The sequence below is a fragment of the Novosphingobium resinovorum genome (genome assembly GCF_001742225.1).
Lineage (GTDB): Bacteria > Pseudomonadota > Alphaproteobacteria > Sphingomonadales > Sphingomonadaceae > Novosphingobium > Novosphingobium resinovorum_A.
Genome location: NZ_CP017078.1, coordinates 57,672 through 112,673 on the forward strand (window position 1 = coordinate 57,672; position 55,002 = coordinate 112,673).

Annotated in this window: 60 protein-coding genes, 6 pseudogenes, 1 riboswitch and 1 other annotated feature (2 of these 68 running past the window's edge); of the genes and pseudogenes, 42 read left to right on the plus strand and 24 right to left on the minus strand. The window is 61.9% G+C overall.

From position 1 onward, the window contains the following. The 4 genes from BES08_RS29705 to BES08_RS29720 form a co-directional block, all read right to left on the minus strand. Positions 1-465: the 5' portion of a DUF2243 domain-containing protein gene (locus BES08_RS29705; RefSeq protein ID WP_069710261.1), read on the minus strand. The gene continues 21 nt to the left of window position 1, outside the view; only the first 465 of its 486 coding nucleotides appear in the window; the start codon lies at positions 463-465; the stop codon falls past the left edge of the window. A gap of 204 nt (positions 466-669) precedes the next feature. Continuing rightward, positions 670-1,203 carry a DsrE family protein gene (locus BES08_RS29710; protein WP_069710262.1) on the minus strand — a complete coding sequence of 178 codons (534 nt, stop codon included), beginning with the start codon at positions 1,201-1,203 and terminating at the stop codon, positions 670-672. Between the two features lie 65 nt (positions 1,204-1,268). Beyond that, positions 1,269-1,676: an ArsR/SmtB family transcription factor gene (locus BES08_RS29715; protein ID WP_069710263.1), complete on the minus strand. Its 408-nt coding sequence runs from the start codon at positions 1,674-1,676 to the stop codon at positions 1,269-1,271. Further along, positions 1,673-2,335 carry a peroxiredoxin gene (locus BES08_RS29720; protein ID WP_069710264.1) on the minus strand — a complete coding sequence of 221 codons (663 nt, stop codon included), beginning with the start codon at positions 2,333-2,335 and terminating at the stop codon, positions 1,673-1,675. Before BES08_RS29720 ends, BES08_RS29715 begins: the two co-directional genes overlap by 4 nt. A 95-nt stretch (positions 2,336-2,430) precedes the next feature. Here BES08_RS29720 and BES08_RS29725 point away from each other — a divergent pair, with 95 nt between their 5' ends. The 13 genes and pseudogenes from BES08_RS29725 to BES08_RS29780 form a co-directional block, all read left to right on the plus strand. After that, on the plus strand, positions 2,431-3,351 hold the full coding sequence (locus BES08_RS29725; protein ID WP_069710265.1) for an MBL fold metallo-hydrolase: 921 nt from the start codon (positions 2,431-2,433) through the stop codon (positions 3,349-3,351). Then, positions 3,348-3,788 carry a YeeE/YedE family protein gene (locus BES08_RS29730; protein WP_069710266.1) on the plus strand — a complete coding sequence of 147 codons (441 nt, stop codon included), beginning with the start codon at positions 3,348-3,350 and terminating at the stop codon, positions 3,786-3,788. Before BES08_RS29725 ends, BES08_RS29730 begins: the two co-directional genes overlap by 4 nt. Beyond that, on the plus strand, positions 3,785-4,225 hold the full coding sequence (locus BES08_RS29735) for a DUF6691 family protein (RefSeq protein WP_069710267.1): 441 nt from the start codon (positions 3,785-3,787) through the stop codon (positions 4,223-4,225). Before BES08_RS29730 ends, BES08_RS29735 begins: the two co-directional genes overlap by 4 nt. A gap of 9 nt (positions 4,226-4,234) precedes the next feature. After that, positions 4,235-5,908, plus strand: coding sequence for a bifunctional protein tyrosine phosphatase family protein/NAD(P)/FAD-dependent oxidoreductase (locus BES08_RS29740; protein ID WP_069710268.1), 1,674 nt, complete (start codon positions 4,235-4,237; stop codon positions 5,906-5,908). After that, on the plus strand, positions 5,905-6,687 hold the full coding sequence (locus tag BES08_RS29745; RefSeq protein WP_069710269.1) for a sulfite exporter TauE/SafE family protein: 783 nt from the start codon (positions 5,905-5,907) through the stop codon (positions 6,685-6,687). The genes BES08_RS29740 and BES08_RS29745 overlap by 4 nt, the downstream gene beginning before the upstream one ends. A 31-nt stretch (positions 6,688-6,718) precedes the next feature. Continuing rightward, positions 6,719-7,501, plus strand: a complete 783-nt coding sequence (locus tag BES08_RS29750) for a TlpA disulfide reductase family protein (RefSeq protein WP_197524562.1) — start codon at positions 6,719-6,721, stop codon at positions 7,499-7,501. Continuing rightward, positions 7,498-8,151 (plus strand): DsbA family protein, encoded by a 654-nt coding sequence (locus tag BES08_RS29755; protein WP_069710270.1) that lies wholly within the window; start codon positions 7,498-7,500, stop codon positions 8,149-8,151. The genes BES08_RS29750 and BES08_RS29755 overlap by 4 nt, the downstream gene beginning before the upstream one ends. 110 nt (positions 8,152-8,261) lie before the next feature. Further along, on the plus strand, positions 8,262-9,704 hold the full coding sequence (locus BES08_RS29760) for a bifunctional metallophosphatase/5'-nucleotidase (protein WP_069710271.1): 1,443 nt from the start codon (positions 8,262-8,264) through the stop codon (positions 9,702-9,704). Positions 9,705-9,738: 34 nt separating this feature from the next. Further along, the gene (locus BES08_RS29765; protein WP_069710272.1) at positions 9,739-10,521 is read left to right on the plus strand and encodes a substrate-binding domain-containing protein; all 783 of its coding nucleotides are present in this window, start codon (positions 9,739-9,741) and stop codon (positions 10,519-10,521) included. Positions 10,522-10,523: 2 nt separating this feature from the next. Then, a complete protein-coding gene (locus BES08_RS29770) occupies positions 10,524-11,936 on the plus strand; it encodes a cytochrome ubiquinol oxidase subunit I (protein WP_069710273.1) in 1,413 nt (470 codons plus the stop codon). Continuing rightward, positions 11,936-12,943: a cytochrome d ubiquinol oxidase subunit II gene (cydB, locus tag BES08_RS29775; protein WP_069710274.1), complete on the plus strand. Its 1,008-nt coding sequence runs from the start codon at positions 11,936-11,938 to the stop codon at positions 12,941-12,943. The genes BES08_RS29770 and cydB overlap by 1 nt, the downstream gene beginning before the upstream one ends. Beyond that, positions 12,943-13,062 (plus strand): DUF2474 family protein, encoded by a 120-nt coding sequence (locus BES08_RS32420; RefSeq protein ID WP_156800076.1) that lies wholly within the window; start codon positions 12,943-12,945, stop codon positions 13,060-13,062. The genes cydB and BES08_RS32420 overlap by 1 nt, the downstream gene beginning before the upstream one ends. Positions 13,063-13,139: 77 nt before the next feature. After that, positions 13,140-13,712 (plus strand): annotated as a pseudogene (locus tag BES08_RS29780) (MBL fold metallo-hydrolase); the annotation flags it as partial. A gap of 315 nt (positions 13,713-14,027) precedes the next feature. On the opposite strand, the pseudogene BES08_RS29785 reads toward BES08_RS29780, so the two are convergent. Further along, positions 14,028-14,905: pseudogene (locus tag BES08_RS29785) on the minus strand (LysR substrate-binding domain-containing protein). Positions 14,906-15,015: 110 nt separating this feature from the next. On the opposite strand from BES08_RS29785, the gene BES08_RS29790 reads away from it, so the two are divergent. The 4 genes from BES08_RS29790 to BES08_RS34565 are packed head-to-tail and all read left to right on the plus strand — an operon-like array spanning position 15,016 to position 17,924. Continuing rightward, the gene (locus tag BES08_RS29790; protein WP_197524563.1) at positions 15,016-16,107 is read left to right on the plus strand and encodes a YeiH family protein; all 1,092 of its coding nucleotides are present in this window, start codon (positions 15,016-15,018) and stop codon (positions 16,105-16,107) included. 59 nt (positions 16,108-16,166) lie between these two features. Next, positions 16,167-17,237, plus strand: a complete 1,071-nt coding sequence (locus BES08_RS29795) for a sulfite oxidase (RefSeq protein ID WP_037535043.1) — start codon at positions 16,167-16,169, stop codon at positions 17,235-17,237. A gap of 11 nt (positions 17,238-17,248) precedes the next feature. After that, positions 17,249-17,746, plus strand: a complete 498-nt coding sequence (locus BES08_RS29800) for an MgtC/SapB family protein (RefSeq protein WP_051583498.1) — start codon at positions 17,249-17,251, stop codon at positions 17,744-17,746. Positions 17,747-17,798: 52 nt separating this feature from the next. Then, positions 17,799-17,924: a hypothetical protein gene (locus BES08_RS34565; protein ID WP_260171586.1), complete on the plus strand. Its 126-nt coding sequence runs from the start codon at positions 17,799-17,801 to the stop codon at positions 17,922-17,924. Between the two features lie 14 nt (positions 17,925-17,938). On the opposite strand, the pseudogene crcB reads toward BES08_RS34565, so the two are convergent. The 11 genes and pseudogenes from crcB to BES08_RS29850 form a co-directional block, all read right to left on the minus strand. Next, positions 17,939-18,322, minus strand: a pseudogene (gene crcB, locus BES08_RS29805) (fluoride efflux transporter CrcB). A 3-nt stretch (positions 18,323-18,325) separates the two neighbouring features. Beyond that, the gene (locus tag BES08_RS29810) at positions 18,326-18,688 is read right to left on the minus strand and encodes a DUF190 domain-containing protein (protein ID WP_192239384.1); all 363 of its coding nucleotides are present in this window, start codon (positions 18,686-18,688) and stop codon (positions 18,326-18,328) included. Then, positions 18,685-19,008: pseudogene (locus BES08_RS32425) on the minus strand (hypothetical protein); the annotation flags it as partial. The pseudogene BES08_RS32425 and the gene BES08_RS29810, both read right to left, overlap by 4 nt. Further along, a pseudogene (locus tag BES08_RS34395) lies at positions 19,007-19,177 on the minus strand (thioredoxin domain-containing protein); the annotation flags it as partial. The pseudogenes BES08_RS32425 and BES08_RS34395, both read right to left, overlap by 2 nt. Positions 19,178-19,187: 10 nt before the next feature. Then, a complete protein-coding gene (locus tag BES08_RS29820; protein WP_037535046.1) occupies positions 19,188-19,520 on the minus strand; it encodes an ArsR/SmtB family transcription factor in 333 nt (110 codons plus the stop codon). Between the two features lie 331 nt (positions 19,521-19,851). Then, positions 19,852-20,328 carry a hypothetical protein gene (locus BES08_RS29825; protein ID WP_037535047.1) on the minus strand — a complete coding sequence of 159 codons (477 nt, stop codon included), beginning with the start codon at positions 20,326-20,328 and terminating at the stop codon, positions 19,852-19,854. A gap of 13 nt (positions 20,329-20,341) precedes the next feature. Beyond that, a complete protein-coding gene (locus tag BES08_RS29830) occupies positions 20,342-21,586 on the minus strand; it encodes a molybdopterin-dependent oxidoreductase (protein ID WP_019054679.1) in 1,245 nt (414 codons plus the stop codon). A 107-nt stretch (positions 21,587-21,693) separates the two neighbouring features. Further along, positions 21,694-22,776 carry a TDT family transporter gene (locus BES08_RS29835; RefSeq protein WP_231958561.1) on the minus strand — a complete coding sequence of 361 codons (1,083 nt, stop codon included), beginning with the start codon at positions 22,774-22,776 and terminating at the stop codon, positions 21,694-21,696. Positions 22,777-22,841: 65 nt separating this feature from the next. Then, positions 22,842-23,714, minus strand: coding sequence for a LysR family transcriptional regulator (locus tag BES08_RS29840; RefSeq protein WP_019054677.1), 873 nt, complete (start codon positions 23,712-23,714; stop codon positions 22,842-22,844). 88 nt (positions 23,715-23,802) lie between these two features. After that, positions 23,803-24,786, minus strand: a complete 984-nt coding sequence (locus BES08_RS29845) for a malate dehydrogenase (RefSeq protein WP_069710277.1) — start codon at positions 24,784-24,786, stop codon at positions 23,803-23,805. Positions 24,787-24,832: 46 nt separating this feature from the next. Continuing rightward, positions 24,833-25,333: a YncE family protein gene (locus BES08_RS29850; RefSeq protein ID WP_069710278.1), complete on the minus strand. Its 501-nt coding sequence runs from the start codon at positions 25,331-25,333 to the stop codon at positions 24,833-24,835. Positions 25,334-25,436: 103 nt separating this feature from the next. On the opposite strand from BES08_RS29850, the gene istA reads away from it, so the two are divergent. From istA to BES08_RS29865, 3 genes are all read left to right on the plus strand, one after another. Beyond that, positions 25,437-26,930 (plus strand): IS21 family transposase, encoded by a 1,494-nt coding sequence (gene istA, locus BES08_RS29855; protein WP_081799279.1) that lies wholly within the window; start codon positions 25,437-25,439, stop codon positions 26,928-26,930. Further along, the gene (gene istB, locus BES08_RS29860) at positions 26,927-27,694 is read left to right on the plus strand and encodes an IS21-like element ISSsp5 family helper ATPase IstB (protein ID WP_036531279.1); all 768 of its coding nucleotides are present in this window, start codon (positions 26,927-26,929) and stop codon (positions 27,692-27,694) included. The genes istA and istB overlap by 4 nt, the downstream gene beginning before the upstream one ends. A gap of 389 nt (positions 27,695-28,083) precedes the next feature. After that, positions 28,084-28,139 (plus strand) — a sequence feature (sul1 is cis-regulatory element that is thought to sense ions involved in sulfur or methionine metabolism; They are found in Alphaproteobacteria). A 71-nt stretch (positions 28,140-28,210) separates the two neighbouring features. Then, positions 28,211-29,692: a SulP family inorganic anion transporter gene (locus tag BES08_RS29865; RefSeq protein WP_069710279.1), complete on the plus strand. Its 1,482-nt coding sequence runs from the start codon at positions 28,211-28,213 to the stop codon at positions 29,690-29,692. A gap of 185 nt (positions 29,693-29,877) precedes the next feature. Here the strand turns inward: BES08_RS29865 and BES08_RS29870 are convergent, their stop codons facing one another. Further along, positions 29,878-30,747, minus strand: coding sequence for a hypothetical protein (locus tag BES08_RS29870; RefSeq protein WP_231958552.1), 870 nt, complete (start codon positions 30,745-30,747; stop codon positions 29,878-29,880). A 99-nt stretch (positions 30,748-30,846) separates the two neighbouring features. On the opposite strand from BES08_RS29870, the gene BES08_RS29875 reads away from it, so the two are divergent. Then, on the plus strand, positions 30,847-32,151 hold the full coding sequence (locus BES08_RS29875; protein ID WP_069710388.1) for an SLC13 family permease: 1,305 nt from the start codon (positions 30,847-30,849) through the stop codon (positions 32,149-32,151). Between the two features lie 131 nt (positions 32,152-32,282). Here the strand turns inward: BES08_RS29875 and rodA are convergent, their stop codons facing one another. Beyond that, positions 32,283-33,407 (minus strand): rod shape-determining protein RodA, encoded by a 1,125-nt coding sequence (rodA, locus tag BES08_RS29880; protein WP_069710281.1) that lies wholly within the window; start codon positions 33,405-33,407, stop codon positions 32,283-32,285. 59 nt (positions 33,408-33,466) lie between these two features. After that, entirely contained in the window at positions 33,467-34,651 is a 1,185-nt protein-coding gene (gene nhaA / locus BES08_RS29885) for a Na+/H+ antiporter NhaA (protein WP_069710282.1), read from the minus strand. Between the two features lie 170 nt (positions 34,652-34,821). Here nhaA and BES08_RS29890 point away from each other — a divergent pair, with 170 nt between their 5' ends. The 16 genes and pseudogenes from BES08_RS29890 to BES08_RS29955 all read left to right on the plus strand — a co-directional run bounded on the left by BES08_RS29890 (position 34,822) and on the right by BES08_RS29955 (position 46,515). Then, positions 34,822-35,736, plus strand: coding sequence for a hydrogen peroxide-inducible genes activator (locus BES08_RS29890; RefSeq protein WP_069710283.1), 915 nt, complete (start codon positions 34,822-34,824; stop codon positions 35,734-35,736). A gap of 49 nt (positions 35,737-35,785) precedes the next feature. Then, a riboswitch (Fluoride riboswitch) is annotated at positions 35,786-35,862 on the plus strand. A gap of 23 nt (positions 35,863-35,885) precedes the next feature. After that, positions 35,886-37,280: a chloride channel protein gene (locus BES08_RS29895; RefSeq protein WP_069710284.1), complete on the plus strand. Its 1,395-nt coding sequence runs from the start codon at positions 35,886-35,888 to the stop codon at positions 37,278-37,280. A 32-nt stretch (positions 37,281-37,312) separates the two neighbouring features. Next, positions 37,313-37,663, plus strand: a complete 351-nt coding sequence (locus tag BES08_RS29900) for a putative PII-like signaling protein (protein ID WP_231958554.1) — start codon at positions 37,313-37,315, stop codon at positions 37,661-37,663. Positions 37,664-37,707: 44 nt separating this feature from the next. Further along, positions 37,708-38,031, plus strand: coding sequence for a YnfA family protein (locus BES08_RS32435; RefSeq protein WP_083274940.1), 324 nt, complete (start codon positions 37,708-37,710; stop codon positions 38,029-38,031). A 96-nt stretch (positions 38,032-38,127) separates the two neighbouring features. Further along, positions 38,128-38,457, plus strand: coding sequence for an ArsR/SmtB family transcription factor (locus BES08_RS29905; protein WP_069710286.1), 330 nt, complete (start codon positions 38,128-38,130; stop codon positions 38,455-38,457). A 10-nt stretch (positions 38,458-38,467) separates the two neighbouring features. Then, positions 38,468-38,989 carry an arsenate reductase ArsC gene (locus BES08_RS29910; RefSeq protein ID WP_069710287.1) on the plus strand — a complete coding sequence of 174 codons (522 nt, stop codon included), beginning with the start codon at positions 38,468-38,470 and terminating at the stop codon, positions 38,987-38,989. Then, on the plus strand, positions 38,986-39,414 hold the full coding sequence (gene arsC / locus BES08_RS29915; protein ID WP_069710288.1) for an arsenate reductase (glutaredoxin): 429 nt from the start codon (positions 38,986-38,988) through the stop codon (positions 39,412-39,414). Before BES08_RS29910 ends, arsC begins: the two co-directional genes overlap by 4 nt. Beyond that, entirely contained in the window at positions 39,414-40,700 is a 1,287-nt protein-coding gene (locus BES08_RS29920; RefSeq protein WP_069710289.1) for an arsenic transporter, read from the plus strand. Before arsC ends, BES08_RS29920 begins: the two co-directional genes overlap by 1 nt. Then, positions 40,700-41,442: pseudogene (gene arsH / locus BES08_RS29925) on the plus strand (arsenical resistance protein ArsH). Before BES08_RS29920 ends, arsH begins: the two are co-directional and overlap by 1 nt. 328 nt (positions 41,443-41,770) lie before the next feature. Continuing rightward, the gene (locus tag BES08_RS29930; protein ID WP_069710290.1) at positions 41,771-42,985 is read left to right on the plus strand and encodes a type IV secretory system conjugative DNA transfer family protein; all 1,215 of its coding nucleotides are present in this window, start codon (positions 41,771-41,773) and stop codon (positions 42,983-42,985) included. After that, positions 42,982-44,226, plus strand: coding sequence for a hypothetical protein (locus BES08_RS29935; protein WP_069710291.1), 1,245 nt, complete (start codon positions 42,982-42,984; stop codon positions 44,224-44,226). The genes BES08_RS29930 and BES08_RS29935 overlap by 4 nt, the downstream gene beginning before the upstream one ends. Positions 44,227-44,267: 41 nt before the next feature. After that, on the plus strand, positions 44,268-44,495 hold the full coding sequence (locus BES08_RS29940) for a hypothetical protein (protein WP_008832689.1): 228 nt from the start codon (positions 44,268-44,270) through the stop codon (positions 44,493-44,495). After that, positions 44,470-45,459 (plus strand): adenine nucleotide alpha hydrolase family protein, encoded by a 990-nt coding sequence (locus BES08_RS29945; protein ID WP_008832690.1) that lies wholly within the window; start codon positions 44,470-44,472, stop codon positions 45,457-45,459. The genes BES08_RS29940 and BES08_RS29945 overlap by 26 nt, the downstream gene beginning before the upstream one ends. Before the next feature lie 17 nt (positions 45,460-45,476). Further along, a complete protein-coding gene (locus BES08_RS29950) occupies positions 45,477-45,845 on the plus strand; it encodes a DUF3768 domain-containing protein (protein ID WP_008832691.1) in 369 nt (122 codons plus the stop codon). Between the two features lie 72 nt (positions 45,846-45,917). Then, entirely contained in the window at positions 45,918-46,214 is a 297-nt protein-coding gene (locus BES08_RS32440) for a type II toxin-antitoxin system RelE/ParE family toxin (protein WP_008832692.1), read from the plus strand. A gap of 4 nt (positions 46,215-46,218) precedes the next feature. Further along, entirely contained in the window at positions 46,219-46,515 is a 297-nt protein-coding gene (locus BES08_RS29955) for an addiction module antidote protein (RefSeq protein WP_069710292.1), read from the plus strand. Positions 46,516-46,638: 123 nt separating this feature from the next. Here the strand turns inward: BES08_RS29955 and BES08_RS34570 are convergent, their stop codons facing one another. After that, a complete protein-coding gene (locus BES08_RS34570; protein ID WP_268957481.1) occupies positions 46,639-46,770 on the minus strand; it encodes a hypothetical protein in 132 nt (43 codons plus the stop codon). Positions 46,771-46,895: 125 nt separating this feature from the next. Then, positions 46,896-47,750 carry an Abi family protein gene (locus BES08_RS29960; protein WP_036528669.1) on the minus strand — a complete coding sequence of 285 codons (855 nt, stop codon included), beginning with the start codon at positions 47,748-47,750 and terminating at the stop codon, positions 46,896-46,898. A 474-nt stretch (positions 47,751-48,224) separates the two neighbouring features. On the opposite strand from BES08_RS29960, the gene BES08_RS29965 reads away from it, so the two are divergent. After that, positions 48,225-48,419 carry a hypothetical protein gene (locus tag BES08_RS29965; protein WP_036528671.1) on the plus strand — a complete coding sequence of 65 codons (195 nt, stop codon included), beginning with the start codon at positions 48,225-48,227 and terminating at the stop codon, positions 48,417-48,419. A gap of 4 nt (positions 48,420-48,423) precedes the next feature. Here BES08_RS29965 and BES08_RS29970 read toward each other — a convergent pair whose 3' ends face one another. Continuing rightward, positions 48,424-48,888 carry a hypothetical protein gene (locus BES08_RS29970; RefSeq protein WP_036528673.1) on the minus strand — a complete coding sequence of 155 codons (465 nt, stop codon included), beginning with the start codon at positions 48,886-48,888 and terminating at the stop codon, positions 48,424-48,426. A 360-nt stretch (positions 48,889-49,248) separates the two neighbouring features. After that, a complete protein-coding gene (locus BES08_RS29975; protein WP_197524564.1) occupies positions 49,249-49,560 on the minus strand; it encodes an integration host factor subunit alpha in 312 nt (103 codons plus the stop codon). An 887-nt stretch (positions 49,561-50,447) separates the two neighbouring features. Between BES08_RS29975 and BES08_RS29980 the strand changes: the two genes are divergently transcribed. The 3 genes from BES08_RS29980 (at position 50,448) to BES08_RS29990 (ending at position 53,213) form a co-directional block, all read left to right on the plus strand. After that, entirely contained in the window at positions 50,448-50,894 is a 447-nt protein-coding gene (locus tag BES08_RS29980) for a DUF736 domain-containing protein (RefSeq protein WP_051587082.1), read from the plus strand. Positions 50,895-50,968: 74 nt separating this feature from the next. After that, a complete protein-coding gene (locus tag BES08_RS29985; RefSeq protein ID WP_081799159.1) occupies positions 50,969-52,117 on the plus strand; it encodes a DUF2493 domain-containing protein in 1,149 nt (382 codons plus the stop codon). Between the two features lie 517 nt (positions 52,118-52,634). Next, complete coding sequence (locus BES08_RS29990; RefSeq protein WP_036528674.1) at positions 52,635-53,213, plus strand: hypothetical protein; 579 nt, start codon at positions 52,635-52,637, stop codon at positions 53,211-53,213. Positions 53,214-53,645: 432 nt separating this feature from the next. On the opposite strand, the gene BES08_RS29995 is transcribed toward BES08_RS29990, so the two are convergent. After that, positions 53,646-54,704: an IS110 family RNA-guided transposase gene (locus BES08_RS29995; RefSeq protein ID WP_036528675.1), complete on the minus strand. Its 1,059-nt coding sequence runs from the start codon at positions 54,702-54,704 to the stop codon at positions 53,646-53,648. A gap of 228 nt (positions 54,705-54,932) precedes the next feature. Here BES08_RS29995 and BES08_RS30000 point away from each other — a divergent pair, with 228 nt between their 5' ends. Next, a protein-coding gene (locus BES08_RS30000) for a hypothetical protein (protein ID WP_051587083.1) crosses the window boundary here: on the plus strand, positions 54,933-55,002 show its start. 206 nt of this gene lie beyond the right edge of the window; only the first 70 of its 276 coding nucleotides appear in the window; it begins with the start codon at positions 54,933-54,935; the stop codon falls past the right edge of the window.

Here is a 55,002-nt window from a genome sequence, read left to right on the forward strand (position 1 = left end):
TGGGGTCGACTTGCGGGCGATCATCCAACCCAGACCGATGAAAATGACGCCCGAGGCAAGGAAGCCCATGTCCCAGAGGAACTGGTTTGGACCTGAAAGGACATGGTGGATGCCGAGCAATTGGTGATCGACCAGCCCCTCAATGAGATTGAACCAACCCCAACCGTTGAGCATCCATGCCCACAATACCGGGGAACTCCAAACCTTCCGGCGGCCTTGGGTTACCCGGGAATATAGCAGCCACAGCCCGAACAGGACCGACAGCCAGGTCACCGTATGAAAGACGCCGTCTCCCAGCGTGTTCATCTTCAGGCCGTCCACGGTATCTACCGTGATCTTGCTACTGAACATGTGATGCCACTGGAAAACCTGATGCAGGAAGATACCATCGCAAAATCCGCCCAGGCCAATCCCAAGGATAATCCCCGGTGCCTTGACCGAGAGCGTATCGCCACTGGCAGCCATTCCGAGTCCTCCTGATCGATCCCTACGAGTGTGCCGCGCCATTGCAGGCGGCAACACGTTCGCTGAGCCGACATCAGCCGACTATCCTCCACAATGACTGGGGGAGAGTTGTAGTTCCTGTCGGTGGATGTTGGCGGACGAATTACCCTCGCCGCCGCCGTAGCAGGGCACGTTGCCTTCGAACGGGATCGGCCCTTCATGAAATCAGTCAGGGATCAACGCAAAGCCGCGCAGTTGAAGGTTTGCCATTGTGACGAGGGCGGCGTCGTCAATTTCCACGCCGGGCAAAAGCTGATCGCTCGAGACCTCGTTCCCCACCATTGCCTGGCTGCAGACCCTGACGGAAACACCTGCAGCCTCTAGCGCGGCGATGAGCGCCGCGTTCGGATTTGAAGTCGTCGTTGCATGAGAGGCGTAGACCGCGTCGGTCGTGACGATCGGCGTCGCAGGCCCGTGGATGACGACGACGATGTTCCCGCGCTGTGGTCGGACGCTGTCAGCCGCGAGCAAATTCAGAAATCGGGCAACTTTTTCGAGGCTGGGATTAATCTTGTCGGGCGTCATGGCCGCTTTCGTGACGCTGAACACCACGCGGTACGTCAATTTCGGATCAGGTCGTTCCTGAGCGCCCTGGACAGGATGGACAGCACCGAAAGTCTGGACGAGCGGATGGATGGCGGGTTCCGGTGCCGCCAGCGCAGCGCTCGACGCTGCCAATGCGCAGCTGGTTGCCACCATGAAAAGCTTCTTGAGTCTAGAGGCCACAATCACACTCCTTGTTCGATCCCGGTGGTCGCCGGCAGCTATCCTATCCGCGCAAATACGGCAGCGGCGGTGGGCCGAGCGAGCATAGACGGGGTTGCTGACTTTCCTTCGCCCGCAACGACCCGTTCAAGTGCCAGCGCCTTATCCTCTCCGGTACCGAAGATGGCTTCTATCGAGCGCACGCACAGCGTTACGTCATCGTTGGCGAGGCTGTAGTGTACTTGCTTCGAGGCGCGGCGCATCGTGACGACGCCTGCGCGGCGCAGCTCGGCGAGTTGCTGGCTAAGGGCAGGCTGGATGATGCCCGTCAGTCGCTCGATCTCGCTGACGATGTGCTCGCCATTGAGGAGGAGCGACAGGATCATCAATCGCTGTGGCTGCGCGTAGATCTTGAGCTTTTCGGCTGCCGCCTCGGCCTGGGTCCGCGCCTGGTAGATCGCGCTCATTGGTCGCTCTGCGTGAGGTGGAACCAGTTGGCTGGTGCAGCCCGGGTCAGTGCATCAGCGGCGGCCTGCGAGGGCGGGAGCAGGACATCCTCACCCGGCTGCCACCCGGCGGGCGTCAGCACTGTTCCATCCTGGGTTCGCTGAAGGGCAGCGAGCATCCGGGTCATTTCGTCGACCGAACGGCCGATCGTCATCGGATACCACGTCATGGCGCGGATGATGCCTTCCGGATCAATGAAATAGGTTGCCCGGACCGCCGAGGCGTCTGACGCGTTTTCATCGATCATGCCGTAGGCCCGGCCTACCGCCATCGAGGGATCTTCGACCACAGGGAATGCCACTTCCACGTCGAACAGCTCCCGGATCGCTCGAAGCCAGGCAATGTGAGAATAAAGGCTGTCGACGGAGAGGCCGAGCAGGACTGCGTCCATTGCGTCGAACTCCGGCATCGCCTTGGCCAGAGCGACGAACTCGCTGGTGCAGACCGGCGTAAAGTCCGCTGGATGCGAGAAAAATACGACCCAGCGCCCGCGATATTGGTCAAGGCTGACCTCACCCTGCGTCGTGCGGGCGTGAAAATTCGGCGCGGTATCGCCGATGCGCAGCGGCCGCTGCGGTTGGCGGGGTCGATCAGCGGTGATGTCAGTCTCGTTGGCCATATGGCCGATTGCCCCTTTGTAAGATTTGACGCAACCATCTTACAGTATTACATGTTCTATGAAAGTCTGAAATTACGAGAGTCGTGGAGGTACCAATGTCCGATACCCATGTGACGGACGCGATCGTCCAGGTTTGCGCAGCACAGCTCGCGCCCACATTGAACGTGAAGAGCTTCTTCGACGATGCCAGCAGCACGGCCAGCTACGTCGTTCACGATCCTGCGACCAAAATGGCAGCAATCATCGATAGCGTTCTCGACTTCGATGCGGCCGCAGGGCGGACGGATACGGCGTCTGCCGATGCCATCATTGAATATGTCCGCGACGAGGGGCTCACCATCGAATGGCTGCTCGAAACCCATGCCCATGCGGATCATCTTTCAGCGGCGCCCTATCTTCAGACGCAGCTAGGCGGCACGCTCGCGATCGGCCGCGATATCATTCGCGTGCAGGAGGTATTCGGCAAACTCTTCAATGCCGGCACCGAGTTTGCGCGCGACGGCAGCGATTTCGATCGCTTGTTCGATGACGGCGACCATTTTTCGATCGGCAGCATCCCGGCGATAGCCCTGCACGTCCCGGGGCATACGCCTGCGGACATGGCTTACGTGATCGGTGACGCAGTCTTCACCGGCGATACGCTTTTCATGCCCGATTACGGGTCGGCACGCGCAGACTTCCCTGGCGGCGACGCCCGCCAACTCTACCATTCCATCAGGCGCCTCCTCAAGCTGCCGCCTGAAACCCGCCTGTTCCTTTGTCACGATTACAAGGCGGCAGGGCGCGATACGTACGTCTGGGAGACTACGGTCGGCGCACAGCGTTCCGGCAACGTCCATGTTCATGAGGGGGTCGGCGAAGAAGAGTTCGTGGCGATGCGCACCGCTCGAGACGCTACCCTGTCCATGCCGGCGCTGATCATGCCGGCTGTACAGGTCAATATGCGAGGCGGGCACCTGCCGGCACCAGAGGCGAACGGCACCCGTTACCTCAAGATCCCGCTGGATGCGTTGTGATCGCCGCCTTTCCCTCTGCGATCCCCCTTCAGGGGCTGATTGGCGGTGTGATGATCGGCCTGTCAGCGGCCATCCTCTTGCTCGGCATCGGCCGCATAGCGGGGGTGAGCGGTCTTTTTGCCAGAGCAACCGGCGCTTCAGACAGCGGCGCACCGCGAATGATCGCCTTGGCCTTTACAGTGGGCCTTCCGATTGGGGCGTTTGTCGCGGCGAGTGTCATTCTTACGCCGATGCGTATGACTGCATCCTGGCCCCTGATCATCGTTGGAGGTTTGCTCGTCGGTTTTGGAACCCGGCTAGGTTCGGGTTGCACGAGCGGGCACGGCGTTTGCGGCATGTCGCGGCTTTCGCCGCGCTCGCTTGCCGCAACCGCGACATTCATGGCGGCGGGCATTGCCACCGTGACGGCGATGCGGCTGATTGGTTTCGGGTCATGAACCGTCAGGTCATCATCGCGCTCGTCTGCGGTGTCCTGTTCGGCATGGGCCTCACGGTGTCGGGGATGACGGACCCAGCCCGGGTACGTGCATTCCTCGACGTATTCGCAAGCTGGGACCCCACTCTTGCCTTCGTCATGGTTGGCGCGATGATGCCCATGGCGGTGGCCTGGCGCATTGCCAAGCCACGCCGGGCACCGTTGGCCGCGGACGAATTCCACCTTCCCGCAACGCATCCGATCGATGCGAAGCTCCTCTTGGGCGCGACATTGTTCGGCGTGGGTTGGGGGCTGGTAGGTCTCTGCCCGGGACCAGCGATTGCCGCTCTCGCGCTTCGCCCCGGTCCCGCGCTTCTGTTCGTGCTGGCCATGTTCGCCGGCGCCACCATCCATCGCTTCTTATTTTCCCGACCCTCCGCCGGCACGGCGGCTACGTAGGAGTTTCCCATGGCCATCAAGCCACTGAGTCCGACCTTTGCCGTTTCGCCGCAGCTCAGCCCTGCCGACGTGAAGCTGGCCGCCGAAATGGGCTATCGCGCGATCGTCTCCAATCGGCCTGATGGTGAGGATGCGGGCCAACCTTCGGCAGCAGAGATGGCGGCTCTTGCAGCCCAATATGGGCTGGGCTTCGCGCATGTGCCCGCCACGTCCGGCGCAGTGACAGCGGCCGATGCCGATCGCATGCGAGACGCCCTTGCACAGCTGGATTCACCTGTTCTTGGCTTTTGCCGCAGCGGCATGCGGTCGGCGACTTTATGGGCCATGCTCGAGGCGCGATCGTCGAGAGCGGAAACAGCTCTGCAAGTGACTGGCGCCGCGGGCTATGATCTGTCGCCCCTCAGGGCGACCCTTGGCAGCATGGAGGGCAACAGCCTCGCCGGAGGAAAAACCTATGATGTGGTGATCGTCGGTGGCGGCGCCGCAGGGATCGCGACGGCCGCGAGTCTTCTGAAGCGCAACGGGAACCTCGTCATCGCGGTTGTCGATCCTGCCGAATATCATTTCTATCAGCCGGGCTGGACGATGGTCGGCGCCGGCGTCTTCACGCCCGAACAGACCCGCCATACGGAGGCGGAGGTCATGCCTGACAAGGTTGATTGGCTCCGCGTCGCAGCCACGGCGTTCAATCCCGACCAGAACAGCGTGGAGCTGGCTGACGGCCGATCGATTACTTATCGGGTCCTTGTGGCTGCGCCGGGGATCAAGCTCGCTTGGGATGCCATTCCGGGCCTGAGCGAGGCGCTAGGCAAGAATGGGGTTACATCAAACTACCGCTACGATCTGGCACCCTACACGCGCGATCTTGTCAAGCAGCTGAAAGGCGGCCGCGCGCTGTTCTCGCAGCCTCCCATGCCGATCAAATGTGCCGGTGCGCCGCAAAAGGCGATGTACCTGTCATGCGATATCTGGCGCGAGGCGGGTGTGCTGAGCGACATCGATGTCGAATTCCACAATGCCGGTGCCGTCTTGTTCGGCGTGGCCACGTACGTGCCGGCATTGATGGACTATATTCGCAAATACGGCATCGATCTTCAGCTCGAATCCAAGCTGGTCGCTGTCGATGGGCCCAACCAGGTGGCGACGTTTGAGCGCAAGGCGATGGACGGCTCAATCGAGCGGATCGAGCGCCCGTTTGATTTCCTTCATGCCGTGCCGCCGCAGGTGGCACCGGATTTCGTCGCCAAAAGCCCGCTTGCAGCCGACTCCGGCTTTATCGATGTCGATCCTGCGACCCTGCGGCATGTCCGCTATCCCAACGTCTTCGCACTTGGCGATGCTGCCAACACCAGCAATGCCAAGACGGCTGCCGCTGCGCGCAAGCAGGCACCGGTCGTGGCCGTGAACGTGTTGGCGGCGTTGGAAGGAAAAGAGCCAGTCGCCGATTACGACGGATATGGCTCCTGTCCGCTCACTGTCGAGCGCGGGAAAATTGTCCTTGCCGAGTTCGGCTATGGCGGCAAGCTCCTGCCCAGCTTCCCGAGCTGGCTGCTCGACGGGACCAAGCCCTCGCGAGCGGCGTGGTTCCTCAAGGAGCGCATGCTTCCACCGATCTATTGGCAAGCGATGCTCAAGGGGCGTGAGTGGATGGTGCATCCACATATGATCGGTAAAGCAGCATGACGCTGGAACCGATCCAGTATGTGCTGGGCGTCTTATCTGGCGGTCTCGTCGGGTTTACGCTGGGCCTGGTGGGCGGCGGTGGTTCAATCCTGGCGGTTCCGCTGATGGTCTATCTGGTGCGCGTACCCAACGCGCATGTCGCCATCGGTACCAGTGCCCTTGCCGTGGCCGCCAATGCCGCAACAGGTCTTATCGGGCATGCACGCGCGCATACGGTGAAGTGGCGCTGCGGCGGCATGTATGCCAGCGCCGGGATCGTCGGTGCCCTGATAGGTTCGACCGCCGGCAAGGCGGTCGACGGGCAAAAGCTTCTTTTCCTGTTCGCACTTGTGATGGTGATCGTTGGCATCGCGATGCTGAGGGGGCGTGGCAATCTCGGAAACCCCGGGGCTGAATGCAATCGTGAGAAAGCCCCCAAGGTTGTGGGCTATGGCCTGGGGACCGGGCTGTTCTCGGGCTTCTTCGGCATCGGTGGTGGTTTCCTGATTGTCCCGGGGCTGATCGGTTCCACCGGTATGCCGATTCTCAATGCGGTGGGAACGTCGCTCATTGCCGTGGCGGCCTTCGGCCTGACCACTGCCGTCAACTATGCATTCTCCGGTCTGGTCGACTGGCCTCTGGCTTTCGTGTTCATCTTCGGCGGCATCCTTGGCGGACTGCTCGGGACGCAAGTTGCCAAGCGCCTTGCGGGCACCCAAGGCACCCTGACCACGGTCTTTGCCGTGCTCATTTTCGTGGTCGCGGGCTACATGCTTTGGAAAAGCGCTTTGGCGCTCTGACATGACAGGTGTGCTCGCGATAGGACCGTTCATGGTCCCTGTGGACCGCCTTGCGGCCGTGCTGGCTGTGGTCGTCTTCCTGGCGCTGTATGGTATCGGTACGCGGCGAACCGGATCGACTGCGGCGAACGTCGCTTCACTGGCTGTGATCGTTGGCATCGTGGCGGCGCGAGCCGCATATGTCGCGGCCCATTTCAGCAGCTTTCGGGCGGATATTTCCGCAATTTTCGCGATCTGGCAGGGCGGCTTCGCTCCCTGGGCCGGTATCATTGCGGCGGCTGTCACCTTGATGCTGTTACTTAGGCGGACGCCGAGCCTTGTGCCGGCGCTGACCTCACTCGCGATCGCTGCGGCACTTTGGGCAGGCACGGCGCATTTTAATACGAACGGGACGCCGACGCCTCTGCCGACAGGTCTCGTGGCCCACGACCTCGCCGGCAAAGCGGTTCGACTGGATAGCTTGCGCGGCAAACCCTTCGTCATCAATCTCTGGGCGACCTGGTGCGGGCCATGCCAAAGGGAAATGCCGATGCTCGTGCAAGCTGCAAAGGAACGGCCCGACGTGCCTGTCCTTTTCCTCGACCAAGGCGAGGACACGCGCACGATACAGGCGTTTCTGGCGGACAAGATGCTGAAGCCAGCCAATGTCCTGCTCGACCCTAAAATGGACAGCGGCCGAGCGCTTGGTGCTGCAGCGCTACCTACAACTATTTTCGTCGCCAGCGATGGCACCATTCGAACCCGTCATCTGGGAGAAATCTCTCGTGCCGCCCTGGACGCAGGCATGGATGACCTTCGGGAGTTCACTCGATGAAACGCTTCATTCCCCTCGCTTTGCTTGCCGCCGTTTTGGGCATCGTCGGCTTCGCGGCCTTGCGCCCCGGCTCCGTAACGACGCAGGCCTCCGCGCAGACATTCACGAGAGAGGCGATTACAGACGATCCCATCGCGCCCAAATTCGCGCCCAAAGGCTATGACGTCACGATCGTCGAGTTTGCGGACTACAACTGCCCCTATTGCCGGCGCATGCACCCGACCATTGCCGCGCTCCTTGCATCGGATCCCAAGATCAGGATCGTTTATCGCGACTGGCCGATTTTTGGCGGTGCCTCCGTTGAAGCGGCACGAGCGGCCATCGCAAGCCAGTGGCAAGGCAAGCATGAAGCCTTCAACGCCGCTCTCTACGAGGGCGGGGGCCGGATCGATTCCGCCGCTATCCGTGCCGCTGCAAAAAGGGCCGGCGTCGACTGGACAAGGCTTCAGAAGGATCTTGTGACGCACAAGGCGGATATTGACGGCCTGCTCGCCCGTACGAACGTCCAGGCACCAGCGTTGGGGCTACAGGGCACGCCGGCATTTCTTGTTGGGCCATATCTTCTGCCCGGCGCGTTCGATCTTCCCAACCTGCGCAAGGCGGTCGCGAAGGCGCGGGCCCACCCCAACGGTCCGCCCAAGGCACCGTGACGTATGGCGGCCGACCAACAAAACATGCGGAGCGGCGCTCCCGATAGAACCAATGCGCGTTATCTCGCGCAAGGTGATGACGATCGCGCAAAGCCTCGCTGGAGACAGTCATGACGCAACTTACCTTTCTGCAGATCAATGATCTCCACGGCTACGCGTTGCCCCATCACGAGATGGTCCGTGACGAAGGCGGTGCCTGGACCTTTGCCGAGCTTGGCGGGATTGCGAGAATTGCAGGGCTGTTCGCATCCGTCAGGGACGAGCGGCCCGGCGGGGTTATCGCTCTGGACAATGGCGATACGTTTCATGGCACGCATCTGGCCGTCGCCAGCAGGGGCCGCGCGTTGGTTCCGGCGATGAATGCTCTCGCGCTCGACGCCATGGCCGTTCACTGGGAGTTTGCCTACGGCCCGGAGGGTGTCTGCGATCTTGCCAAGCTGCTCGATTGCCCGGTGCTGGCCATCAATTGCCATCGTCAGGCAGATGATCAGCTGCTCTTCCCACCCTATCGGATCGTCGAGCGATCAGGCCTGCGCGTAGCGATCATCGGCCTTGCCTGTCCGATCGTCGACAAGACGATGCCGGCCTCGTTCAGCGCGGGGGTCTATTTTACGATCGGCAACCGCGAACTGCCGCGCTGGATCGCGCATGTGCGACAGGAGGAAAAAGCAGATCTCGTCGTCGTCCTGTCGCATTTGGGGTTTCCCCAGGATGTGAAGCTGGCCGGCGAGGTCGATGGTGTGGACGTGCTCGTAAGCGGCCACACCCATAATCGCATGGACGAGGCAATCGTTGTCAACGGCACCGTCATATTCCAGTCGGGTTGCCACGGGTCTTTCGTTGGGCGCCTCGACGTTGAAATCAAGGAGGGCAAGGTTGCGAGCCATCGCCACCAGCTGATCCCGGTTGATGCGAGCTTGGCCGAGCAGCCAGAGGTTGTAGACCTCATCGATAGCGCGATCCGGAATGAACCAACGGATTTGAGCCAGACAGTCGGCCAGATAACCGCCGCCCTGCACCGCTACGCGATGCTGAGCTCAACCATGGATGACGTGCTGCTTGAGGCAATTGCGGAAGCCGCAGGCACCCGGATCGCCTTCTCGAATGGTTGGCGCTACGGCGCTCCCATTCCTCCAGGGCCGGTCACGGTCAATGATTTGTGGAACATCATTCCGACAAACCCGCCCGTCTCGGTCGTCGAACTCACCGGTGCGGAGATCGTCGAAATGCTCGAAGCCAATCTCGAGCGAACCTTTGCCGCCGATCCGTATGAACAGATGGGCGGCTACGTGAAGCGGATGCGCGGCGTCAAAATGTACTTCAAGGCTGAAAATCCCCCAGGGCATCGGATCGATCGTCTGTTCGTGGAGGGCGAACGTGTCGATCCTTTGAAATCCTATGTGGCGGCCTTCGTGACAGCACAGGGCGTGCCTGCGAAATTTGGCCATAACCGGCGCAATTTGGAGATCCGCGCGGTCGACGCGCTGCGTGGCCTTTTCGAACGCCGCCGCACGGTGACGCCGGACCCCACACCAACGGTATTTGAGATCTGATGCCAGACGCTCTCACACCTGAAAGGACGAGAACATGCGCGTGATTTTAATCACCTTATTCGGCGCATTGAGCCTCGCCAGCACCGCTAACGCCGAACCGGTTCACGTCTTCGGCCCCGGCGGCCCCGCACCTGCGATGAAGGAAGCGGCTGCGGTGTACTCCCGTCAGCAGGGGGTGGAAGTCGATGTTGTCGCAGGCCCCACGCCTCAATGGATCGATCAGGCCCGCAGCAATGCAGACATCATTTTCAGCGGCTCCGAAACCATGATGACCGACCTGCAGAATGCGATGGGTGGTCATATCGATCCCGGAACCATCACCCCGCTCTATCTTCGCGTTTCGAGCATTCTGGTTCGGCCAGGAAATCCCCGGCACATCGGCGGTCTTTCCGACCTGTTCAAGCCCGGTCATCGCATCGTTGTGGTCAACGGGGCCGGTCAGAATGGCCTTTGGGAAGATATGGCAGGCAGGACGGGCGACCTTCGCAAAGTCGCCGGCCTGCGCGGCAATATCGTACGCTATGCCAAGACCAGCGCTGAAGCGAAATCGGCATGGACCGAAGACCCCTCGCTCGACGCCTGGATCATCTGGGGCATCTGGCAGCGCGCGAACCCTACGCTTGCCGACGCGATAGCTGTCGAGCCGGAATATCGCATTTACCGGGATATGGGCGCCGGCCTCACGCGCAAAGGTATCGCAAACAAGGACGCACAGGGCTTCGTTCGGTGGCTATCGACGCCAGAAGCCGGGAAGATATTTGTCAAATGGGGCTGGGTTGATCCTGCTGGCCCGAAGCCAGCGACGGGAGGCCGTTGATTATGTTCGACGGGCTGGACCCGGTGATCCTGGCCCGTGCGCAATTTGCGTTCACGGTCAGTTTCCACTTCATTTTTCCGAGCTTCTCGATCGGCCTCGCCAGCTATCTGGCGGTCCTGGAGGGCCTGTGGCTGCGTACCGGCAAACAGGTCTATCTCGACCTCTTCCAATACTGGCTCAAAATCTTCGCGATCGCGTTTGGCATGGGCGTCGTGTCAGGCATCGTAATGTCCTACGAGTTCGGCACGAACTGGTCGGTGTTCTCGACGAAGGCCGGGCCGGTGATTGGCCCGCTCATGGCCTATGAGGTTCTTACGGCGTTCTTCCTTGAAGCTGGATTCCTTGGCGTGATGCTCTTCGGACGCTCCAAGGTCGGCCCCCGCCTGCATTATGTCGCGACATGCATGGTGGCGCTTGGCACGCTGATCTCCGCGACCTGGATCATCAGCGTCAACAGCTGGATGCAAACGCCCACCGGGTTCGCGATAAATGCCAAGGGTCAGTTTGTCCCGGCAGGATCGTGGCTGACAATCATCTTCAATCCCAGCTTCCCCTTCCGGCTCGTCCATACCGTGATTGCGTCCTATCTGACGACCTCGCTTGTCGTAGGGGCAGTGGGCGCCTGGCATTTGCTGCGCAAACGTGAAGATCTCCACGCCCGAAAGATGTTCTCGATGGCGATGTGGATGGCCGCCATCGTCGCGCCGATCCAAATTTTCGCCGGAGATATGCATGGGCTCAATACGCTCGAGCACCAGACCCCGAAGGTTCTGGCGATGGAGGGGCATTATGAAGCCAGCCCGAAAGGGGCGCCGCTCATTCTGTTCGGCTTTCCCAGCAATGCCGAGGGCCGCGTGAATTACAAGGTGGAGGTCCCCAAGCTCAGCTCCCTCATCCTTCGTCACGATCTAAACGCGCCGCTGCCGGGCCTGAAGGACTATCCCCGTGATCGCTGGCCACCGGTACCCATCGTTTTCTGGTCGTTCCGGATCATGGTCGGTTTGGGTTTCGCCATGCTTGGCCTTGGCTTGGTCAGCCTTTTGGCAAGGGTTCGCAAACGTCTCTACGACTGGACCTTGCTGCATCGGTTTGCCATCGTGATGGGACCTACGGGGTTCGTCGCGGTCATCGCCGGTTGGGTCACGACCGAAGTCGGCCGTCAACCTTACACCGTTTACGGCCATTTGCTGACCGCACAATCGCACTCACCGCTTGCGGCACCCGCAGTGGCTGCCTCACTTCTCGCGTTCATCCTGGTCTATTTTTTCGTATTTGGCGCGGGGGTATTTTACATTTTCAGGCTGATGGCCCGCACCCCGGTAGTGGGCGAGAGCGAGCCTACCCACGACCCGGCGCGCGCGGCCGGCATTACGCCAGCCCCGGCGATCGATGCTGAAAGCGGAGGTAGAGGCTGATGTGGTTCGATCCCGATCTTACAATCATCTGGGCCGCGATCATTGCCTTTGCGATCTTCGCTTATGTCGTGATGGATGGCTTCGACCTCGGCATCGGCATTCTTTTCCCTTTCTTCGATGTTGGCGAAGAGCGGGATCAGGCGATGAACTCGATCGCGCCGGTCTGGGATGGCAACGAAACCTGGCTGGTATTGGGAGGGGGCGGCCTTCTGGCGGCTTTTCCCGTCGCATATGGCATCATCTTGCCTGCCACCTATCCGCTGATGATCGCCATGCTTCTCGGCCTCGTGTTCCGCGGGGTCGCATTCGAGTTCCGTTGGCGCGATCCGAGCCATCGACCATTGTGGGACGCGGCATTCACAATGGGCTCGCTGGTAGCGACGTTAGCGCAGGGCATCACTCTGGGCGCGCTGCTGCAGGGGATCGAGGTTTCTAACGACGCGTATGCAGGGGGCTGGCTGGACTGGCTTTCGCCGTTCAGTCTTCTGACCGGCGTGTCGCTCATCATCGGCTACGCTTTGCTTGGTGCAACATGGCTTATCTGGAAGACCGAAGGCCGCGCGCAGGAGCATGCGTTTCGGCTATCCTTCAGGTTTGGGATCGCCATGCTCGTGGCCGTCGCGGCGGTAAGTGCCGCAACACCCTTTCTGCACTACCAATATTGGCGCAGCTGGTTCGCTCTGCCTGGCGTCTTCCTGACAGCTCAAGTGCCGCTGCTGGTACTGATCAGCGCGTTTCTTTTCTTCCGCTGCCTGCGGCGACGCGCTGAGCGTGCGCCATTTCTGTTGGCGCTAATGCTCTTCCTGCTGGGCTTCGCGGGGCTTGCGATTAGCATGTATCCCTATGTCGTTCCTGACCAGATCACGATCTGGGACGCCGCTGCGCCGCACGACAGCCAGCTATTCATGCTCGTGGGAACCGCTGTGATCATCCCAGTGATCATCGCCTACACTGTCTGGGCATATTGGGTGTTCCGCGGAAAAGTCGGCACGCATGGATACCATTGATGAAGAAGCAATCGACGCTTCTGTCGCGCTTGGCCTGGATGGGCGGAATCTGGGCCGCGAGCGTAGCAGCACTTGGCGTGGTCGCGTGGCTTTTGCGAGCTTGGATCTTGGGCCTGTGAGGCCGCGTTCATCTCGATATGGCGATCGCCCACAGCGGGGCGTGGATTTCCCAAGATCAGCAAAGTGAGGTGTGCTTATGATCATTCGCCCCATCAAGTCCGAGGGACTTGCCCATCTCTCCTACCTCATTGGTGACGGCAGCAAGGCGGCGGTGATCGATCCGAGGCGCGATTGCAGCTGTTATCTGGAGATGGCCCGTGCTGCGGGTATGGAGATTACGCACATCTTCGAAACGCATCGCAACGAGGATTTGATATCGGGCGCCCCCATCCTCGCCGGCCTGACCGGAGCCAGGGTTCTGCACGGACCTAACCCCGCTCGGCCCGTTCAATATGCGCAGACCGCGCGCGACGGGGACTGCTTCGCGATCGGAGGAGACCTGACGATCACGGCCATGGAAACGCCCGGGCATACCGATGACCATCTGGCCTATGTCATCCACGACAAGGGCTATCCTGATGGAGCCGTCGGCGTTTTCACAGGCGACGCGCTCTTTGTCGGCGACGTGGGGCGAACCGATTTCTATCCCGAAAGGGCTGAGGAAGTTGCAGGATTGCTATTCGACAGCCTCGGCAAATTGCTGGCGCTGGGCGACCAGGCCATCGTCTACCCGGCCCACGGCGCAGGATCAGTCTGCGGGTCGGGGATGGGGTCGGTACATAGAACGGACCCAGATATACGCTAAGCGCCGGCAGGCCAGCTCAGGCGGCGTAAATCACCCGTTTGTCGTGCATCCAGGATGGCGACAGGGTTTTCCGCCGTAATCTACGCCTTCTGGGACAAGGGCGTCGTCCCGGCACGGTCTGCCGAACGACAGCTACTGCCAGATCCGGCCGCTCGTGGGCGATGTCCCGTCCTACTATGGCGCAAATCTGGTAGAGTGCGGTCAGACAGGTTTCAGGAAGGAGATGGCGATCGCGGGCGGTCCCAAAAAGGATGGCGTTTTGAGAATGCCGATGCGTACCTACCGCCGCTGCAACCCGATCACGTCCAACAGCGCATCCGCGGCTTTCGTGCGATAGCGTTCCTTATGCCGCAGCCCGAAGAAGGGGCGAGGAGCGAATGTGATCGGTGCGACGTGCAACAGACCTGCCTTGATGGCCGGGTCGACCACTAGCGCCGACAGGACAGCAACGTCCGCCCCAGCCTCCACGGCCGTTCGGTCGCTTTCATTAGACGGCATCGTCAGCGCCACGTCGAGGGCAGCCGGATCGACTCCCAAGCTGCGCAACTCGCTATTCAACGTCGATCGCGTGCCTGATCCAGGCTCCCGTTGCCCCCAGCGTGCTCGTCGCAGCCATGTCACGTCGATGTCGGCGTCGCCGAAAGGCTGTGCTCCGACGAGCGACAGCCGGTCTTCGCCGATCGGCCAATGCGCCAACGCCGGGTTGTCGATCTCGCCCTCGACAATACCCAGATCGGCCTTGCCGTCATAGACGCGTGCCGCGGCCTGCCCGGTGTTGCCGATCGACAGTTCGATACTAATCGCCGGATAGCGCTCATGGAAAGCCGCAAGGATGGGCGGCAACCAGTAGGCGGCGATGGTCTGGCTGGCGACGAGGCGCAGCGTGCCCCGCTTCAGCCCGCCAAGCTCCTCCAGCACCGTCTCGGCCGCGTCGGCCCGCGCAAGAACTCCGCGAGCCTCGGTCAGGAACAGCCGTCCGGCCTCTGTCAGAGCGATGCCGCGCCCGACGCGGTGGAAGAGCTTGGTTGCGTGTCGCTCCTCAAGCGAGGCGATGGCTGCGGAAGCCTCTGACTGCGTGACGTTTAAGGCCGCGCCGCGACGGTCATATGCTTGCGCTCGGCCACGCCGACGAAGATGCGCAGTTGCTCCAGTGTCACACCGCACCTGATATAGAAACCGATCACGATTGACGATCGGAATGACAACAAGGCTAAGTTGGAGCGATCGGTAGGCAGGGTTTAGATCGTGCGACGGAAGGAACACCGCCGTGGCCAGTTTTGCCTATCCCGATCGTATATTCCCTACCGTCCAGACTAGCAGATTGCCCGCGCTGCTGCCCGGCGTCGGCCTCTGCCTCGCCGTCACCGGCTCGGCCTACGCGCTGGAGGCGGGCGAGCGCGCACTGGCCGGCAAGGCGTGGCTGGAGGCGCTGGTGCTCGCCATCCTGATCGGCACCGCCGTGCGCAGCCTGTGGACCCCGGATGAAAGGTGGCACGAAGGCATCGCATTCAGCGCCAAATACTTACTGGAGGTGGCGGTCGTCCTGCTCGGTGCTTCGGTCAGTGCCGCGACCATCTTGGCGGCCGGGCTGCCGCTCCTCGCCGGTATCGCCGGCGTGGTCGTGAGCGCAATCCTGCTCAGCTTTGGGATCGGCCGATTGCTCGGCTTGCCGACGCGGATGGCGCTGCTGGTGGCTTGCGGCAATTCAATCTGCGGCAACTCCGCCATCGCGGCCGTGGCACCGGTAATCGGCGCCGACAGCGACGACGTAGCTGCCTCGATCGCGTTCACGGCGGTACTGGGTGTGGTGGTAGTGCTTGGCCTGCCACTGCTCGGGATTGCGCTCGGCATGGGCGGGCTCGCCTTCGGGGCGCTCGCCGGGCTCACTGTCTATGCCGTGCCGCAGGTGATCGCAGCCGCCTCGCCGTTGGGCGCCACCGCCGTGCAGATGGGTACGCTCGTCAAGCTGGTGCGCGTGCTGATGCTCGGGCCGGTGTGCCTTGTTCTGTCGCTGGTGGCGCCTCGTCTCGCGCCGCAGTCGGTTCCCGAAGGCGAGTTCATCGCCGGTGCGCCTACGGCCAAGCGGATGGACCTCGCCCACCTCGTGCCCTGGTTCATCATCGGCTTCCTCGCACTGGTCGCCTGCCGCTCGCTGGGTCTGGTGCCGACCGTCGCCATCGCGCCGATCGGCCGGAGCGCCACGCTGCTGACCGTCGTTTCCATGGCGGCGCTCGGGCTCGGCGTGGACGTCCGCACCGTCGCCAAGGCCGGGGGCCGCGTGACCATGGCCGTCGTGTTGTCGTTGCTCGGCTTGGCCGCGATCAGCCTGACGCTGCTGGCCGCGCTGCACATCGCATGATCGGGCAAGATAGTGAGGATGAGGCCGAGGCCAAACCGATTGTCAGGCGTTACAATAGCATGAGCGAGCTGATGATAGAGCGGAACCCCGAGCCCTACAACGCCGAGCCGGTGCCCGGCGCCTTGATCGAGCGGTTCTTGACGCCACAGAACCTGTTCTATGTGCGCAGCCATGGGCCCGTGCCGGACCTGCCGGCCGATCACCGGATTGAGGTGGGCGGGATCAGTGTGGGCGAGTGCTCCATCTCGATTGCGGAGTTGAAGGCGCGCTTTCCGGTCCGGACTGTCACGGCTGTGCTTCAGTGCGCCGGCAACCGCCGGACCGATCTCCAACAGGTGGGCAAGACTTCAGGCGATCCGTGGGACATAGGCGCGATCGGCAATGCCGAGTGGACGGGCGTGCGGCTCGCAGACCTGTTGGATGCAGTTGGAGCATCGGACGCGTCCAACCTGTTCGTCTGCTTCACCGGCGCTGACGAGGTGGATGTGGAAGGCGAGGTGGCACCGTTCGGCGTCTCGATCGCTATGACCAAGGCGCGGGCGCCCGACGTGCTGCTCGCCTGGGCGATGAACGGCGAACCGCTGGCATCCGAGCACGGTGCGCCGTTGCGTCTGGTCGTGCCAGGCTATGCTGGCGTGCGTAGCGCCAAGTGGCTGACCCGGATCGAGGTCAAGGACACGCCCTCCGAGGCGCCGATCCAGGCGCACGATTACAAGCTTTTTCCGGCCGACGTGACCAGCGAGACGGCGGACTGGACGCAAGGGCTGACGATCAACGCCATGCCGCTCAACGCCGCGATCTGCTCGCCTGGTTCGGGCGAGAGTCTGCCCGCGGGCAAGGTCCGGATCGAGGGCTATGCCGTCGCCTATGAGCGCGACGTGTCGCGGGTAGAGGTGTCGCTGAACGGCGGTCGAGACTGGCGGCAGGCCGATTTCTCCGACGATCCGGACGGGCAGTGGAGCTGGCAGCGCTGGTCGCTCGATGCGGAACTGCCCAAGGGGCGCCAGCACCTTGTGGTGCGCGCGTTCGACGATGCGGGCCAGGGTCAGCCCGAACTACCCGATACGATGTGGAACTTCGCCGGATACCTCTGCACGGCCTGGCACCACGTCCACGTGCTGGTCGAGTGAATCCGCCGCCTTTGTCGGTCGATCTCGCCTTCTGGGTCGACGCGATCGGCAGGATGATCGTGGCGACGGCGGCCGGCATGACGCTCGGCTGGGAACGGTCACGCGAGAACCGACAGATCATGGGTCTGCGGACGCTGGGGCTGGTCGGGCTCGCGAGTTGCATCGCCGTCCAGGCGATCGTCCACAGCGGCTTGCCGAACGTGAACGCCGATGCAGCAGGTCGAGTGATGCAGGGCATCCTATCCGGCGTCGGCTTCATCGGCGCGGGCGCGGTCCTGCGCGTTGGCAGCGGGCAGGAGGTGCACGGGCTAGCAACGGCGGCGTGCATCTGGGTGTCAGCGACGCTCGGAGCGGCAGCGGGATTGGCGGTGTGGCCACTACTTGTGGGCGGTCTGCTGCTGGCGATGCTAGTGTTGTTCGTCGGCGCACCGCTCGAACGCCGTATCCGCGAACGCGCTCGGCAGACCCCGGCCGAAGCGGACCGGCGGGACGCCGAGCAGAAACCCTGAATAATCCTTGGCGCGAAACGGTGTACCAGTAGTTTTGCAGACGGAGGACTTCATGAGCGATATCGACAAGAAGAAGCCCACCACGCAAGAATCGGCCGAGATTCTGGAGCTGGAGGAGTCGGTCCGCGCCAAAGACAAGGCGAAGGTTGACAACGTCAAGGAAGATGATCGCTCCTGAGCCGGTTGGCGCCGCTAAGCCGGGCTGAAGGAGCGAACGAGAGCGAGGCCGCCGAACAGCGCGAGCACGCCCAGCCCAACCGATCCGACAACATAAAGGGCGGCTTGCCCGACTTCGGCTCTCTCCTAAAGCAAGGCCGCTTCCAGCGAGAAGGTCGAGAAGGTCGTGACGCCGCCCAGCCCGCCGGTGGTGAGGAACAATCGCCATCCCCGGCTCGATCCGCTCCGCAACAGGAACCAGCCGTCCAGCAGACCCATAAGGAATGAGCCGAGCACGTTGATGATGGGCGTTCCGATCGGCAGGTCGGGGCCGAACAGGCGCAGGCTGAGGCCGTTCAGCCCATACCGCAGCATGCCGTCGGAACCAGTCCCGGCGAACATAATCAGGTATGGCCCCATGCCTCAGCCAGCCAGCTCGGCCGTATCCGCATCTTCCTGGCGCAAGCCCGCCGGGCTGACCGTCCAATGCTCCAGGTGCTTGTAGACGATGACCTTGTTCGCAAGCAGGTCGCCGTGCGCCCGGCAGAAGCCTTCGAGCTGCTCGCGCTGGCCGATCAGTTCGACACACATGGTGAGGTGCGGATCGGCGATCTCGGCGCCGTTCTCACGCACCGGGCCGTGGTTGCTGTAGCCGTAGTGGGTATGGTGGGCGACAGCGTTCATGATTCCGTCCGCCTTGGCCTGCGCGACGAGCGTTCGGTCGAGCGGCTTGGCAGCCCAGCGTGAGCGCGTGCCCGGCTTTACCGCCTTGTCGGCTGGCTTCATGTAGATGCGGACCAGCCGATCTCGGTCTGCGACACGTGGTGGGCGTCGGACATGGATAAGCCTTCCGTGGGGTGAGGAGCGAACAGGTCTGAAAGGTCGGGCACGGGACGGAGCGCGCGCGCATCGCGCAGCGTCAGGTCCGGCGGCAGGGTGCTGCCCGCCCGCTTCGGCACCGCCACCCGTTGCGACAGGTAGATGCCGTTATGCCCGGAGCAGGCGTAAGCGACGAAACAGGCGACCGCGACCGGCACTGCGGTCTCGGCGCCGAACAGCTCGACGCCCATGATCGTGCAGGCCAGCGGCGTATTGGCCGCGCCCGCGGGGCGTTATGCCGGCGCGGTCGATCAGCTCGACCAGCAGCGCGCGCGAGGGCGGAGTTTTCAGATATTCGACCACGTGCGGTTCGATGCCGGCATTGCGGATCAGGCCGAGCGTGTTGCGCGACGTGCCGCACACGGGGTTGTGATAGATCACGATATCGACGGCCACGGGCGTCCTTTCAGCAGCAGGGGGTGAGTTCGGCGATCAGCGGGGCGCACAGCTCCGCGTTGCCGGCGCAGCAATCCTTGACGAGGAAGAGCGTTAGCGCGCGCAGGCCGTCGAGATCGGCACGATAGATGATCGAGCGGCTATGACGTTCGGATCGCACCAGCCCGCCACGGGCGAGGATGCCGAGGTGTGCGGACATTGTGTTTTGCGGTACGTCGAGCTGACGGGCGATTTTGCCCGCAGCCAAGCCATGCGGTTCGTGCCGCACCAACAGGCGGAACACGTCGAGGCGTGTTCCTTGTGCGAGCGCGCCGAGCGCTGAAATTGCCGTGTTGTTTTCCATATATCCAGAATAGCAGCTATATGGTTCCGGTACAGACGTTTATAGCACCAAGTAGGCAGGCAGTCGGCACCCTACGCTCTTTTCCGAAGTCCCCAACGAGTGGGGCGGGACCCCGCGGGCACGGCTCTATCGGCCCGCTGGGCGTGCCGACCGAGCCATCGTGCCGGCGTCTCGGCCCTGCCGGGTGACGATTATCGCGTAAGGTGTGCCACGTGGCGCACCTGCGAACGCGCAGGCGCGAGCAGTGTTTCGATTGGCGTCGACGCCCTCCCCCAGAGGCCACACCGCACAGCACTTCGCGCGCAGAACCGCGTGTCGTGAGTTGATGGGCTTAGCCTGATCCCCCCGATACGTCGGGCGCAGCCTTCGGATCGGGGTCTTGCGCCTTGCCCTTCGCGGCGCCCGGCTGCTTTGCGCTCATGGCGGTCAGATAAGCGACGATCGCCGGCACGTCGGCTGCGGCGACGGGGGCTTTGTAGACCTCGCGCATCTTGGTGACCTCCGCGGTCCACTGGTCGGCGGAGAGTGGCGGCTGGTTCAGCGCCATGCTCGCCGAATGACACGAGGTGCAGTTCGCATTGATGACGTCGGCATGCGGGCCGGCGGGATATTGCCCTTCGTCGGTTGGGAGATCGACCGAAGTGGACGCCAGCGAGAAGCCGCGCGCCGAGACGCTTGGCGGCGGTGGTGCGGTCGGGGCGGCAGGCGGCGGGGCGACGCGGCTGTTCGGGGCACCAATCGCGAGCAGAAGAACGACGGTCGCGCCGACGAACCCGAACGACAGCGTGCCGATGGAAGGCGTTTTCATGGGGGAGCGCTCCTCAGCCGACGACGATGTTGGTGGTTTCGATGTTGCCGCGCATGAACCCGCCCGGGTTCCAGATCGGCGTCATCGGCTGCGCGATGCCGGCGGTGTTCCAGCAGCGCGACATCAGCCTGGTCGGGCCCGCATGCGTGAGCGGCACCTGCGCGTCCCAGCGGCGGAAACTGTATTTGCCGTGATCGGGGCCGAGCACTGTCTTGTACCAGGTCTTGCCGTTGTCGGTCGACACATCGACCTTGGCGACGCCGCAATCGCCCCCCATCGCAATGCCGCCCAGCGGGATTGACCGGTCGAACGCGATTGCCTGCCCTTCGTCGAGGCTCGTGACCCAGCTGCGCGGGATCATCTTGTTGATGGGCACGGCCGGGAAATCCTTCTGGCCAGGCCGCACGTTCGCGCCTGGAGTGTCAGGGATCTTGTACGCCTTGGCCATCCAGTAACCGTCGTCGGGTGCGGCGAGCACCTCGATGTCGTTCAGCATCTTGACCCAATAGGTCGAATACCAGCCGGGTACGATCAGCCGGACCGGGAAGCCGTTGAGGAGCGGCATCTGTTCGCCGTTCATCCCGAAGGCGAGCATCACTTCGCCGTCGCGTGCGTGGTCGATCGACAGCGACTTGGCGAAATCCGGTCCACCCGCGACCACCGGTTGGTCGAGCGCACCGAACCGCACCGCAACCGCGCCCGGCTTCACGCCGGCGATGTCGAGCACGTCGCGCAGGCGCACGCCGAGCCATTTGGCGTTGCCCATGGCCCCGTGACGCCACTGCGCACCGGCAACGGGCGGCTGGAACAGCGCACGCGAATTGCCCGAGCATTGGTTGATCGCCGCCAGCTCGACGCGTGGCAACTTCAGCAGTTGCGCGAGCGAGATCGACAGCGGCCGCGTGACCGCGCCGTGCACCTTGATCCGGAACGCCTCGACATCGATCGCGGTCGGAATGTCAGCCCAGTGCCAGCGGACGAAGAACTGGTCGTTTGGCGTGAAGACGTCGCCATTGAACACGCTCATCGGCGTTTCCAGCAAAGGCGGGTGGATACGCTGGAGGATCATGTTGCCCTTGCCGGGGAACGCACTGGTCATCGGCCGTTCCGACGGACCGCCCGGCAGGTGCAGATCGACCATGCTCTGCGCCAGCGCGGGTGCGGCGATCAGCGCGCCGCTGCCGATCGCGGCCTCTGCGAGAAAGCGACGGCGGTTCGTCGCCTGCGCCAGTTTCATATCCAGGCTGTCCACCAACATTCTCCCGTTTCTGTCATGTTCTGTATGCGCGACCCGTCCGCCTGTCTGCCCGGTACGGGTCGATCAGATTCGCCGGTTCGATCCGGCAGGACGATCGGTTTGGCCCATCAATTGGCTTGGGCAATGCAGGGCGACACGAACAGGTTGCCGCGCCAGCCGCCCGCGACCGTCTTAGCGCCGACCAGCAGCCACATTGCTGCGAGCGCCACTGTGAGGACAGTGCCGACGATCCCGAAAAAGCCGAGCTGAAGCGTCGTGCCGAGCTTGAAGGTGGCGACCGTGGAGACGCCAAGCGGGAAGGTATAGCCCCACCAGCCGAGGTTGAACGGAATGCCCGCGCGCCAGTAGCGGATCGTGATCAGCGTCGCGAGCGCCAGCCACCACAGACCGAAACCCCAGAGCAGCAGCCCGGCAATCGTGCCAATCCCCTGCGCTACCGCGCCGATCTGCCCCAGGCCGTTGGCGGCGAGGATCGCGGGCGCGTTGCTGCCGAGCACCAGCATCCCAAGCGCGCCGGTGCCAATCGGACCGAGCGCGAGCCAGCTCGAGGCGGCCATGCTCTCGTGCGGCAGCTTGTGCAGTGCCATCCGCAGGATCAGGATCGCGAGGATGCCGAACGCGACCGGCACTGAATAAGCCCAGAGCACATACGACGTTGCGAGCACGACGAACTGGTGATGCGCGTCCGCCAGATGCGGGGCGAGCAGGCCGCCGCTCGCACCTGCGACCTCCGCCGCGACCACCGGCAGCAGCCACACCGCGGTCATGCCGTCGAGCGAATGTTCGTGCCGAGTAAACATGAGGTAGGGGATCGCTACACCGCAGGCGAGCGACATCGCGACGTCGATCCACCACAATGTCTCGGCGATCGGGATCACGCCAGCGCCGAACCGCGGCAGGCCGAACGCCAGGAACCCGTTGATGATCGTCGCCAGCCCCATCGGGATCGTGCCGATGAACATCGACACGGTGTTGTGCCCGAAGATCCGCCGCGCCTCGTGTCCGAACATCGTCCAGCGCGCGGTGTAGAGCCCGGCGAACAGCGTGAAGAGCGCGATGTTGAAGTACCACAGCGCCTCGCCGACCGGGTGCAGCGATGCGCCGACGCCCGGCACCTGCGGCAAGGCGAGCGCGAGAATGCCGGTGCCCATCGTAGCGGCGAACCAGTTGGGGGTGAACTGCCGGATCATCTCGCGCGGGGAGTCGAGCCGGCTGAGGGGCTTCAGGCCATCGAGAACGGGTTTCAGATCGGCGGTCACTTGCCAGTCTCCTTGATGAGATCGGTCAGCGCATCGGCCGCCCGCGTTCGATACCGCTCTTTATGGCGCAGCGCGTAGAACGGACGCCGCGGCAGACCGAGCGGCAGATCGTGCAACGTGCCGGCCGCGATTGCAGGTGCGACGACATGCTGCGACAGCACCGCGACGCCCGCCCCGGCCTCGACCGCGCTACGTACCGCCTCGTTCGATGGTAGCATCAGCGCCACGGTGAGGTCCGACGGATCGACGCCGCGCTGGCGCAGCACCTCCTCGAACGACGAGCGCGTGCCCGATCCCTGCTCGCGGACGATCCAGCGTGCGGCGCGGATCCAGTCCTCGTCGATCGTGTCGGCTGCGCGGTCGCTTACCAGCACCATGCGGTCGTTCGCGACCGTCCAATGCGCGAGCGCGGGCTCGTCGATCACACCCTCGACGAAGCCGAGCTCGACCGCACCGTCGAGCACGCGCGCCGCGGCCCCCTCGGTGTTGTCGATCGCCAGTTCGATTGAGATCGCGGGGTAGCGCGCATGGAACGCGGCCAGCTGGCGGGGCAGCCAATAGCCCGCGATCGTCTGGCTTGCGACTAGCCGCAGAGTGCCGCGCTCCAGTCCTGCATATTCGGCCAGTGCAAGTTCCGCGCTGGCGGCACGGCCAAGCACTGCGCGTGCGTCGACCAGAAACATGCGGCCCGCTTCGGACAGTTCGATCCCACGGCCGACCCGGTGGAACAGCGGCACGCCGTGCCGGGCTTCCAGCGCGGCGATGGCAGCGCTTGCGGCTGACTGCGTCACATTGAGCGCTTCGGCCGCGCGCGTCATGTGCTCGCGCTCAGCGACACCGACGAAAATCCTGAGTTGTTCCAGGGTCATGCCCGATCTCCTTGCCCCAATGATAGGGAAAGGAGATCAATCGCACCAACCAAAGATTACGGTCATTCCAATCAGATATACCGGTCGTTCATTTCAGAATGTCGATAACCGCCTCACGTTCTTCGACCAGTTCGGCAATCGTGCGATCGAGCATCGTTCGCTGGAATGGATCGAGGATCAGTCCTTCGATACGCGCATACCCACCGCTTTTGCAGTGCACCGGCACGCCGCACACCAGCCCTTGCGGGATACCGTAGGAGCCATCTGACACCACGCCCATCGACACCCAATTGTCGCCTGCGCCGTGCACCCAGTCGCGTAGATGATCGATCGCCGCATTTGCGGCCGATGCGGCCGAGGACGCACCCCGTGCTTCGATGATCGCGGTTCCGCGCTGCGCAACGGTGGGGATCAACGTTTCGCGGTACCAAGCCTCGTCTCCAATACGGTCGGCGAGCTTTTGGCCATCGAGTTCGGCATTTCCCCAGTCGGCAAACATCGTCGGCGAATGGTTTCCCCAGACGACGAGCTTTGTAATCGCATCGACACCGACACCCGCTTTGGCCGCAAGCTGTCCCTGCGCGCGGTTGTGATCGAGGCGGATCATCGACGTGATGTTTTCGGCAGGGAAACCCGGCGCGCTTTGCGCAAGGATCCAGGCATTTGTGTTGGCGGGATTGCCGACGACCAGGATCTTGGCGTCGCGTTTGGCCACTGCGTCCAGCGCTGCGCCCTGCGTCTTGAAGATCGCTGCGTTGGCAGCGAGCAAATCACGGCGCTCCATGCCCTTCGAGCGGGGACGAGACCCGACCAGCATGGCCGCATCGATGTCCTTGAAAGCCACCATCGGATCATCAGTAATGATCACATCTGCCAGCAGCGGGAACGCGCAATCCTCCAGTTCCATGACCACGCCGCGTACTGCGTCCATCGCCTGCGGCACGTCGAGCAGTTGAAGGATAACGGGCTGGTCCGGTCCGAACACATCACCCTGCGCGACCCGGAAGAGCAGCGAATAGCAAATTTGTCCTGCGGCACCGCTGATCACGATCCTGACGGGGGGCTTGGTCATTTTGGAAAGGGCTTTCGTTGGGAGATTACAGACGGTGTAAGACCGATCAACGCGCCGCCAGGGCAAGCGCTGCATCGCGCCCGGATGGCACTAGATTGGCGAGACCTTTTCCTGATCTTACGGCACCAGGAACGTAGATCAGGCTTTGCACATCCGTACTGATCGGGATCGTCGACGCGGTGGTGTACGTCAGCGTGTCGATCCCAGCGACCTTGTTGGTTCCGGCCAGGCTGGCATAGATCCTCGTACCATCGCCCGACGGCCAAACCGCGGTCGGAGCCGCTTGTAGCGGGATGGTTGTCACAGCCTCCAGGCTGTCGGTTCTATAGACCTTGATTGCAGGTTGATCGCCGCCAACGCTGACATAGGCAAAGGAATCGTCCGCGCGCTGAGCGAAGTTGACCGCGCCCGTTGCTGGACCAGTGTTTATCACTTCGCGTACCGCAAACGGCGGTTTGGCAGCAAAGACCGTGGTCGTGCCGCTCTCGCGGCGTGTTGCCCAGATCTGTTTGCCATCTGGCGAGACCGCGTGAGAACGGCGGAGCAATATTCGGCCACGCTAGCGGCGGGATAGTCCTGCTGCGGGCGGCGTAAAAGTCGTCCACCTTGAAGCCTTTCTGCCAAGTCAGGGAGGTGTGGGGATCTACAGCGTGGAACTTTATCTTCAGGTCCGTTTGGCTTGCGCGGATGGCATGAGCCAACGGGCGGCGGCGAAGCGTTTCAATGTGTCGCGCGATACGGTGCGCAAGATGCTGTCGTTTTCATCGCCGCCGGGTTACCGGCGTCAGTCTGCACCGCAGCGCCCGAAGCTGGACGGGTTTGTGGGGATCATCGATGGATGGCTTGAGGGGGATCGCGGTGTCCCGCGCAAGCAGCGCCATACGGCGAAGCGGGTATTCGACCGTTTGCGCACCGAACATGGTTTTACCGGCGGCTATACGATCATCAAGGATTACATCCGGGAGCGCGAGCAACGCAGCCGGGAGATGTTCGTGCCGCTGGCGCACCCGGCGGGAGATGCGCAGGCCGATTTCGGGGAAGCGCTGGTGGAGATCGGCGGGGTGGAGCAAAAGGCTTACTTCTTCGCGCTCGATCTGCCGCACAGTGATGCCTGCTATGTGCGAGCCTATCCGGCGGCGGTGGCGGAGGCCTGGGTGGACGGACATGTCCATGCCTTCGCGTTCTTCGGCGCGGTGCCGCGCTCGATCGTCTATGACAACGATCGCTGCCTGGTGGCGAAGATCCTGCCAGACGGCACGCGCAAGCGTGCCACGCTGTTCAGCGCTTTCCTGTCGCATTACGTGATCCGCGACCGCTATGCCCGCCCGGGCAAGGGGAACGAGAAAGGCAATGTGGAAGGGCTGGTTGGTTACTGCCGCCGCAATTTCATGGTGCCGATCCCGAAGTTCCCGACCTGGGAGGCGTTCAACCTGTGGCTGGAGGAGCAATGCCGCAGGCGCCAGCAGGACAAGGTGCGCGGGGAGAGCGAGACGATCGGTGAGCGCTTGCAGCGCGATTTGGCGGCGATGCAGCCTCTGCCCGCTACACCCTTCGAGGCCTGCGATCAGACCGGGGGGCGGGTCTCCTCGCAATCCCTGGTGCGCTACAGGACCAACGATTATTCGGTTCCGGTGGCCTGGGGCCATCAGGAAGTCTGGATCAGGGCCTATGTCGATGCGGTGGTGATCGGATGCCGCAGCGAGGTCATCGCCCGTCACCCGCGTTGCCATGCCCGCGAGGAGGTTATCTTCGACCCGCTCCATTATCTCCCGCTGATTGAGCAGAAGATCAACGCATTCGACCAGGCGGCCCCTTTGCAGGGCTGGGACCTGCCCGAAGCGTTCGGGACGCTCCAGCGGTTGATGGAAGGGCGCATGCACAAACATGGCAGGCGCGAATATGTACAGGTGCTGCGCCTGCTGGAAACGTTCACCATCGCCGATCTCCAGGCGGCGGTGGAACAGGCCATCGACCTTGGCGCCATCGGCTTCGATGCCGTCAGGCACCTGGTCCTGTGCCGGGTCGAACGCGTGCCGCCCAGGCTGGACCTGGACGTCTATCCCTTCCTGCCACGCACGACGGTCGAGAAGACCTTTGCCAGAGCCTATATGAGCCTGCTGTCCGACAGGCAGGAGGCCGCATGAGCGATCAGGCACCGGAGATTCTTCTCGCTCACCATCTCAAGGCACTCAAGCTGCCTACGTGCCTGCGAGAGCATCACAAGCTCGCCCGGCAATGTGCCGCTGAAGGCGTCGATCATATCCGCTTCCTCGCCCGTCTCGTCGAGATGGAGATGATCGACAGGGAGCGTCGTATGGTCGAGCGGCGCATCAAGGCCGCGCGCTTCCCCGCCGTCAAAAGCCTCGACAGCTTCGACTTCGCCGCTATCCCCAGGCTCAACAAGATGCAGGTGCTCGAGATGGCGCGCTGCGAGTGGATCGAGCGGCGTGAGAACGCCATCGCTCTGGGGCCATCGGGCACCGGCAAGACGCACGTAGCTTTGGGGCTCGGGCTGGCAGCATGCCAGAAAGGACTGTCGGTGGGCTTCACCACTGCGGCGGCGCTGGTCAGCGAGATGATGGAGGCGCGCGACGAGCGGCGTCTCCTGCGCTTCCAGAAGCAGATGGCCGGATACAAGCTGCTCATCATTGACGAACTGGGCTTCGTACCGCTCTCCAAGACCGGTGCCGAACTGTTGTTCGAGCTGATCTCCCAGCGCTATGAGCGCGGCTCCACCTTGATCACCAGCAACCTGCCCTTCGACGAATGGACTGAAACCTTCGGATCCGAGCGCCTCACAGGCGCGCTCCTCGATCGTCTGACCCATCACGTCAGCATCCTCGAGATGAACGGCGAAAGCTATCGCCTCGCTCACAGCCGGGCCCGAAAGGCCAAAACCAGACCCTGAAAATCAAGCCAATGCCGGGGGGAGTGGCCTTCGGGCTACGCCCTCACGCCACTCCCCCCGGCATGTAACACCGTGGCCTGGTTTTACGCCGCCGAATGGCCGACTTTTGCTCCGCCGTTGACACTAGCGACCGCTGGCGTCGGCAACACCTGTTTTCTGTGCACTCGCGGCAGACTGCCTTTGGCCGGTAGGCGAATGTCGGGTTCAGAGAGCAGAAAGTGGGATAGCTGCCGCTCACACCCCGGCAGCAGCCGACCACGTCCGGCCATTTCGGCCTAATTCGAGGAACGGCCTATTTGGACGTAAGCAGCCATTCAGCAATCATAAACGATCAAAATGAGGCGCAATGTTGCGCTGCGGCAAACTTCTGGCTAAGGAAGCGGCAATCGCATGGACCCGGTGCAATTCCGGGTGGCTATTCCGGCCGCCGATCCGCCGGACAACGCACTTCGCACTCCAATATCACGCCGCTCTTCGAAAACGGCGCTGCTGCGATCTTTGCGGAATATCACATTGATGAACATCACACCCTTTGCCCGGTATCGTGCTGAATGGTGCAACGGTGCCGGTAGCGTGCGCCGCGATGTGCTTGCCGGTATGGTTGGCACTTTCGCGCTCATTCCCGAGGTTATTGCCTTTTCCTTTGTCGCCGGCATTGATCCCGAAGTCGGCCTTTTCGCATCTTTCGTGATCGGGATCGTCATCGCTATTGCCGGCGGCCGACCGGCGATGATCTCCGGCGCAGCTGGCTCGGTCGCACTCGTCGTAGCAGCTCTGGTTCACAGCCATGGCCTTCAGTACCTGCTTGCCGCGACGATCTTGGCTGGCATCCTTCAGATCGTCTTTGGCCTGCTCAAGCTGGACGTCCTGCTGCGGTTCGTGTCGCGGTCCGTCCGGACTGGCTTCGTGAACGCTTTGGCGATCCTGATCTTCTCGGCGCAAGTGCCGCAGATGCTGGGCGTAACCTGGCACACCTATGCGATGATCGCTGGCGGTCTCGGGATAATCTACCTGTGGCCCCGCCTGACGACGGCCATTCCGTCGCCGCTCATCTGCATCGTAATCTTGACGCTGATCAGCGTCGCTTTCCCGATGCCGGTTCACACCGTCGCTGACCTAGGTCGTTTGCCTGCGTCGCTTCCTTCGTTCCATATTCCCGACTTCCCGCTCACCCTGGAGGCGTTTCGGATTGTGGCGCCCTACGCTTTCGCGATGGCGGCAGTTGGCCTGCTGGAATCGATGATGACCGCGAGCGTGGTCGATGAGCTCACTGAAACGACCAGTTCAAAGGCGCGGGAATGTACGGGTCTTGGCCTCGCTAACGTAGCTGCCGGCCTCTTCGGCGGCATCGCGGGCTGCGGCATGATCGGTCAAACCGTCGGCAATGTGCGGTACGGTGGCCGAGGGCGCCTCTCGACCCTTGTTGCAGGCGTCTTCCTGCTGATCGTCATGGTTCCGCTGCGTCCTTGGATCGCCCAGGTGCCGGTTGCCGCGCTCGTCGCGATCATGATCATGGTGTCGATCAGCACATTCTCTTGGGGATCGCTGTCGGATCTTGCGCGACATCCCAAGGTCTCAGGGGTCGTCATGCTGGCCACGGTGGCGGTGACGGTCGCGACGCACGACCTCTCTGCCGGCGTGGCGGTCGGCGTGGTTCTCAGCGGCGTGTTCTTCGCCTTCAAAGTGACCAAGCTCATGCGCATCGAAGAAGACTTTGATCCTCTGACCGACACGCGGACCTATATCGTCTCCGGCCAGATTTTCTTCGCCAGCGCCGAGATTTTCGCGGACCAGTTCGACCTGCGCGACACGGCGCGAAACGTCCGGATCGATCTGACAGCGGCACATCTCTGGGATATCACGGCCGTGGGTGCGTTGGAGGACATCGTCACGAAGATGCGACGACATGATATACGGGTGGAATTGATCGGCCTCAACCAGGCCAGTGCGATCCTCGTCGATAGGCACGCACCAATTGTCCGCCAATCCACGGGCTGATGGTCTGCTTATGCCTATTATGATCGTCTGAGTTTCTGCAGCCGGAGCGCTTCAAATTCAGGTCGCTGCCGGGGCTTGCTCACCCCATTGAAACGCATGACGCGATCAGCGTTAGGAAAGATAAGCATTGGTTTGATGCCGGGTGAATCGATCAGCCCGTATCGTCGGAACGGCGCTATCTCGCCTCATTCGCGCTGGTTCGTTTCGCTCGCCGGCCAGACACCGAGCAAATCGCCTGTCTTGGAATTCTCGACGCGCAAGTCCGCGAAGTCGCCGATGATCATGCACTGCGGTCGTTCATGCAGCCCGGCCCGCTGGAAACATCGCACTGGTCCACCCGCCTCGGCTGATTGGAGGCGGCCAGTGATCCGCAAGGCAAATCCGCGTACGGCATCAAAATCGTCCGGCGCCATCCGCTTGACGATGTCGAGCCTGCGCGCGCTCTTGCCCGCATCGTCTCCAATAAGGCGGGCAATCGCCAATTCGCCCTGGGCCTGACCAGACGGATCGGTGTTGATCCCGCCGGAAAGTGGGGTGGCAGGGCACTCTGGGGCCGTCGACCAAGGCCTGGCGATCCAGAAGCCCTCAAACGCGGCCTTGCCTTCCCCGGTCTTGGTGATTCCCCATAGTGCGCGTTCCCACCGCACGGGGTTGATCCACACGCGCAAAGTCGACTTTGCTTCGTCATACCGCCATCCGAACGGCGCAGTGCGTTCGCCCTCGACCGGTCCCTCGCAGCCGAACGGTAGCATGAGATCGAAGCGCCGGCCCGCCGCTGCCTGCACCGCTTCCGGCAAGGGACGTGAAGCACTCGCCGCGTCGATCGCATCGGCGACTAGGTCGAGCAGTCCGGCCCGATCCAGAGTGGGGGGCGGCGCAATGGCGGTTGGCGCAGGCGGCGCTTCGCCTTGAGGCGTCAGAGCGGCCGCCACTGGAGGCGCAGGTTCGGGAGCCGTGGCGCGACCGATCAGGAAGCCGCCGCCACCCACCAGCAGCACCGCGGCAAGCCCGCCGGCCATGGCCAATCGACTGGAATGGGGGGTCGGCTCTTGCATAAGCCCCTCCTAGCAAAGCATCTTCCGCTCTCCCACCCCGAAGACCATTGGTGCGTCTTTCGTTGACAGACGGCGGCCATGAACCGAGGCAGGGAAGCCATGACGCTCGATCAACTTCTTACCCTCCTGGTTCTGGCGACGGTCGTCGCCGCGCTTGTCTGGGACAAGGTGCGAGCCGATGTGGCGGCGCTGAGCGGTGCAGCGTTCCTGCTAATCACGGGCGTGGTCAGACCGGTCGAGGTGCAGAGCGCCTTTGCCAGCCCCGCAATCATGGCGCTCGCATCGCTGTTCGTCATCGCCTACGCGCTGGAATTGAGCGGACTGCTGGACCGCGCGATTGTGTTGGGTGTCAACCTGTGCAAGCGCATGGGATCGAAAGGGATCTGGCTGCTCCTCACCATGATCGGCTGTGCCTCCTGCTTTCTCAACTCGACCCCCATCGTCGTGCTGGGTGCCCCCGTAATCCGTGACATCGCGCAGTCGCTGGGCCAGTCGCCCAAGCGATATCTGATGCCGCTTTCCTACATCACCGTGCTGACTGGCTGCTGCACGCTCATCGGCACCTCAACCAACCTGCTTGTCGACGACATGGCGCGCGTCGCGGGACAACCCCGCTTCGGCTTCTTCGAGATCACGCCCGTGGGTCTGCCCGTCGCGATCGTCGGCGGCCTCTACCTTCTGCTGGTGAGCGGGCATATGCTAGGTCGGCCCGAGGAGAAGACACAATCGCATCCCAAGGCGATCGACCCGCACGCGATTCACAGCGCTCAGGTCGGCGACGCCACGCTGTTCGCCAAGCCGCGCATCCTGCATCCGCGCAAGGCCGCACTGGCCGCCGGAATATTCGTGGGCGTCATCACGCTTGCCGCGTTGAACGTTGCGCCGATCGCCGCGACCGCGCTGACCGGGGCCGTCCTGCTCATTCTTCTGCGCGTGATCAGCCCGGACGAGGCCTATGCCGGCCTAAAGCCCGAAATCCTTATCCTGATCGCCGGGATGGTCGTGATCGGCATCGCCATGGACCAGAGCGGGCTGGCGTCGCAGGCGTCGGAACTGCTCATCGCCAGTGTGGAAGGGCTCAGTCCACTCGTCGCACTCATCGTGCTCTACGGCGTCACCATGGTCCTGACCGAACTTCTCTCCAACGCCACGGTCGCGGTATTAGTGACGCCTGTCGCCGTCGCGCTGGCCGATAGTCTAGGGGTCAGCCCGCGTCCCTTCCTAATCGCCGTCATGATGGCGGCCAGCGCGGCTTTCGCCACCCCGTTTGGTTATCAAACCAACGTCATCGTCTACCAGATGGCAGGCTACCGCTACATGGATTTTGTGCGCGTCGGGCTTCCGCTCAACCTGATCACTTTTGCCGTGGCCATCGTCGCGATCCAGTCGGCCTTTCCTTTCTAGAGCCGATTTATCTGACGTTCTTGCCGAAAAATTAGAAAGCGCCAACAGCAATGAGCAGCGCGAAAGTGAGCGCAGCCGATGCTCCAGACGAAACCGGATTCCAACTGTCGCTTCATAATCGTTCTTCAAATTCAGACAGCGAACGATCCAGTGCCATTCAGGCGCGATCCGCCTACGTTCTCACGGTGGATGGCCATCAGGATGCCGAGCAGGATCAGAACCGTCATCATCGCTGAGCCTCCGTAGGACATGAGCGGCAGTGGAATGCCGACGACCGGCGCCAGCCCCATCACCATGGCAAGGTTGATCGACACATAAAGGAAGATGGTGAAGGCCAGGCCGCAAGCCGTCAGTCGGGTGAAGATCGTGTCACCGGCGACACCCAGGCGCCAGCCCCAGCGAATGAGATAACCGTAAGTCAACACGACGAAGAGGCCGCCCATGACGCCCCACTCTTCCGCCATTGTCGCGAAGATGAAATCGGTGTGCGCTTCAGGCAGATAGGCCAGGTGGCTTTGGGTGCCATCAAGGAAACCCTTGCCGAACAGTCCGCCTGATCCGATCGCTATTTTCGATTGGGTAATGTGATAGCCCGTGCCCAATGGATCGCCTTCCGGGTCCATGAACACCAGCACCCGGTTTTTCTGATAATCGTGCAGCATGCTCCATGCGACTGGGAGTGCGGCAAGAAGAGCGGCACCCGCTGTTAAGAACCAGCGTAGGCCGACACCGGCGAGAAAGATGACGAGCACGCTCGCCATGGAAATCATCATGGCGGTGCCAAGGTCGGGCTGGAGCATGACCAGCGCAGCGGGGACAGCGAAAAGGGCGATCGGCGCAACAAGCACCGATGGCGTGCTGACATAGATCGCCGGTAGTCGGTGAAAAAACTTGGCGAGGCTAAGCACGACCGCGATCTTCATAAACTCGGACGGCTGCAACCGTATAAAACCGAGGTCGATCCAGCGTTGCGCACCCATACCGATTTTGCCGAACAGTTCGACGATCAGCAGCAGTACGAGCGTGACGCCGTATAGCGGATAGGCAATGTCCATCCAGCGGGCCACGGAGATGCGCGAAAGAGCGAACATCAACCCGGACAGCAGTACAAAGCGAAGGCCCTGGTTGGAAGCCCAGGGCGAAATCGAGCCGCCCGCTGCGGAGTAGAGGGTAGCAAGACCGAACAGTACGATCGCGATCAATGTTGCCAGCATCCCCAAGGGAAGGGTGCGGATGGCTGCGGGGACGAGCGACAACGCGGTAATGCTCCAGATACTGTCGTGGAGGGCGGCCTGCCGCGCCTCTTCGGGGTCGGTCAGGTTGCCGGTTTTGATCGTTCCGGCTGCGCCCAGCGTAAGATGGCGTAGCCGATAATTCCGGACAGGAATGAACCAGCCAGGATGCCGATCTTGGCTTCCGACTGGAGCAACGCCTCACCGGGAAATGCCAAAAGCGTGATGAACAAGCTCATCGTGAAGCCGATGCCGCACAGAAAGGCGACGCCAAGCATCTGTAGCCGGCTTGCATGAGCGGGCAGGTCCGCGAACCCAAAACGGATCGCAAGCATGGAAAACCCGAAGACGCCGATTACCTTACCGATCAGCAAGCCGAGCGCCACGCCCAGCGTGACCGGCGCAGCCAGTGCTTCGGCGGGCAGGCTCAGCACCGGGACGCCCGCATTGGCGAGGCCGAAAATCGGCACGATCAGGAAGCCAACCGGCAAATGCAGGAAATGCTCAAGTCGGTGCAGCGGACTTTTCGTTTCACTGTCCGGACGCGCAGGGGTCCGGTCCATTGGGATAGTCAAAGCCAGGACGACACCAGCCAGCGTCGCGTGAATGCCGGATCGGTAGACCAGCACCCATAGCACGATACCCAGTAGCAGGTACGGGCTGAGACGACGCACCTTGAACCGATTGAGGGCGATCAGCGCGGCGACCACGCCTCCCGCTGCGGCAAGGTCGATGACCGACAGGTCAGCCGTGTAGAAAAAAGCAATGATAACTACGGCGCCCAGATCGTCGATAATCGCCAGGGCCGTCAGGAATATCCGGAGCGACGCCGGCACACGGCTGCCAAGCAGCGAGATAACGCCAAGTGCGAAGGCGATATCAGTGGCTGCCGGAATGGCCCAGCCATGCACCGATGCGCCTTGGTTGAAAGCAACGTAAACAAGGGCAGGAGCGATCATTCCTCCGGCTGCTGCGATCCCTGGCAGGACACGCCTCGACCAGCTCGAAAGCTGGCCATCGAGCATCTCGCGTTTGATCTCCAGACCGACAAGCAGGAAAAAGACCGCCATCAGCGCATCGTTGATCCAGTGTCCCAGAGACAACGGCCCGATATAGAGATGAAGCAGTGCTTCATATCCCGGGCCAAGCGGAGAGTTGGCGATGATAAGGGCTGCCGCTGCCGCGCCCATCAGGACGAGTCCAGCAGAAGATTGCGCATCCAGGAATCGGCGCAAGGCACTGGGATGGATGCGGTGATAGTCCGTCATGCGGTCGGCCTTGGCTGTGGGTCGTCAGGGTTGAGGGTTGATGGCTGCCCAAAAACACCCGCCAAAGCGAGCGACACAAACTGCCGAAGCCGCTGATATTCACAAAAGCGAGTGCGAGGGAAATTGGAAGTTTCGTTGCTGCTTATAGCTACAGGCTATAAGGCATACGAATGCCGACGTTACAGCAGCTTCGTTACCTGGTCGCAGTCGCCGACACGCTGAGTTTCAGCCGTGCTGCTCAAGCATGTCATGTCACTCAACCGACCCTTAGCCTTCAACTCAAGGAGCTGGAAGGCAGACTTAAAGCGCGCCTAGTGGAGCGGACGCGGGCACGGGTGCTCCTGACACCAGCGGGGATCGAGATCGCCCATCGGGCAAGACGGGTGTTGGCGGATGTCGACGACATAAAGGAAGTTGGCCGGCGCGACGAACAGGGAGGCCTTAAGGGCACGCTTCAAATGGGCGTCGTCCAAACCGTCGGTGCCTATGTCTTGTCCGTCGCGATGCCATCGCTTCGCGCATGTTACCCGGACATGCGCATTTTCGTCCGCGAGGATCGTCTGGAAAATCTCCCCTCGAAGCTCTCAGACGGCACGTATGATCTGCTGCTCTTGCCAGAAGCGATCAATCACCCGGATTTCATCAGCACTCCCCTGATCCGGGAGCCGCTCCAATTGGTCATGCCGACGGATCACCGGCTCGCCCAGCAGGCGGTGATTGATCCCGAAGCCATTGCAGGCGAGACGATATTGGTCATGGAGAGTGGACGTCGGCTCCATGATGAGATTGCTGCGCTCTGCAATGATTTTGGCGCGGTCCAGGCTCAGGATTACGCCGGGACGACGCTCGACACTCTTCGCCTCATGGTGACCACCGGAATGGGGCTGTCGCTGCTACCTGCGCTCTATGTCCGCTCGGATGTTCTGCGGGAGAAGCTGATTGTCGCACGGCCATTGTCGCGGCGGGCGCCTGTGCGTCAGGTCACGATGGTATGGCGCAGTTCATCACCGCGCAGCGATGCCTATCACCGCCTCGCTGCCACGATAGTCGCAACCTTGCTGCCGTGGGCGCAGAAGGAAGCATAAGCTCAGGCGCGCGGCGTCCCTTGATCTTTTCCGCTTCGCCCATCATACGGCGTACCACGGTAATGGATTTCTGCCGGACCTTCGGGTCGAACCGCCCTGACAAGGGACGATGATTCCTACTTGGCGCCGCAAGGCAGCAAGGAGGAATCGTGCGCGCGACTTTTCGCAACCTGTTCAATATAGTCAATGTGGCGGCCTTTCTCCGGGATCGACACGATCATGCGATGTCGGTCGTGCGCTGGACGCTGATCCTGGTTCCCCTGGCCGCGCTGATCGGCACGTTGTGTGCCGCATTCCTGTGGAGTCTGGGTGGGGCAACACAGGCCCGTTTCGATCATCCCTGGCTTCTCTATCTTTTGCCGGCAGGTGGGGCGGCAATCGCCCTGCTCTACCATCGCACGGGTAGGTCGGTCGAAGCGGGCAACAATCTGATCGTCGAGCAAATTCATGAGCCAGGGGGCGGCGTTCCCCTGCGAATGGCGCCGCTGGTCTTCATCGGTACTATCGCCACACATTTATTCGGCGGATCGGCAGGCCGCGAAGGCACAGCGGTGCAACTCGGCGGCAGCCTTGCAAGCGCTGCCGCCCGACTGTTCAAACTCGACGCTCCGAGCATCCGCATCGTTTTGATGGCTGGGGTCGCCGCCGGCTTCGGGGCTGTTTTCGGCACGCCGCTAGCCGGCGCTGTGTTCGCGCTCGAAGTGCTGGCGGTCGGTCGCCTGGAATATAGCGGGATCTTACCATGTCTGCTTGCTGCGCTCGTGGGCGACTGGACGTGTCATGCCTGGGGCATCCATCACACGCCCTACCAGATCAGTAGCATTACTGGGGGCGTGGGCGCTCTGATCGTCCAACCGCTGATTCTCGCCAAGGCGGCCGTAGCGGGGGTGGCATTCGGTCTGGCAGGACTCCTATTTGCCGAAGCCAATCACGCGCTCGGCGGGTTCCTCAAGGCTCGCATTCCCTATGGCCCTCTGCGGGCGGCCTTTGGCGGCATATTGGTCATCGCGCTGGTCTGGATTTTTGGCACACGTGCCTATCTTGGGCTTGGTGTCTGGTCCGCCATCCCCGGAGACCCGACCATCGCTGGCTTCTTCACCGGTCCTGCCGATCGGTGGAGCTGGGCGCTCAAGATGGTCTTCACGGTCGTGACCCTCAGCGCCGGCTTCAAGGGCGGGGAAGTGACGCCGCTATTCTTCATCGGGGCAGCACTCGGCAACGCGCTGGGTTGGCTGCTCGGCGCGCCGCTCGACCTTTTCGCCGCCCTTGGGTTCGTCGCCGTCTTTGCCGGCGCGGCCAATACACCGCTTGCCTGTACGATCATGGGTATCGAGTTGTTCGGGGCTACCCACGCCGTTCCGATCGCGGTGGCCTGTTTCGTGGCTTACATCTGCTCGGGCCATAACGGTATCTACCTGTCGCAGCGTATCGCCGTTCCGAAGCGGCTGACACGCGGCCATTCTCATGGCGCTACCCTGCGCGAAGCGCGTGCCTCGCGGCGAACACGCCGGGAGAATAGCTATCCCGACAAGAAGGAACATTGATGTCTCACAAGGTCACGCCCAGCGAGATCGGCATGATCCGCATCTACATGAAGCCATCCGATAAAACCGCTAAAGGCGCGGGTTGGGCGCGGTGGTCAGCCAAGCCGCTCTATCGGGAGCTGGTCGCCACAGCGAAGGCCGACGGGATCATGAACGCTGTCGCTCACCATACCCACTACGGCTACAGCAATCATGGTCCGGTGCTGGATACCGGATTTGAAACGCCCAACCCGCACCTGACGATGTGTGTCGAGTTGATCGGACAGCGCGACGAACTGGAACGCTTCTGTCGGCGTCATGGCGATCTGCTTGCCACCAAGGTCGTGGTCTATAAGCATCTCGAACATTGGATCATTGGCCCAATGAACAGCAATCTGTCCTGATGCAAAATGTGTGATTTTTGAATTGTACGTGCCTAAAGGAGCGAATGACAGCGATCGTATATTTGGCCGCCGCCCTGGCAGAGATTGCTGGGTGCTTTGCCTTCTGGGCTTGGCTCAGACTGGAAAAATCGCCTTTTTGGCTGGTTCCTGGCGCCGCTTCGCTCATTGCGTTCGCGTGGCTGCTGACACGAGTGGATAGTGATGCAGCAGGGCGCGCGTATGCCGCATATGGCGGAATCTACATTTGCGCGTCTCTAGCATGGCTGTGGGCAGTCGAAGGAGTAAGGCCAGATCGCTGGGACATTGGAGGTGCCGCCCTTTGTCTCATTGGCACCTGCGTCATACTGCTGGGGCCGCGATCGGCCTGATATAAAGCTTGATCTTCGATCGTAGTCTCGGTCAACATTCATCGGTCAATCACGATGAATGTTGACCGAACATGATCCATCGGATAGTTCCGATGTATGGAAACCGACGCTTCCCTTGCGGTACTAGCCGCCTTGGCACATTCCACCCGCCTCGATGCCTTCCGCCTTCTCGTCAGACACGAACCCGATGGCCTATCCACGGGTCAGCTCGTTGAAGCCTCAGGACTGACGCAAAGCACATTTTCGACCCATCTGGCGGTGCTTGTAAAAGCCGGATTGGTTCTGCCTGAGAAGCGCGGACGCCAGCAAATCCAGCGAGCGAACATAGATGCTCTCAAGGGCCTCATGCTCTTTCTGGCGAAGGACTGCTGTCAGGGGCGTGCCGAACTTTGCGAACCCCTCGTTGCCGAACTCACCTGCTGCTGAAGGATTTACCGTGACTGATAAGGTCTACAATGTCCTGTTCCTGTGCACCGGGAACAGCGCCCGCTCGGTCTTGGGCGAGGCGATTATGAACAAGCTTGGGGATGGTCGCTTTCGCGCTTACAGCGCGGGAAGCCAGCCCAAGGGTGAGGTCCACCCTATGGCCCTGTCTGTGCTGTCCAACCTCGGGTTTGATACAGCAGGGATGCGTTCCAAGAGCTGGGATGAGTTCGCCGCACCGGACGCGCCCAGGTTCGATTTCATTTTCACTGTTTGTGACAATGCCGCTGGCGAAACCTGCCCGGTTTGGATCGGGCATCCCCTCACCGCGCATTGGGGCATAGAAGACCCGGCAGCAGTCGAAGGTGAGGGTCAACGCGATGCCTTCCTACAAGCACTGCGCTACTTGCAGAACCGCATAGCGCTGTTTCTCGCGCTGCCGCTCGCGAGCCTGGATGACATGGCGACACGCCAGCATCTGAAGGAAATTGGAAAAAGTGAAGGCGCGAGCGCCAAAGCGGGGACGAGCGAATGACAACCGACATCATCATCTACCACAATCCCGAATGCGGCACCTCGCGCAATGCGTTGGCCATGATCCGCAATGCAGGCATCGAACCGCATGTCATCGAATATTTGAAGACTCCGCCATCGCGGGATTTGTTGATCGAGCTGATCGGCCGCGCCGGTATCAGCCCGCGCGATCTGTTGCGCGAGAAGGGCACGCCCTTTGCCGATCTGGACCTGGCCGATATCTCGCTTTCGGATGACGCGCTGGTCGATGCGATGATGGCACATCCAATCCTCATCAATCGGCCGCTGGTGGTTTCGCCATTGGGCGTGAAGCTGTGCCGCCCTTCCGAAGCGGTGCTTGATCTGTTGCCTACGGCGCAGCTCGGGGCATTTGCCAAGGAAGATGGCGAGCAAATCGTAGACGCTTCGGGCGAGCGCGTCGTCTGATGCTGCTGGCCGTTGCAATCTTTGCCGCCACGATCATTCTCGTGATCTGGCAACCAAAGGGCTTGGGCATTGGGTGGAGCGCCATGGGCGGCGCAGCACTGGCGCTGATCCTGGGCGTGGTGTCGCTGTCAGATGTGCCTGTCGTTTGGGATATTGTCTGGAATGCCACCGGCGCCTTCGTGGCGATCATCATCATCAGCCTGCTGCTCGATGAAGCCGGGTTTTTCGAGTGGGCGGCGCTGCATGTCGCCCGCTGGGGTAGAGGCAACGGTCGCCTTCTTTTCGCGCTGGTCGTGCTGCTCGGCGCCGCGGTGTCGTCCCTGTTCGCCAACGATGGCGCGGCATTGATCCTGACGCCTATCGTCATCGCTATGCTGAGGGCCCTGGGATACGGTGACAAAGCAATGCTGGCGTTCGTCATGGCTGCAGGGTTCATCGCAGATACCGCGAGCTTGCCACTGGTCGTCTCGAACCTCGTCAACATCGTTTCGGCGGACTTCTTCAACATCGGCTTCGGCGAATATGCGGGTGTGATGGTCCCAGTCGACCTCGTGGCGATCGCCGCGACCTTGGGGATGCTGCTGTTGTTTTTCCGGCGCGACCTTCCCGGTGCCTATGACCTCGGCCAACTGCGCGCGCCCCGCGAAGCAATCCGCGATGTCGCCACATTTCGCGCAGGGTGGATCGTCCTGGCTCTGCTATTGGCGGGTTTCTTCCTGCTCGAACCGTTGGGAGTTCCCGTCAGCGCTGTCGCCGCTGTAGGCGCTAGCCTGTTGCTGGTGATCGCGGGGCGCGGCCATGTGATCCAAACCGGCAAAGTGCTGCGCGGTGCGCCCTGGCAAGTCGTCATCTTCTCCCTGGGCATGTACCTCGTCGTGTACGGCTTGCGGAATGCCGGGCTGACCGACCATCTGGCGGCGCTGCTCGATCGCACCGCTCAAGGCGGCGTGTGGGGCGCTGCATTCGGCACCGGTATCATTGCGGCCGTACTGTCCTCGATCATGAACAACATGCCGACCGTCCTTGTGGGCGCGCTGTCGATCGACGCGACCCACGCCACGGGCGCGGTGAGGGAAGCGATGATCTACGCCAACGTGATCGGGTGTGATCTCGGCCCAAAGATTACGCCGATCGGCTCGCTGGCGACGCTGCTGTGGCTGCATGTCCTCGGCCAGAAGGGCATCCGCATTGGATGGGGCTACTACTTCAAGGTGGGAATCACGCTCACCGTACCCATCCTGCTCATAACCCTTGCGGCCCTGGCGCTGCGAATTGGACTTGCCTGATGCCGCTTCTCGATCTGATCAACCCCGATCATCTTCCCGCGCTTGATCTCACCTTCGTGCGCGAACGGCCCGCCCTGGGCCTCGGTGCAAGTGATTCCGCTCCCCGCATCCTGCTTCTGTACGGATCGCTGCGGGAGCGGTCCTTCTCCCGGCTAGCGGTCGAAGAGGCTCGCGGCTCCTGCGCCTGTTCGGAGCTGAGACGCGGATATTCGACCCTTCCACGCTGCCACTGCCGGATCAGGTGAAGAATGACGATCATCCGGCCATCCACGAATTGCGTGAGTTGTCGATGTGGTCGGAAGGCCAGGTATGGTGCAGCCCTGAACGGCATGGACAGATTACCGGCATCATGAAGGCGCAGATCGACCATCTGCCTCTGGAAATGGCGGGGAGGCGGCCCACGCAAGGCCGCACGCTTGCCGTCATGCAGGTGTCCGGAGGTTCGCAGTCCTTCAATTCGGTGAACACCTTGCGCCTGCTCGGGCGCTGGATGCGTATGTTCACGATCCCGAACCAATCTTCGGTAGCAATGGCCTATAAGGAATTCGATGAGGCGGGGCGTATGAAGCCGTCAGCCTATTACGACCGCATCGTGGACGTTATGGAAGAACTGGTCCGCTTCACGATTCTGTTGCGTCCCCATGCTGCTCAGCTTGTCGATCGCTACTCGGAACGCAAGCAAGCAGGGGCGCCAATCGACGCTGCCACCGATCACTCAGCGATAGCGATCTCCGGCAGGTGAATCGCAGCCCTGGGGTGAGGTTGTCCGTAAACTAAACCACCCCTTAGTTGTCAGGGCACCTTCGAGCGGCTGAGCGTCAGGTTTTAGAGAGATTCGTCGTTCCTCGTCGTTATCAGAAACGACTGCAATGTCCCAGCCCCGGTCATAAACGGACTGACCGCTCATTGGCAGGCCATTTTCCCACTCGAACGGCTTGGGTGGGCGCAAGCGTATATCAGTGCCCCTTTCATGTAATGCCCTGAGTCCGAGGCCGAAGCCTCCTCGGGGGCCAGTGCCGAATTGAGGAGAGGGGGAAGGGGCAGGCGAGCAACCCGAAAGGAGCCGCCCCATGTCCAACGTCGTGAAACTGCCGGGACCGCCAGCGCCGCCGCGCTGCGCGGTTCCTATCGGCCAAACCGTCTATGGCGCCCTCGAACTGGATCTCGACCGCGTCCTTGCGGGACGCATGCTTGTCCAGGGCGGGTCCGGTGCCGGCAAGAGCCAGACCATGCGCCGCATCGTCGAAGAGGCTTTCGACTACGTTCAGACCATGATCGTCGATCCCGAAGGCGAGTTCGGCAATCTCGCCGCGCACATCGGCGCGACGACGCTCAAGGCAGCTGAAATCGCGGCCGATGGCCTGACCGCCGCCGCAACGCGCGCGCGTCACCATCGTATCGCCCTTCATCTCGATCTCACCGACCTCGACCCCGAACAACGGATCATCAAGGCATCGGCCTTCTTCGCCGGTCTCGTCGGTGCTCCGCGCGAGGACTGGAAGCACACGGTTCTCGTCGCGATCGACGAAGGACACCTGCTTGCCCCCCATCAAGCCGGTTCCGCCCGCGATGCGGAAACCCGCCGTCTCGGCGTCGCCACGCTCACTGACTTGTGCGCCCGAGGCCGCAAACGCGGGATCGCGCCCATCATCGCGACCCAGCGCCTTGCCAAGCTCTCCAGCTCCGTCGTCTCCGAGCTTCAGAACTTCCTCATCGGCATCAATGTCTTCGACCGCGACATCATCCGCGCCGCCGACATTCTGGGCTTCAGCCGCAGCGAAGCCGAAAAGCTGCGTACCTTACGCGCCGGCGAGTTCTACGCCTTCGGCCCCGCGCTCACCCGCACCCCGATCATGGCCAAGATCGACCAGACCATCACCGAGCATCTCGGCGCCACCCCTCAGCTGCATGGCGCGGCCGACCTCGACCACTCCGAGGCTGAGAAACTCCTCGACCTCGAGCATCTTCGCGAAGCGCCCAGCCAGCGCGACGACAGCCTGAAGTCTCGCGGCAGCCGCGCCCTCGATGCCTTCCTGCTCGATCCTATCGCACCCACGGCCACGGCAATCTGCCTGGCGCTGAAAGGGATTTCGCCCAACGCCACGACGGCCAACGAACTGGCCAAGCACCTCGGCATCTCGCGCGAGGCCGTGGATCAGGCGCTGGACGTCCTCTCCGCGCTTTCGGCGGTGGATACCATGCCCCGGGCCGATGATCGCATGGCGCGCCTCCATACGCGGCTGCGCGCCCGTCTCAGTGATGTGCACCTGGTGGGTCTGTCATGACCGACGACACCGCACCCATCATCGTCGAGCTTGTTTCAATCGCGGACCCGTTACCGAAGGCATCTGCGCCGCTGGGGGAGATGCAGTACCGATCCGACAGCTGGACCCCGCAGGAGGTTCGCACCCTGCGCCGGCTGTTCAACGATGACACCCCGATGCCGGAAATCGCCGAGGCCCTGGGACGCGGCCTGCATGGTGTCAGGGACAAGGTCTGCACCCTTGGCCTGCGCCGCCATTCGACACGGCCCTGGAACGAGCTTGAAGACCACGAACTGATCCAGACTTATGGACAGGAGCCTGCAGCCACGATTGCCGCGCGGTTCGGCCGCTCATGTGGCGCGGTCTATGCCCGTGCCGCGATCCTTGGCCTCAGCGAAGCGGCAGCACCGGCATGGACGCCATGGGAAGATGCGCAGCTGCGCGCTGGCTTTGCCGCCGACATTCCGACAGCGCAGGTCGCCCTGATAATCGGCAGACCCCATTCGGGTGTCTATAGCCGTGCCGGCAAGCTGGGCATCAGGCATGCCAGCACCCCCAGGGGATGGACAAACGCCGAGATCGAACGCGCCATCGAACTTGTTGAAGCCGGACACAGCTACGCCGAGATCGGCACGATCCTTGGCACGGAAGGCTTCCCGGCCCGGACCAAGCCGTCGCTTCAGGGACTGATGAAGCGAACCGGGCAGGGCAAGGGTTGGGGCCGCGCCTGGATGCCCGAGGAAGATGAACTGCTCATCAAAGCCTATCGCGACAACGCCAGCCTGACGCCTCTTCGCAATCGTCTGGGTCGATCGCTCTTCTCGATCCGCTGGCGAGCGGAATATCTGAACCTTCGCGGCACCCATGCCCGGTCCAAAGGCTTCCGCCTTGGTCCTGACTGGTCCGAGGCCGACGAAGCTCGGCTTCGCCGCGACTACGGCAAGATCCCGACGCCTGAACTTGCCTGCCAGATGGGCCGGACGCGCGCGGCCATCTTCACCCGCGCGAATATCCTCGGCCTTGCCAATGAAGGGCGTCAGCGCTGGACGAGCGACCATCTGGCCGCCCTGCGGATCGCGCATGAGCATGGCATCAGCCTCACAGACCTTGCCGCGGCCCTCGGCCGTGAAGTCGATGCTCTTCACAAATATGCCGCAAAACAGGGCCTCGCATTCGGCCGTCGCCCCCGCAGGCCAGTGCCTCCGACACTCGCTGACATCCTGAATCTGCCCGAGGCCGCGAAAGGGAAGGGGGAGGGGTGAAGGCGAAGGCAAGGATTTTCCGCGCCAGCAGGAGATGCAGCATGTGCCCCAAAACTCAGCCGACTGCCGCCCCGAACGCCAACGAAGGCATCAAACTCGTCCTCTGGTCCGACGGAACCTGGTGCTGGCATGACGACTTCCGCGAGGAAGACTGGACCTTCATGTCCGACGATTACGAAGTGATCGACATGGGGGACATGCCGCGCGTCGAACGGTTTGCCCGCGAGGATGCGCAGCTTTGCGATGATGTTCTCGAAGAACTGCGCTGAGAGCGGGAACGTGGGAGGCCGCGTCCCGGACTATCTCCTGCCGCCTCGGGCCCCGAACGTCCTCGCCTACGGCGTCGGTGTCGATTCCACCGCACTTCTGGTCGAACTGGAAGCGCGCGGCGAAAAGCCCGACCTTGTCATCACCGCCGATACGGGCGTCGAGAAACCGGCCACTTACGAGTACCTCGACGTCATCCGGCCATGGATGGCCGCACGAGGCATCCCGTTCGAAATCGTGCGCTATCAACCGCGCCGCTTCAAACACTGGCCGCCTTACTACTCTCTGCTCGAAATGGCGCTCACGAACGCTACGCTGCCCAGCAAATCGCTCGGCGGTTCAAGCTGTTCGCTGAAATATAAGAAATCTCCACAGGACGCCTTCCTGAAGACATGGCAGCCGGCGGTCGACGCATGGGCGAGGGACCAGAAAGTGACGCGGCTGATCGGCTTCGATGCCGGCAAGCGCGACACGCTGCGCTACACCCACGCGGTCAAGATTGACGATCCGCTCTACGACTATCGCTACCCGCTGCGCGAATGGGGCATGGACCGCGAAGCCTGCGAACGGCGGATCGCCGCCGCTGGCCTCCCGGTTCCGCCTAAATCGAGCTGCTGGTTCTGCATCGGAATGACCCCGCCAGAGGTTCGAGACCTGCCGGTATGGTGCCTTCGCCTGATCGTTCTTGTCGAAGCCCGCGCCGCGCCCCGGCTGCACACGGTCGAAGGTCTCTGGCGCAAATCCACGCGAGCGAGGCCGGGGCGAATGACGGATTTCATCCGCCACGAACGGCTTTTGCCCGCCGAGGACATCGACCAGATCATCAGCGAAGCCCCGCTCGACCTGATCCGATTTCAGGACGTCGCCGCATCGATCCCCGTCAACGAGCGCCCGACCATGCGCAGCTGGATCGAGCGCTTCAACGCTGCGGTGCCCGCATCGCAGCGTCCCCGTCTCGCCGCCTGACCCACAGGAGAATTGCCATGTCCCTCGCAACTGCCACCGCCGGCATGTCCGAACGGGAAATCATCGCCCGTCTCAACGATCGCTGCCGCCATGGCCTCGATCGCACCGGACGGATCGTCATTACCCGCACCTGCCTTGGCACCTTCGCCAAGAACACCATGGCCGAGCTTGTCGCCCAAGCCGAGATCCTCGCCGAAGTCCGCAAGTTCACATATCCCAACGACGACAGGACCGAGCGGGAGCGTGGCCAGATCGAATACCGGGGAACAACCGTCTATTTCCAGATCGACGCCTACGACGCCGATCTGAAATGGGGTTCGCCTGACCCCACTGATGCCAGCGTCACGCGCCGCGTCATGACAATCATGGTGCGCGAAGATCTATAGCTTTCACTACCCACGGGCCGCATATTGTCAGCCAGAGTTGACAACACGGGGCCTGTCAACTAGGGTTATCAGATGATCGAGATGATCCAGTCTAACACCTTCAACCAATGGTTGGCTGGTTTGCGCGATTCAAATGCGAAAGCCCGGATACAAGTCCGTCTGCGTAGATTGAGCCTTGGAAATGCAGGCGATGTTAAACCCGTAGGGGACGGAATATCCGAACTTCGTATCGATTATGGGCCGGGCTATCGCGTGTATTATATGAAGCGCGGGCCAATCCTAATTGTCCTGCTTTGTGGTGGTGACAAGAGCAGTCAGGCTCGCGACATAGCGCAGGCCAAATCAATTGCGGCCGCATGGAAGGAATGAAACCATGGACGTGACTTTTAGCCGTTACGATCCCGCCGACTTCCTCAAGACTGAAGAGGACATTGCGGCATATCTGCAAGCCGCTGCGGAAGATGGCGATACCGCTTTGATCGCAGCAGCTCTTGGGGACGTGGTACGTGCTCGCAATATTAGCAAGCTGTCCCGCGATACCGGGCTTAGTCGGGAGGGTATCTACAAGGCCCTGTCGGGTGAAGGAAATCCGAGTTTCGCGACTATCGGCAAGATTGCCGGCGCGTTGGGGCTGCGCATCAGTTTCCAACCCAACCAAACGGCGATCTAATCCGAGAGGCGGTGCCGGGCGGTCGCGTTTACCCGGCACCTGCCAGCGCCTCTAACACCAATACGGTCTTGTTCAAGTCGCCGGGCTGTTGCTGCGACAAATCGTCATAATCCTAACGGACTTCTACAGATCGATATTGCGCCGCTCGATTTCATCGAGAACGGCCTGTTCAAAATCGGTCAGGTTTTCACCGTCTTCGACTTTGTCCCAGGCATCGACCAACTCTTTGTCGGTCATCTGTTCGGGCTCCATCATCCGCGCTCCTTCGATACTGGAAGCGCGATGATCTCACGCGCCAGCCTTGCGGGCAACACCCCGAAACGGCGGCGCGATAATTGGAATTATGTTAAATATCAAAGAGTTGGCGAAACTGCGATCAATCAGTAGCCGACCTCTGGAGGTCGGATTTGGGGATAGCCTGCCAACACAGCGCCGACCTCCTGTGTCACTCGCGATGCAATTCCACGGGATTGCAGAAGATGGTCCAGACATTCTAGGACCGCCTTTAACTTCTGCGGCGCAGCCGTGGGGACCATTGCGTTGCGCAGCCGGGCTGGCTGCTTTTGAAAACTGCGATTAAACAGGCGATCGTGATGGGCACAAATGTTGCGCAAGTCGACGAGGCATTCCAGCCAGTTCGTGAAAATCGCATCCGATGGCACTCCGAACTGCGTGGCTATCTTCGTCCGTATCGTGCCGTTGAGGCACTGGAAGAGCCGGCTCGCGGCGCCGAATGTCAGGAATTCCTTCATTGTCCAGATCGGCGGGAGTGCTGGCGCGCTATAGGTTTGGCGATAATGTTTGGCCCGTTGATCGCGCGACCTCAGGTAAAGCGCAACGAATGTCTGGACCGCGTCGAGGTTGGCGGCGGCATCTCGAAATGCGCTTAGGTCGTAATATGGATGGCTGCCATGTGAATCGCTCAACGCTTCTGACATGGCGTTTCGCAGGAGCAACTCGAACTGCCCTACCGCCGCAAAACATACGTCCCGCAGCCGTATATCGCATTCATATAAGCCGAGAATATCTCTGTCGCTTACGGCCGGTTCAAAAGGGCGTCCGGGCAACGCGAGTTGGCGACGGCTCAGGAAATAAATGCGTAGCCGTTCGTAGCCGATCAGATCAATTTCATGGCCAGCAATGTTCGGATCAGCGATGACTAGCCCTCGAGATGAGAGATGCGCTATACGCTGCGCTGCCGTCGCATGGGGCTTATTGTAGGGATTAAGAGCCATTCAAAAATGAAGGGCCGCCCTTTTGCACTTTCCAGGAGGAAACGTGTGGCGACCCATGACATGACCTTTTTAGGACCGCCCCCGCCCTCTTGCAAGCACCTTTTGTGCCGGGGCGAGATATGCCGCAAGGTGCCAAATCCGAGCAGTCCTCCGTTTTCTTCGCTACCATGACCTGGGCTGATGGAGACAGAAACCTAATCGCGTGTACTTCAGCGATGGGACGAAGCTTGATGTGAGGCCATCAATTCCGACTTCAACCAGAAGCGGGGCCGAAACCGTAGCAGCGGCTTCGACCCCGTCGATTGAATGAGACCCATGCATTACCGTGGATCGACCAGAGCAACGCCTGAACGTCGACTCCGGCTCCCTCCATAACAGATCGCAATGGGTCAATTTGACATGACCGATCCTGCATGGCTCGTTCCCGCACATTTGCGCGCTTCACCCGAAGGACATCACCCGAAGGACAAACCTATGACTATCACGTCTCTCTCAGCCCGCCGCCGCCATCTCACCTCGTTCGAGAAGTGCTATGCCGTCGCCTGTCAGCTTCGCGACACCACCGGCGCCGACCAGTTCGTCGTGCGCACCGACAACCCCTTGCAACCCTTTCGCGTCTCGCGGCAACAGCCGACCGAGCGGGAAACCATCCTTGCGCTCGTAGCCTGAGCGCTTAATTCCAAACCTTCTGATCCGCCACGAGTTCGGCGGGTGTCTTGCCGGCGACCAGATTGCGCGCCGAGACATGCAGTACGTCCGCCCCCGATTCACGCACGGCGCGGGCCATGTAGGCGCGACGGTTCGCCAGGATCGCGAGCCAGCGCATATCCTTCACGGTCTCCTTCAAATCCCGTTCGCACGTCAGGTACCACAGCTTCATCTGCAGCGGGTTCTTGTCCTTGAGGATTTCCTCAAAGGCCACATAACCCTCGCCATAGCGCACGCCCTTGCGGACGTCGTTCCACAGGTCGAAATAGGCATCGGCCATTTCGCGGGTCGCGAAGTACCCGGCATCCAGGCTCTCACCCATGAGGGCTCCCGCCAGCAGCCGGCGAACAGGTCGAAGTTCGACATCGTTCATCGCGTCCATCAGGGGCAGATCGTAGTTGTACCCCTCCAATACGTCCTTCATCTTCATAGGTGATCCTCCATCGGTGAGACCTATGAACCGTTTAGAACATTAAGTGAACGTCTCGGTCAAGGCTATCACGGGCATCCGATCGGTGGGGCATTTCATTTTCGAGGACTTATCTATCCCGCCAAATTTACCGATCGTTAAGAATTGTAACTCAAAAGTTATGATTGTGAGCGAGAAGCAGTCTTGTTCCATGCCGGTCTGGCAATCCCCGGCACCCCCTGTTCCCAAATATTTGCCAGACCGGCCCCCCGGACCAGTCGACGGCATCAATTGGCGCGGAAGCTTTACGGACCATTGTAATCCCGGTGACGTCGGCCGTCAGTTTCGCGGTGGCAACGGACCGTGGCTTGCCTTCGCGACCTACGTTTCGCCGGATCCCGCGACCTGATCGCGAAGGCCCTGGCTTGGCCTGAACGTCACCACGCGCCGTGCTGACACTGGCGATTCCACGCCCGTCTTCGGGTTGCGCCCGATCCGCTCGCGCTTGTCGTTCAGCAGGAACGTCCCGAAACTGGAGATCTTCACGTTCTCACCTGCGGCCAACGCATCGCTCATCCGATCAACGATCTGCTCTACCATGTGGAGCGCTTCCGCTCGTGACAAGCCAACAGAACGATGAAGTGCTTCCGCAAGATCTGCGCGCGTCAATGTCGAGGATTCTCCCAATGCCATCCTAAGTTTGCCACTATCCATAGGCCGATGATAGATAATCTAATTCTTTCAGCAAGGTAGTAATCGGCAAAACATTAAGCCAGCGGTTTTGGTCATCTCGCCTGCGGCGAGACCGGGCTCTAGTCGCCTGCGGCTCCCGGAGCCCCTACGGGTCTCCGCCGTTCCGGTGACGATCCCTTGCCCGGGCGCCCTGCCCTCGCCGTCAGCGGGCCTGTAAAGGGCCTGCCCTGCGCCGCGATGAGGCCCCCTTCCCTTCGTCAGCCCTCCACGGCGCTCCTGGCCCACGCGCAGCGCCAGTCGCCTGCGGCTGTTGTCGTCCCCTTCGGGGCCGGTTCCCTTGTCTATGCTGGGGACCGGCGAGGGCGCCGATCCCCAGCACCAACCCTCGCGCCAGGTCATTCACCACACACTGCGCCACCCCCGCCAGTGTCCCGGCGTCGCACACCGGGTTGCTCAATCAAAAGCTGCCTCCAACCAAGCTGCGCTAGCCAATTTGCGCTGACTGGCTTCTGTCTGCTTGTCGCAGACAGCCAGCGCGGATCGGCAAGCTCCGCTAGGTCGCAGCGTGACGTCTTTTGATCGAGCGATCCCCGGCGTGCCACTTGGGACACAGGCGAAGGTGGCTCCGTGTGCGGTGAATGACAACCGACCCCTTTGCGCTCTGTTGGTCAGTAATGACGGCCCTTGCGGGCCGACGTTTCTTTGTAATGTCGCTACCGCGCCAACTATTTAGGCTCAGGTTCACCATGTACGGTAAATATCTGTCAAGAAATCAATGCAGTTAAGTATTTAGAGTTTAGGGAGTAGAATTAGCGTGTCGGAAGGGAAGGGGAGAGGCCCCGGACCAAAGACAAGGGGATAGGCCCCGCACTATAGGAGTAATGCTCATGAACATCGGTACTTTCGCCCTGAAGAGCGGCCAGCTCATCGGTTCGATCGCAACCCTCACCGTCGACCTTGCCCGCCTTGGCCTTCGCCCCGTCGAAAGCGATAACGAGAAGGCCCCCGCGTTCGAGATCATGGCGCTTAACGTCGCCCGCAAGTGGGTGCAGGTCGGCGCGCTTTGGGAAGCGACCAGCAATTCGACCGGCGAGGTTTTCTATCAGGGCAGCCTCGACGATCCCAGCCTGCCCGAGAAGATGGCAATCATGGTCTTTGGTGACGACGAGGACGGCTATCGCGTCGTCTGGAACCGTCCGGCCCCCATGCGCCAGAACATGGACGGCACCCGCCAGACCCGCCGCCGCCAGCGTGACGACAATTTCGGTGAAGGCAACGCAACCGAAGATGGCCGCATCGCACAGGGCGAAGAAGATCACGTCCCCGCGTTCTAACCTCCCGACGGGAAGGGAGAGGGTAGCCGCCCTCTCCCGACCCTTTCGCTATCCCCTGCCAAGGATGAGTTATCATGACCAAGGAAACGAATAACCGCAGCTATAGCAGTTTTGCCGACCTCGCCAAGGCCATCGGCACCACGCCCGCCGAACTGCGCAAGCAGTATCTGGACAAGGCGATTGCCGACACCATGCGCGGCGAGCAGGAAGCAGGAACCGCAGCCACGCCCGACGAGCTGGCAGCATTGGCGCGGGAGGCAGAGATTGCCGACATGATCGCGCAAGATTCCGTGCTCGACAGCTTCACCGAGGCATTCGGCGACGTGACCGCGCTTTCCATCCTCGACATAGGGGGCGAGCGGCAGGAACTGGACATGCCCGAGCCCGCCGAGGCGCAGGCAGAATGTCACGCCATCATCAACACCATCTTTGACCTTTTCCGCGATACCCGCCTTGAGCCGAGCGCGCAGGCGATTGCGTGGGGCATCGTCAATTCGTTTTACTACGAAGCGGAGAAGCTGGCCCGCGAGGAGGACACGCTTTGCCGTGACCTGAAAGACCGGATCGAGCAGGACGACCGCAGCGAAATCTATGCAACAGAGATGGAAGATTTGCAGGTCCGCGCGCAAACCAAGATGGAGCAGCGCGCCGCGATCGAATGCATGCGCGACTATGCCGCCAACTGCTACTGTTCGCAGACCGGCCGCCCATGGAGTACCGCGCGCGGATCGAGGGTTTCGAGCGTCACCACCGCAAGCCAGATCGCATCGGCCGATTTCCTCAAGGCCCGAGCAACCGCCATGCGCGAGAAGCGCAACCCCACCGGCCCGCTTGTCGTCTTTTCCGGCGGTCAGGAATGGCACGACTACCAGCAGCTTTACGCCCGCCTTGACCAGATCAAGGCCCGCATTCCGAGCATGACCCTTTGCACCACCGGCCAGCGCAAGGGATGCGACGCCATCGCCGCCGCTTGGGCCGCACAAGCTGGCGTGCCGATTGTCACCTTTGCCCCGAACGCCCAGCGCTTTGGAAAGAGCGCCGGTTTCAAGCGCAATGACCAGCTTGTCAGCCTCCGGCCCGTCGAAGCCATCATCTGCCAAGGCACCGGCATTCAGTCGCACTTGCTGGACGAACTGAAGGACGCAGGCGTTCCGGTTCACGCCTTCCGCTACGATGCACAGGCATCCATGCCCGCCGAAGCCAAGCGGCAGAATTGGGGATGACATAACAGGGGCGGACCAGCGCCGCCCCCAACCTTTCCTTGGCAGGAGCATTGGGCCAGCATCGGGGATTTCCCCGGCGCTGGCCCTTTGTCGTGCCGTTGTGCCAGGTGGGGGAAACCCTACGGTTCCCCCCACGCGCCGCCGCCAACATCGCCCCCGTCGGGGCTCGTTGGCGACGGCGCGCGGGGCGGCCTTCCCCCCTCCGGTAGGGAGCTGCCGCAGGCAACACGATCGGCCCCGCGCCGCTCTGACCGGCCACGAGGAATCGAGGGCGGGGGAGCGCGCGCCGGGCATCGAACCCGGCGCGCGCTGCTGCCGCGAGCATGAACCCGGAACCACGCCAGTCTGCCAGCGCCGCGGCTTACGTTTCGAAACAATCGGGACCGCCCTGCCCTTCCCCTTCGGGTGTCATTTCGCCCTTTCACCCATTGCGCCTTTTGGCGTCCCCGATCCGTCGCCGGATAGGCACTGGAGGAGAGAGGGAGCGACGAGGCGAGATTAACGAAGGAAGTTTCCGATGATCACGTTCCGCATCAAGGATGAGGCCGAACCCGACAACCTGCGCCCCGTCATGATCGACGCTCTGCAGATGGGCGCCCTGCGCGAAACCCTCGCCGCATACGGCGAGCGCTACGGCCTCGACCTCATCATCCACGACTACGGCTCGCTCGACGATCAGGTCTTTGCGTGGGAGGCCCGCACCGCCATGATGCCGATCGCCATGATCGCCCGTCACTTCACCTTCGACGTCGACGCAATCGCCCTGATCGAGACAGCCCAATTCCTCGGCCGACGCATCCGCATCGCCCGCCCCGATGACGAACCCGACATCATGGTGACGCTCTCGACGAACCCCGACGCCGCCCCCGAGATGGAAGTCTCCAATTCGAGCGCCTACGCGATCCTCGATATGCTCGGACTCGATACCGATAGCTGCGGCGCAATCAGCATCGACCAGCTGCGCGGCAGCCTTGCCGATCCCGTCATGGCAAGCCGGCTCGATGCCGAGCCCGGCCTTGCCCGATACCTCCCGGCACTCAACCAGATGGCCGCCATTTCCTCGCCCAGCTGCGCCCTTCGCATGGTCTGGTCTTAGCGTCCGGCAATGCCCCTCACCTGTCGCGCGGTCTCGCCTCGCTCGCCTTGGCCTGAGGGCCAGGGCTACGCATCGCCGACCGCGCCATGCCGATAGGTAAAACCTCCACACAGTCTTCCCATTCTGTCCTGCGACGCACAGCCGCGTCAAGGACGGCGGGGCCCCATATGTGGACGGCCCCCTGCTTACAAGAGCTGAGAAGAAGACCAATCGGATCGCTTGCGCTCATATGTCCGGTCTGATGTCGCGGCCGCATATGACCGCTGCCAAGATGGGTTCCGCGACGCGAGTTCCTAACACCATTTCGACCTTCGATGTCTTGGCCAGTGGGGCCCACGGAGTTGCTCGTGTCTTAGATCGATCGATCACGCCATCTGCTATCTTCTCTTGCAAGCAACTGATGTCGGGCCGCCTTTCCGGCCCAGAATTCGATTACGCCGCTACGAGTTCAGCTGTTATGCCATCCTGCGGTGGGGTAACCCGGTTCCGATCGTAAACCTCACCGCTCACCACGAGCTTCCACGCTATGCGTGCAGTCTTGTTGGCCAGCGCCACCGCCACAAGCTTGGGCGGCTTGCGCCGCAGCAGTTCAGCCAGCCAGCGCGATTGCAGGCTTCGTCCCTTTCGAACCTGCTGCAATAGTGCGGTTGCTCCGACGACCAGAACGCTCCGCAGGGCCTCATCGCCAGCTCGGGTGATAACTCCAAGCCGCTGTTTCCCGGCGGTTGAATGATCCTTTGGTGTAAGTCCCAGCCAAGCGGCGAAGTGGCGCCCTGAGCGGAAAGCTTTGGGATCGGGAACCTTCATCGTCATCAGCGCAGCGCCGACGACGCCGACACCGGGTATCTGAGCCAGACGCCTGCTCTGCTCGTGACTGCGATGCCAGAGCTGCAGCCTCTTCTCGATGATCGTAAGTCGATCCTGGAGTTGTGTGTAGTCGCCGCCCAAGTCGGCAAACATTTCCTTCGCAAGGTCTGGCAACGTTTCGTCGGCTGCAATCCGCGCCAGCAATGGCTCAATTTTGTCGAGTCCGCGCGGTGATACCAAGCCAAACTCTGCGGCATAGGAACGGATCATGTTGCTAAGCTGAGTGCGCCTGCGAATGAGCGCATCGCGTGTACCCGCAAGCATTAGGCCGGCCTGCTGATCCGCAGTTTTTGCCGGTACAAACCATGTTCGAGGTCGGCTCATCGTCTCACAGATCGCCTCCGCGTCGGCCGCATCATTTTTGTTGCGGCGAACATAGGGCTTCACATGCTGAGGTGCGATCAGAAGCACCTCATGACCAAGCTCCTCAAGCTTGCGAGACCAATGATGCGACGCCCCGCACGCCTCGATGCCGATCTGCGTTGGTGAGAGTTTGCTGAAGAATTCCAGAACTTGGTTGCGACGGAGCTTTTTTCGCAACACGACCTGATCGTCGGCGCTGACGCCATGCAGTACGAAGATGCTCTTGGAAGTGTCCATTCCGATGCGGGCGATGCTGCTCACTGACGGCCTCCTACTGTGATCTAACGACCTCATTATGATGTTCGGGGGCCGTCCACCCCAACACCATTTTCTTCGGCGGATCGATTGTAGCGCACCGCTCAATATCGGTGACCGCCGAAGAAAATCGTGACCCCCACCGCCGCTGGCGCGGCCGCTTCGCGGTCCCTGACCCGACTGCGCGTCGCAGGACAAACTGGAACCGTCATTAAGGCATCAGGAGATCGAAAAATGACCATTTCAACCGCGTCCCACGAAATCGCATTGAACGCTATTGCTGACAGCATCAACGTCGGCGGCG

Coding starts and splice junctions, on each gene's coding strand:
- BES08_RS29710 (WP_069710262.1), bottom strand. CDS start 1,203: ATGGTGGCAACCAGCTGCGCATTGGCAGCGTCGAGCGCTGCGCTGGCG.
- BES08_RS29715 (WP_069710263.1), bottom strand. CDS start 1,676: ATGAGCGCGATCTACCAGGCGCGGACCCAGGCCGAGGCGGCAGCCGAA.
- BES08_RS29720 (WP_069710264.1), bottom strand. CDS start 2,335: ATGGCCAACGAGACTGACATCACCGCTGATCGACCCCGCCAACCGCAG.
- BES08_RS29725 (WP_069710265.1), top strand. CDS start 2,431: ATGTCCGATACCCATGTGACGGACGCGATCGTCCAGGTTTGCGCAGCA.
- BES08_RS29735 (WP_069710267.1), top strand. CDS start 3,785: ATGAACCGTCAGGTCATCATCGCGCTCGTCTGCGGTGTCCTGTTCGGC.
- BES08_RS29740 (WP_069710268.1), top strand. CDS start 4,235: ATGGCCATCAAGCCACTGAGTCCGACCTTTGCCGTTTCGCCGCAGCTC.
- BES08_RS29745 (WP_069710269.1), top strand. CDS start 5,905: ATGACGCTGGAACCGATCCAGTATGTGCTGGGCGTCTTATCTGGCGGT.
- BES08_RS29750 (WP_197524562.1), top strand. CDS start 6,719: ATGGTCCCTGTGGACCGCCTTGCGGCCGTGCTGGCTGTGGTCGTCTTC.
- BES08_RS29755 (WP_069710270.1), top strand. CDS start 7,498: ATGAAACGCTTCATTCCCCTCGCTTTGCTTGCCGCCGTTTTGGGCATC.
- BES08_RS29760 (WP_069710271.1), top strand. CDS start 8,262: ATGACGCAACTTACCTTTCTGCAGATCAATGATCTCCACGGCTACGCG.
- BES08_RS29765 (WP_069710272.1), top strand. CDS start 9,739: ATGCGCGTGATTTTAATCACCTTATTCGGCGCATTGAGCCTCGCCAGC.
- BES08_RS29770 (WP_069710273.1), top strand. CDS start 10,524: ATGTTCGACGGGCTGGACCCGGTGATCCTGGCCCGTGCGCAATTTGCG.
- cydB (WP_069710274.1), top strand. CDS start 11,936: ATGTGGTTCGATCCCGATCTTACAATCATCTGGGCCGCGATCATTGCC.
- BES08_RS32420 (WP_156800076.1), top strand. CDS start 12,943: ATGAAGAAGCAATCGACGCTTCTGTCGCGCTTGGCCTGGATGGGCGGA.
- BES08_RS29795 (WP_037535043.1), top strand. CDS start 16,167: ATGAGCGAGCTGATGATAGAGCGGAACCCCGAGCCCTACAACGCCGAG.
- BES08_RS34565 (WP_260171586.1), top strand. CDS start 17,799: ATGAGCGATATCGACAAGAAGAAGCCCACCACGCAAGAATCGGCCGAG.
- BES08_RS29810 (WP_192239384.1), bottom strand. CDS start 18,688: ATGAAGCCAGCCGACAAGGCGGTAAAGCCGGGCACGCGCTCACGCTGG.
- BES08_RS29820 (WP_037535046.1), bottom strand. CDS start 19,520: ATGGAAAACAACACGGCAATTTCAGCGCTCGGCGCGCTCGCACAAGGA.
- BES08_RS29825 (WP_037535047.1), bottom strand. CDS start 20,328: ATGAAAACGCCTTCCATCGGCACGCTGTCGTTCGGGTTCGTCGGCGCG.
- BES08_RS29830 (WP_019054679.1), bottom strand. CDS start 21,586: ATGTTGGTGGACAGCCTGGATATGAAACTGGCGCAGGCGACGAACCGC.
- BES08_RS29835 (WP_231958561.1), bottom strand. CDS start 22,776: ATGATCCGGCAGTTCACCCCCAACTGGTTCGCCGCTACGATGGGCACC.
- BES08_RS29840 (WP_019054677.1), bottom strand. CDS start 23,714: ATGACCCTGGAACAACTCAGGATTTTCGTCGGTGTCGCTGAGCGCGAG.
- BES08_RS29845 (WP_069710277.1), bottom strand. CDS start 24,786: ATGACCAAGCCCCCCGTCAGGATCGTGATCAGCGGTGCCGCAGGACAA.
- istB (WP_036531279.1), top strand. CDS start 26,927: ATGAGCGATCAGGCACCGGAGATTCTTCTCGCTCACCATCTCAAGGCA.
- BES08_RS29865 (WP_069710279.1), top strand. CDS start 28,211: ATGAACATCACACCCTTTGCCCGGTATCGTGCTGAATGGTGCAACGGT.
- BES08_RS29870 (WP_231958552.1), bottom strand. CDS start 30,747: ATGCAAGAGCCGACCCCCCATTCCAGTCGATTGGCCATGGCCGGCGGG.
- BES08_RS29875 (WP_069710388.1), top strand. CDS start 30,847: ATGACGCTCGATCAACTTCTTACCCTCCTGGTTCTGGCGACGGTCGTC.
- nhaA (WP_069710282.1), bottom strand. CDS start 34,651: ATGACGGACTATCACCGCATCCATCCCAGTGCCTTGCGCCGATTCCTG.
- BES08_RS29890 (WP_069710283.1), top strand. CDS start 34,822: ATGCCGACGTTACAGCAGCTTCGTTACCTGGTCGCAGTCGCCGACACG.
- BES08_RS29900 (WP_231958554.1), top strand. CDS start 37,313: ATGATCCGCATCTACATGAAGCCATCCGATAAAACCGCTAAAGGCGCG.
- BES08_RS32435 (WP_083274940.1), top strand. CDS start 37,708: ATGACAGCGATCGTATATTTGGCCGCCGCCCTGGCAGAGATTGCTGGG.
- BES08_RS29905 (WP_069710286.1), top strand. CDS start 38,128: ATGGAAACCGACGCTTCCCTTGCGGTACTAGCCGCCTTGGCACATTCC.
- arsC (WP_069710288.1), top strand. CDS start 38,986: ATGACAACCGACATCATCATCTACCACAATCCCGAATGCGGCACCTCG.
- BES08_RS29920 (WP_069710289.1), top strand. CDS start 39,414: ATGCTGCTGGCCGTTGCAATCTTTGCCGCCACGATCATTCTCGTGATC.
- BES08_RS29930 (WP_069710290.1), top strand. CDS start 41,771: ATGTCCAACGTCGTGAAACTGCCGGGACCGCCAGCGCCGCCGCGCTGC.
- BES08_RS29935 (WP_069710291.1), top strand. CDS start 42,982: ATGACCGACGACACCGCACCCATCATCGTCGAGCTTGTTTCAATCGCG.
- BES08_RS29940 (WP_008832689.1), top strand. CDS start 44,268: ATGTGCCCCAAAACTCAGCCGACTGCCGCCCCGAACGCCAACGAAGGC.
- BES08_RS29945 (WP_008832690.1), top strand. CDS start 44,470: ATGATGTTCTCGAAGAACTGCGCTGAGAGCGGGAACGTGGGAGGCCGC.
- BES08_RS29950 (WP_008832691.1), top strand. CDS start 45,477: ATGTCCCTCGCAACTGCCACCGCCGGCATGTCCGAACGGGAAATCATC.
- BES08_RS32440 (WP_008832692.1), top strand. CDS start 45,918: ATGATCGAGATGATCCAGTCTAACACCTTCAACCAATGGTTGGCTGGT.
- BES08_RS29955 (WP_069710292.1), top strand. CDS start 46,219: ATGGACGTGACTTTTAGCCGTTACGATCCCGCCGACTTCCTCAAGACT.
- BES08_RS34570 (WP_268957481.1), bottom strand. CDS start 46,770: ATGATGGAGCCCGAACAGATGACCGACAAAGAGTTGGTCGATGCCTGG.
- BES08_RS29960 (WP_036528669.1), bottom strand. CDS start 47,750: ATGGCTCTTAATCCCTACAATAAGCCCCATGCGACGGCAGCGCAGCGT.
- BES08_RS29965 (WP_036528671.1), top strand. CDS start 48,225: ATGACTATCACGTCTCTCTCAGCCCGCCGCCGCCATCTCACCTCGTTC.
- BES08_RS29970 (WP_036528673.1), bottom strand. CDS start 48,888: ATGAAGATGAAGGACGTATTGGAGGGGTACAACTACGATCTGCCCCTG.
- BES08_RS29975 (WP_197524564.1), bottom strand. CDS start 49,560: ATGGCATTGGGAGAATCCTCGACATTGACGCGCGCAGATCTTGCGGAA.
- BES08_RS29980 (WP_051587082.1), top strand. CDS start 50,448: ATGAACATCGGTACTTTCGCCCTGAAGAGCGGCCAGCTCATCGGTTCG.
- BES08_RS29985 (WP_081799159.1), top strand. CDS start 50,969: ATGACCAAGGAAACGAATAACCGCAGCTATAGCAGTTTTGCCGACCTC.
- BES08_RS29990 (WP_036528674.1), top strand. CDS start 52,635: ATGATCACGTTCCGCATCAAGGATGAGGCCGAACCCGACAACCTGCGC.